The organism is Tardibacter chloracetimidivorans (assembly GCF_001890385.1).
Classification (GTDB): Bacteria; Pseudomonadota; Alphaproteobacteria; order Sphingomonadales; family Sphingomonadaceae; genus Tardibacter; species Tardibacter chloracetimidivorans.
Genome location: NZ_CP018221.1, coordinates 1937849 through 1995095, shown reverse-complemented (window position 1 = coordinate 1995095; position 57247 = coordinate 1937849). Strand labels below are relative to the sequence as shown.

53 protein-coding genes and 3 pseudogenes (2 of these 56 cut by a window edge) are annotated in these 57247 nt (G+C 63.2%); 35 read left to right on the top strand and 21 right to left on the bottom strand.

Annotated elements, in window-relative coordinates; all coding sequences use genetic code 11:
* The 12 genes from ribB to BSL82_RS10420 form a co-directional block, all read left to right on the top strand.
* On the top strand, positions 1–641 hold the 3' portion of the coding sequence (gene ribB / locus BSL82_RS10475; protein WP_072597454.1) for a 3,4-dihydroxy-2-butanone-4-phosphate synthase. 454 nt of this gene lie to the left of the window's left edge; only the last 641 of its 1095 coding nucleotides appear in the window; its start codon lies beyond the left edge, outside the window; its stop codon occupies positions 639–641.
* Positions 642–793: 152 nt separating this feature from the next.
* Positions 794–2602, top strand: a complete 1809-nt coding sequence (locus tag BSL82_RS10470) for an AMP-binding protein (RefSeq protein WP_072597452.1) — start codon at positions 794–796, stop codon at positions 2600–2602.
* A gap of 11 nt (positions 2603–2613) precedes the next feature.
* The gene (locus tag BSL82_RS10465) at positions 2614–4113 is read left to right on the top strand and encodes a 2-hydroxymuconic semialdehyde dehydrogenase (RefSeq protein ID WP_072598724.1); all 1500 of its coding nucleotides are present in this window, start codon (positions 2614–2616) and stop codon (positions 4111–4113) included.
* Entirely contained in the window at positions 4113–4901 is a 789-nt protein-coding gene (locus tag BSL82_RS10460; RefSeq protein WP_072597450.1) for a fumarylacetoacetate hydrolase family protein, read from the top strand. The genes BSL82_RS10465 and BSL82_RS10460 overlap by 1 nt, the downstream gene beginning before the upstream one ends.
* A complete protein-coding gene (locus BSL82_RS10455) occupies positions 4898–5701 on the top strand; it encodes a fumarylacetoacetate hydrolase family protein (RefSeq protein ID WP_072597449.1) in 804 nt (267 codons plus the stop codon). Before BSL82_RS10460 ends, BSL82_RS10455 begins: the two co-directional genes overlap by 4 nt.
* Before the next feature lie 3 nt (positions 5702–5704).
* Positions 5705–5938, top strand: coding sequence for a 2-hydroxymuconate tautomerase (thmT, locus tag BSL82_RS10450; RefSeq protein ID WP_072597447.1), 234 nt, complete (start codon positions 5705–5707; stop codon positions 5936–5938).
* The gene (locus tag BSL82_RS10445) at positions 5935–6852 is read left to right on the top strand and encodes an acetaldehyde dehydrogenase (acetylating) (RefSeq protein ID WP_072597445.1); all 918 of its coding nucleotides are present in this window, start codon (positions 5935–5937) and stop codon (positions 6850–6852) included. Before thmT ends, BSL82_RS10445 begins: the two co-directional genes overlap by 4 nt.
* Entirely contained in the window at positions 6849–7895 is a 1047-nt protein-coding gene (gene dmpG, locus BSL82_RS10440) for a 4-hydroxy-2-oxovalerate aldolase (RefSeq protein ID WP_072597443.1), read from the top strand. The genes BSL82_RS10445 and dmpG (BSL82_RS10440) overlap by 4 nt, the downstream gene beginning before the upstream one ends.
* Positions 7896–7923: 28 nt before the next feature.
* Positions 7924–8856 carry a catechol 2,3-dioxygenase gene (locus BSL82_RS10435; RefSeq protein ID WP_072597442.1) on the top strand — a complete coding sequence of 311 codons (933 nt, stop codon included), beginning with the start codon at positions 7924–7926 and terminating at the stop codon, positions 8854–8856.
* 118 nt (positions 8857–8974) lie between these two features.
* Positions 8975–9433 carry a nuclear transport factor 2 family protein gene (locus BSL82_RS10430; RefSeq protein WP_158010823.1) on the top strand — a complete coding sequence of 153 codons (459 nt, stop codon included), beginning with the start codon at positions 8975–8977 and terminating at the stop codon, positions 9431–9433.
* Positions 9434–9501: 68 nt separating this feature from the next.
* On the top strand, positions 9502–10416 hold the full coding sequence (locus BSL82_RS10425; protein ID WP_072597438.1) for an SDR family NAD(P)-dependent oxidoreductase: 915 nt from the start codon (positions 9502–9504) through the stop codon (positions 10414–10416).
* Between the two features lie 19 nt (positions 10417–10435).
* Entirely contained in the window at positions 10436–11377 is a 942-nt protein-coding gene (locus BSL82_RS10420; protein WP_083579138.1) for an NmrA family NAD(P)-binding protein, read from the top strand.
* 124 nt (positions 11378–11501) lie between these two features.
* Here BSL82_RS10420 and tnpC (BSL82_RS10415) read toward each other — a convergent pair.
* The 5 genes and pseudogenes from tnpC (BSL82_RS10415) to tnpA all read right to left on the bottom strand — a co-directional run.
* Positions 11502–12271 (bottom strand): annotated as a pseudogene (gene tnpC, locus BSL82_RS10415) (IS66 family transposase); the annotation flags it as partial.
* Positions 12272–12300: 29 nt separating this feature from the next.
* Positions 12301–12528: a hypothetical protein gene (locus tag BSL82_RS10410; RefSeq protein ID WP_072597434.1), complete on the bottom strand. Its 228-nt coding sequence runs from the start codon at positions 12526–12528 to the stop codon at positions 12301–12303.
* Positions 12529–12530: 2 nt separating this feature from the next.
* Positions 12531–14138: an IS66 family transposase gene (gene tnpC / locus BSL82_RS10405; protein ID WP_072597432.1), complete on the bottom strand. Its 1608-nt coding sequence runs from the start codon at positions 14136–14138 to the stop codon at positions 12531–12533.
* Positions 14139–14215: 77 nt separating this feature from the next.
* The gene (gene tnpB / locus BSL82_RS10400) at positions 14216–14563 is read right to left on the bottom strand and encodes an IS66 family insertion sequence element accessory protein TnpB (protein WP_072597430.1); all 348 of its coding nucleotides are present in this window, start codon (positions 14561–14563) and stop codon (positions 14216–14218) included.
* Complete coding sequence (tnpA, locus tag BSL82_RS10395; protein WP_072597428.1) at positions 14560–14946, bottom strand: IS66-like element accessory protein TnpA; 387 nt, start codon at positions 14944–14946, stop codon at positions 14560–14562. The genes tnpB and tnpA overlap by 4 nt, the downstream gene beginning before the upstream one ends.
* 124 nt (positions 14947–15070) lie before the next feature.
* On the opposite strand from tnpA, the gene BSL82_RS10390 reads away from it, so the two are divergent.
* Positions 15071–16213, top strand: a complete 1143-nt coding sequence (locus BSL82_RS10390; RefSeq protein ID WP_072597415.1) for a tyrosine-type recombinase/integrase — start codon at positions 15071–15073, stop codon at positions 16211–16213.
* A gap of 99 nt (positions 16214–16312) precedes the next feature.
* Here BSL82_RS10390 and BSL82_RS21915 read toward each other — a convergent pair whose 3' ends face one another.
* The 4 genes from BSL82_RS21915 to BSL82_RS21025 all read right to left on the bottom strand — a co-directional run bounded on the left by BSL82_RS21915 (position 16313) and on the right by BSL82_RS21025 (position 18710).
* The gene (locus BSL82_RS21915; protein WP_503660804.1) at positions 16313–16504 is read right to left on the bottom strand and encodes a DUF3800 domain-containing protein; all 192 of its coding nucleotides are present in this window, start codon (positions 16502–16504) and stop codon (positions 16313–16315) included.
* Positions 16505–16579: 75 nt separating this feature from the next.
* A protein-coding gene (locus tag BSL82_RS19970) for an IS630 family transposase (protein WP_158010753.1) occupies positions 16580–17537 on the bottom strand; the annotation gives its coding sequence in 2 pieces (ribosomal slippage) (positions 16580–17185 and positions 17187–17537; 957 coding nt in all).
* 66 nt (positions 17538–17603) lie between these two features.
* The gene (locus BSL82_RS10370) at positions 17604–18107 is read right to left on the bottom strand and encodes a DUF3800 domain-containing protein (protein ID WP_072597411.1); all 504 of its coding nucleotides are present in this window, start codon (positions 18105–18107) and stop codon (positions 17604–17606) included.
* 396 nt (positions 18108–18503) lie between these two features.
* Positions 18504–18710: a hypothetical protein gene (locus tag BSL82_RS21025; protein ID WP_226998425.1), complete on the bottom strand. Its 207-nt coding sequence runs from the start codon at positions 18708–18710 to the stop codon at positions 18504–18506.
* Between the two features lie 125 nt (positions 18711–18835).
* Here BSL82_RS21025 and BSL82_RS10360 point away from each other — a divergent pair.
* Positions 18836–19359 (top strand): annotated as a pseudogene (locus BSL82_RS10360) (transposase); the annotation flags it as partial.
* A gap of 630 nt (positions 19360–19989) precedes the next feature.
* Here the strand turns inward: BSL82_RS10360 and BSL82_RS19965 are convergent.
* From BSL82_RS19965 to BSL82_RS10325, 5 genes are all read right to left on the bottom strand, one after another.
* Positions 19990–20936, bottom strand: a protein-coding gene (locus BSL82_RS19965) for an IS630 family transposase (protein WP_158010658.1) whose coding sequence is annotated in 2 segments (ribosomal slippage) — positions 19990–20588 and positions 20588–20936 — 948 coding nt in all. Because the reading frame shifts where the segments join, the coding sequence is not laid out codon by codon here.
* A gap of 73 nt (positions 20937–21009) precedes the next feature.
* Entirely contained in the window at positions 21010–21900 is an 891-nt protein-coding gene (locus tag BSL82_RS10340; protein ID WP_072597407.1) for a ketopantoate reductase family protein, read from the bottom strand.
* Positions 21901–21906: 6 nt separating this feature from the next.
* On the bottom strand, positions 21907–22935 hold the full coding sequence (gene dmpG / locus BSL82_RS10335; protein ID WP_072597405.1) for a 4-hydroxy-2-oxovalerate aldolase: 1029 nt from the start codon (positions 22933–22935) through the stop codon (positions 21907–21909).
* A complete protein-coding gene (locus tag BSL82_RS10330) occupies positions 22932–23876 on the bottom strand; it encodes an acetaldehyde dehydrogenase (acetylating) (RefSeq protein WP_072597403.1) in 945 nt (314 codons plus the stop codon). Before BSL82_RS10330 ends, dmpG (BSL82_RS10335) begins: the two co-directional genes overlap by 4 nt.
* Positions 23877–23879: 3 nt before the next feature.
* Entirely contained in the window at positions 23880–24656 is a 777-nt protein-coding gene (locus BSL82_RS10325) for a 2-keto-4-pentenoate hydratase (protein ID WP_072598723.1), read from the bottom strand.
* 114 nt (positions 24657–24770) lie between these two features.
* Between BSL82_RS10325 and BSL82_RS21770 the strand changes: the two are divergent.
* From BSL82_RS21770 to BSL82_RS10290, 8 genes and pseudogenes are all read left to right on the top strand, one after another.
* Positions 24771–24932, top strand: a pseudogene (locus BSL82_RS21770) (helix-turn-helix domain-containing protein); the annotation flags it as partial.
* A gap of 51 nt (positions 24933–24983) precedes the next feature.
* Positions 24984–25529, top strand: a complete 546-nt coding sequence (locus BSL82_RS10320) for an IclR family transcriptional regulator (RefSeq protein WP_226998696.1) — start codon at positions 24984–24986, stop codon at positions 25527–25529.
* A gap of 309 nt (positions 25530–25838) precedes the next feature.
* Positions 25839–27338 (top strand): IS21 family transposase, encoded by a 1500-nt coding sequence (gene istA, locus BSL82_RS10315; RefSeq protein WP_072597400.1) that lies wholly within the window; start codon positions 25839–25841, stop codon positions 27336–27338.
* 20 nt (positions 27339–27358) lie between these two features.
* The gene (gene istB, locus BSL82_RS10310; protein ID WP_418361277.1) at positions 27359–28141 is read left to right on the top strand and encodes an IS21-like element helper ATPase IstB; all 783 of its coding nucleotides are present in this window, start codon (positions 27359–27361) and stop codon (positions 28139–28141) included.
* A 650-nt stretch (positions 28142–28791) separates the two neighbouring features.
* Complete coding sequence (rlxS, locus tag BSL82_RS10305) at positions 28792–30777, top strand: relaxase/mobilization nuclease RlxS (protein WP_072598722.1); 1986 nt, start codon at positions 28792–28794, stop codon at positions 30775–30777.
* A 45-nt stretch (positions 30778–30822) separates the two neighbouring features.
* A complete protein-coding gene (locus BSL82_RS10300) occupies positions 30823–32127 on the top strand; it encodes a PDDEXK nuclease domain-containing protein (protein ID WP_072597394.1) in 1305 nt (434 codons plus the stop codon).
* A gap of 165 nt (positions 32128–32292) precedes the next feature.
* A complete protein-coding gene (locus BSL82_RS10295) occupies positions 32293–33429 on the top strand; it encodes a nucleotidyltransferase-like protein (RefSeq protein ID WP_083579137.1) in 1137 nt (378 codons plus the stop codon).
* Positions 33429–34043, top strand: a complete 615-nt coding sequence (locus BSL82_RS10290) for a Cap15 family cyclic dinucleotide receptor domain-containing protein (RefSeq protein WP_072597393.1) — start codon at positions 33429–33431, stop codon at positions 34041–34043. The genes BSL82_RS10295 and BSL82_RS10290 overlap by 1 nt, the downstream gene beginning before the upstream one ends.
* On the opposite strand, the gene BSL82_RS20505 is transcribed toward BSL82_RS10290, so the two are convergent.
* Positions 34040–34213: a hypothetical protein gene (locus BSL82_RS20505; protein WP_158010819.1), complete on the bottom strand. Its 174-nt coding sequence runs from the start codon at positions 34211–34213 to the stop codon at positions 34040–34042. The two genes, BSL82_RS10290 and BSL82_RS20505, sit on opposite strands and share 4 nt — an antisense overlap.
* A gap of 254 nt (positions 34214–34467) precedes the next feature.
* Here BSL82_RS20505 and BSL82_RS10285 point away from each other — a divergent pair, with 254 nt between their 5' ends.
* The 13 genes from BSL82_RS10285 to BSL82_RS10225 all read left to right on the top strand — a co-directional run bounded on the left by BSL82_RS10285 (position 34468) and on the right by BSL82_RS10225 (position 46583).
* A complete protein-coding gene (locus BSL82_RS10285) occupies positions 34468–36489 on the top strand; it encodes a conjugal transfer protein TraG (RefSeq protein ID WP_072597391.1) in 2022 nt (673 codons plus the stop codon).
* Between the two features lie 3 nt (positions 36490–36492).
* Positions 36493–36891, top strand: a complete 399-nt coding sequence (locus BSL82_RS10280) for a CopG family transcriptional regulator (protein WP_072597389.1) — start codon at positions 36493–36495, stop codon at positions 36889–36891.
* A complete protein-coding gene (trbB, locus tag BSL82_RS10275) occupies positions 36888–37895 on the top strand; it encodes a P-type conjugative transfer ATPase TrbB (RefSeq protein WP_072597387.1) in 1008 nt (335 codons plus the stop codon). The genes BSL82_RS10280 and trbB overlap by 4 nt, the downstream gene beginning before the upstream one ends.
* Positions 37896–37898: 3 nt before the next feature.
* Entirely contained in the window at positions 37899–38276 is a 378-nt protein-coding gene (locus tag BSL82_RS10270; RefSeq protein ID WP_226998424.1) for a TrbC/VirB2 family type IV secretion system protein, read from the top strand.
* Positions 38273–38557, top strand: a complete 285-nt coding sequence (locus BSL82_RS10265; protein ID WP_072597385.1) for a VirB3 family type IV secretion system protein — start codon at positions 38273–38275, stop codon at positions 38555–38557. Before BSL82_RS10270 ends, BSL82_RS10265 begins: the two co-directional genes overlap by 4 nt.
* Positions 38551–41034, top strand: coding sequence for a conjugal transfer protein TrbE (gene trbE / locus BSL82_RS10260; RefSeq protein ID WP_072597384.1), 2484 nt, complete (start codon positions 38551–38553; stop codon positions 41032–41034). The genes BSL82_RS10265 and trbE overlap by 7 nt, the downstream gene beginning before the upstream one ends.
* The gene (gene trbJ, locus BSL82_RS10255) at positions 41031–41765 is read left to right on the top strand and encodes a P-type conjugative transfer protein TrbJ (RefSeq protein WP_072597382.1); all 735 of its coding nucleotides are present in this window, start codon (positions 41031–41033) and stop codon (positions 41763–41765) included. Before trbE ends, trbJ begins: the two co-directional genes overlap by 4 nt.
* Before the next feature lie 125 nt (positions 41766–41890).
* A complete protein-coding gene (gene trbL, locus BSL82_RS10250; protein WP_072597381.1) occupies positions 41891–43183 on the top strand; it encodes a P-type conjugative transfer protein TrbL in 1293 nt (430 codons plus the stop codon).
* Positions 43184–43186: 3 nt separating this feature from the next.
* Entirely contained in the window at positions 43187–44029 is an 843-nt protein-coding gene (trbF, locus tag BSL82_RS10245) for a conjugal transfer protein TrbF (protein ID WP_072597379.1), read from the top strand.
* Complete coding sequence (gene trbG, locus BSL82_RS10240; protein ID WP_072597377.1) at positions 44026–44877, top strand: P-type conjugative transfer protein TrbG; 852 nt, start codon at positions 44026–44028, stop codon at positions 44875–44877. Before trbF ends, trbG begins: the two co-directional genes overlap by 4 nt.
* Positions 44874–46112 (top strand): TraB/TrbI/VirB10 family type IV secretion system protein, encoded by a 1239-nt coding sequence (locus BSL82_RS10235; protein WP_072597375.1) that lies wholly within the window; start codon positions 44874–44876, stop codon positions 46110–46112. The genes trbG and BSL82_RS10235 overlap by 4 nt, the downstream gene beginning before the upstream one ends.
* A 2-nt stretch (positions 46113–46114) precedes the next feature.
* Positions 46115–46339 (top strand): DUF2274 domain-containing protein, encoded by a 225-nt coding sequence (locus BSL82_RS10230; protein ID WP_072597373.1) that lies wholly within the window; start codon positions 46115–46117, stop codon positions 46337–46339.
* A 43-nt stretch (positions 46340–46382) separates the two neighbouring features.
* The gene (locus BSL82_RS10225; protein ID WP_072597372.1) at positions 46383–46583 is read left to right on the top strand and encodes a helix-turn-helix transcriptional regulator; all 201 of its coding nucleotides are present in this window, start codon (positions 46383–46385) and stop codon (positions 46581–46583) included.
* Between the two features lie 12 nt (positions 46584–46595).
* Here BSL82_RS10225 and BSL82_RS10220 read toward each other — a convergent pair whose 3' ends face one another.
* From BSL82_RS10220 to BSL82_RS10195, 6 genes are all read right to left on the bottom strand, one after another.
* Complete coding sequence (locus tag BSL82_RS10220) at positions 46596–47828, bottom strand: tyrosine-type recombinase/integrase (RefSeq protein ID WP_072597370.1); 1233 nt, start codon at positions 47826–47828, stop codon at positions 46596–46598.
* A 267-nt stretch (positions 47829–48095) separates the two neighbouring features.
* A complete protein-coding gene (locus BSL82_RS10215) occupies positions 48096–48584 on the bottom strand; it encodes a hypothetical protein (RefSeq protein WP_072597368.1) in 489 nt (162 codons plus the stop codon).
* Positions 48581–49102, bottom strand: coding sequence for a glycoside hydrolase family 108 protein (locus BSL82_RS10210; protein ID WP_072597366.1), 522 nt, complete (start codon positions 49100–49102; stop codon positions 48581–48583). Before BSL82_RS10210 ends, BSL82_RS10215 begins: the two co-directional genes overlap by 4 nt.
* Positions 49092–49376: a hypothetical protein gene (locus BSL82_RS10205; RefSeq protein ID WP_072597364.1), complete on the bottom strand. Its 285-nt coding sequence runs from the start codon at positions 49374–49376 to the stop codon at positions 49092–49094. Before BSL82_RS10205 ends, BSL82_RS10210 begins: the two co-directional genes overlap by 11 nt.
* A gap of 10 nt (positions 49377–49386) precedes the next feature.
* Positions 49387–51393 carry a hypothetical protein gene (locus tag BSL82_RS10200; RefSeq protein WP_072597362.1) on the bottom strand — a complete coding sequence of 669 codons (2007 nt, stop codon included), beginning with the start codon at positions 51391–51393 and terminating at the stop codon, positions 49387–49389.
* A gap of 51 nt (positions 51394–51444) precedes the next feature.
* Positions 51445–57247, bottom strand: the 3' portion of a protein-coding gene (locus tag BSL82_RS10195; protein ID WP_072597361.1) for an LPD22 domain-containing protein. 551 nt of this gene lie beyond the right edge of the window; the window shows 5803 of its 6354 coding nt (coding positions 552–6354); the start codon falls outside the window, past its right edge; its stop codon occupies positions 51445–51447.

Genomic DNA, 57247 nt, shown 5'->3' with positions numbered 1-57247 from the left:
ACGTGGCACGGCTGGCCGGACTCAACCCCTCGGGTGTCATTTGCGAGATCATGAAGGAAGACGGCAGCATGGCGAGGCTGAGCGACCTTGCCGTCTTCGCCGAGCAGCATCGTCTCAAGATCGGCACGATCCGGGATCTGATCGCCTATCGGCGGCGCTTCGATCACCTAGTCAGCCGCGTGGCCGACATGCCGATGACGTCCGTCTATGGCGGAGAATGGCGCGCTCTGGTCTTTCGTAACAAGATCGATTCGACCGAATCGCTCGCCTTGCTCAAGGGCAGCATATCCGAGGATAGTCCGACGCTGGTACGGATGCACAGCCTTTCGATCTTTTCCGATCTCCTGGGCGAGCCGGGTGATCGCGCACTTTTGCTGCAGCGCTCGATGACAGAAATCGGAATGGCGGGCACCGGCGTGATCGTGCTTCTGTCGGCAGCCGAGAGCGGGCGGTCGCTTTCAGCATATATGTCGTCGAGGACGGAACTGATGGACCAGCGCAGCTACGGCGTGGGCGCACAGATCCTGGCGGATTTGGGCGTGCATGAAATGGTGCTCATGTCCAACACGCCGCACACGCTGGTGGCGCTCGAGGGCTATGGGCTTTCGGTGATCGAGGAACGTCCGATCTCCGGAGAGTGAAGATGTGCGCTTCCCGTAACGCGCTGCGGCTACGTCATGCACGCAAGGTATGATCGCGAACCCAATATAGTGTTAGAAAATCTCGTCCCCATCTCTAGGCTGAAAAGCCGAAGGCCAGCAATTGCGTGCGGCCAATAGGCAAGGGTTCAGCAATGGGTGCATCGGGGAGCGATGGGAAGGCAATTAGTTACAGTTGCGGCATCACCCACGCACCGCTTCGTTACGAGACAATCGGCCGGGCGTTGGAACGCGCAGCCGAGGCATGGCCCGATGGTCCTGCGCTCGTCGTTCCTCACCAGCGCGTTCGCTGGACGTGGAGCGAGCTGGCCGAGAAGGCGGACGCGCTCGCCGCCGGCTTTCTCTCGCTCGATTTTCGAGCCGGCGATCGACTGGCGATCTGGGCACCCAACTGCGCGGAGTGGGTAATCGTCCAGCTGGCGGCTGCAAAGACCGGCATCATTCTCGTCACGATCAATCCGGCCTATCGCGCAGCCGAGTTCGAACATGCGCTGAACCTGTCCGGATGCCGGGGGCTCGTCCTCGCCGAACGATTCAAGGCATCCGACTACGGCGCGATGCTGGCGGAGATCGCGCCCGAGTTTGCCGCAGGGTTTTCCAGGAGCGAGCGCCTGCCCGCGCTGGAAGTGGTGATAAGCCTTGGTCACGCCAAGGGTGCGATATTGTCCTTCGACGCGTTGATCGCGCGTGGCGGAAACGCGGATCGGAATGCGGTCGCCGAACTTGCGCAAACGCTTCAGCCTGACGATGCCATATGCATTCAGTTCACCAGCGGAACGACCGGGCAGCCCAAGGGAGCGACTCTCAGCCATTTCGGGCTGCTCAACAACGGGCATCTGAGCGGCAGCCTCATGGACTTGACGCATGCCGACCGCATCTGCGTTCCGGTGCCGTTGTTCCACTGTTTCGGCATGGTGCTGGGCGTTCTTACGGCCGTCTCGCACGGCGCCGCGATCGTCCTGCCCGGCGAAGGCTTCGATCCCGCCGAAGTTATGCGGGTGGTGGAGCAGGAACGGTGCACGGCTCTGTATGGCGTGCCGACGATGTTCATCGCCCAGCTGTCGCACAGGGATTTCGCGAACTACGACCTCAGTTCGCTCAGGACAGGCGCGATGGGCGGGGCGCCGTGCCCGGAGGATATCATGCGGCGCGTGATGACCGACATGCACATGAAGGATATAACGATTGCGTTCGGGATGACGGAGACAAGTCCTGTCAGCTTCCAGACCCGCGCTGACGCGGACATCGAAACCCGAACCGCGACCGTGGGCACCGTGCATCCATGGGTGGAGGCGAAGGTGGCGGACGCGAAAGGCAGGGCCGTGCCTTTGGGCGATGTGGGCGAACTGCATATTCGCGGTTACAATGTCATGTCGGGCTATTGGAACGACGCTGATAGAACCGCCGAGACGATCGATGCGGCGGGCTGGATGCGCACTGGCGATCTCGCCATCATGGACGAACATGGCCGCTGCCGGATTGTAGGGCGTTCGAAGGACATGATTATCCGCGGTGGAGAAAATATCTATCCAATCGAAGTGGAAAACTTTCTTCGTACTCACCCTTCAATTGTAGACATCGCCATATTCGGTGTTCCCGATTCCTTGATGGGTGAAGAGATTTGCGCCTGGATCAAAGTATCCGAACATCTGGCCGATGATATGATCCGTGAATATTGTTCCGGTAAGATCGCGCACTATAAGGTGCCGCGCTATATTCGGTATGTTGAGGACTTTCCGATGACGGCTTCCGGAAAAATGCACAAGCCGACCATGCGCGAATTCGAAGCCTCGGAACGAGAAAAGGCGAACATCGCACAGGCGCCGAATGAGACTGCGTCAGACGATGGTCAATGTTGCGGACAGACCTTTGTCCGCTCACCTTCAGCCCCCGACTTGCCGCCCCATCGAGCGCAAGCGTCTACGGAGCCTACGGAAATATGAATGGCACTGATATGACCGTAGAGGCGTCTTACCGGCCTGATCATCGCACGGCGGAGCCGAAGCAATTTTTGCATTTCATCGGTGGGCGATTTGTTTCGGGCGGCGATTGCTTTGCGAACATCAATCCCGCGACTGGCGGGATCATCGGCCAGGTTCATGCGGGCGGGCGAACGGAAGTGGATGCGGCGGTCGCGGCGGCGAAAGCGGCTCTCGCCGGTCCATGGGGCAAGATGACGGTCGCGGAACGTTCGATGCTGCTCCATAAAGTCGCGGCAGAGATAACGAGGCGGTTCGAGGATTTCGTCGAGGCCGAGATGGCCGATACCGGCCAGCCCCGATCGGTCATGGAACATGCCTTCATCCCGCGGGGCGCCGAGAATTTCGGCATCTTCGCCGATCTGGTAAAGAATGTTCCGACCGAATCGTTCATGACGCCGACGCCCGATGGCGCAGGCGCGCTCAATTACGCCATACGCGTGCCGAAGGGCGTCATTGGAGTGATCTGCCCGTGGAACGCGCCGCTGCTGCTAATGACCTGGAAAGTGGCGCCGGCGCTGGCCTGCGGCAACACGGTTGTGGTCAAGCCGTCCGAAGAAACACCGGCCACAGCCACGTTGCTTGCCGAGGTCTGCGCCGCTGTGGGCATTCCTGACGGCGTCTATAATGTGGTTCATGGGCGGGGTGCGGGATCGGCCGGCGAATATCTGACCACCCATTCCGACGTCGCTGCGATCACCTTCACCGGCGAGACGACGACCGGGGCGACGATCATGCGAGCGGCCGCGTATCGTATCCGCGACGTGTCGTTCGAACTGGGCGGCAAGAATGCAGGCGTGGTGTTCGCGGATTGCGATTTCGATGCGGCGGTGGACGGCATCGCGCGGGCGACCTTCATTAATTGCGGTCAGGTGTGCCTCGGCACCGAGCGGGTCTATGTCCAACGGCCGATCTTCGAGCGCTTCGTTGCTGCGCTGAAGGCTAGGGCGGAGGCCCTGACGGTGGGGATGCCCGGCGATCGCACGACGACGCTGGGCCCCCTCATCAACCACGAGCATCGTGAGAAGGTACTGCGCTACTACAAGCTGGCGCTCGCCGACGGGGCGACGGTCGTGACCGGCGGCGGCATACCGCAGCTGCCGGAGGAACTCTCCGGCGGTTCCTGGATTCAGCCGACCATCTGGACGGACCTGCCCGGTGATTCCGCGGTCTTGCGCGAGGAGATTTTCGGCCCCTGCTGTCACATCGCGCCTTTTGACAGTGAAGATGAGGCCGTCACGCGCGCGAACGATACTGAATATGGGCTGGGCACGACGATCTGGACCCGCGATCTCGCCCGCGCGCACCGGGTGGCTAGTCGGATCGAGGTCGGTATCGCCTGGGTGAACAGCTGGTTCCTGCGCGACCTGCGGACCGCTTTTGGCGGATCCAAACAGAGCGGGATCGGCCGCGAGGGCGGCGTCCACTCGCTCGAGTTCTATACCGAACTCCGCAACATTTGCGTGAAGCTCTGATGCCGCTCGATGCCGCCACCATCGACCGCCACGGCGACGAGCTGTTTGAGGCGCTGAACAGCCGGGTCGCGATCGCGCCGTTGCGCGACCGGCTGCCTGGCATCACCGTCGCGGACGGGTACCGCATCCAGGAGCGGATGGTTGCGCGCATGGTCGCGACCGGCGACAGCATCGTCGGCAAGAAGATCGGCGTAACGTCGAAAGCCGTGCAGAACATGATGCAGGTGTTCGAACCCGATTTTGGGCAGCTGACCGCCAGCATGGAGCATCGCAGCGGCGCCGGGCTGGCGATGGACAGCATGATCCAGCCGCGGATCGAGGGTGAGATTGCCTTTGTCCTCAAGCGCGATCTTGCAGGGCCGGGCCTGACCGCCGTCGACGTGCTGGCGGCGACGGCACATGTCGTGCCCTGCTTCGAGGTCGTCGACAGCCGGATCACCGATTGGGACATCCGCATCCAGGATACGATTTCGGACAATGCATCCTGCGGCGCTTATATCCTGGGCGACACAACAGTTGATCCGCGTGATATCGACCTGAGCCTGGTCGGCATGCTGATCGAAAAGAATGGCGAACCGGCGGCGACCGGAGTCGGCGCGGCGGTGCAGGGCTCGCCGGTCAATGCCGTCGTCTGGCTGGTCAATCGGCTGGGCGCGCTGGGCGTGACGTTCCGCGCCGGCGAAGTCATTCTCTCCGGATCGCTCGCCGCGCTGGTGCCGGTGGCGGTGGGAGACAGGATCGTCGCCCATTTCGACGGGCTGGGAAGCTGCGAGGTATCCTTTCAATGACCCTCGCCCTGAGCAGGAAGGCGCTAAGCGCGATCGCTGAACGGGTCGACGAAGCCCAGACGAACGGTCGGTCGCTGACGCTGCCGACCGAAGCTCATGAAGGCTTCGACATGGCGTGCGGCTATGCCGTACAGGATCTGCTGCGTGACCGCTGGAAGGTGCGCGGTCGCCGGCTGGTGGGCTATAAGGCGGGGCTCACGTCACGCGCTAAGATGGCGCAGATGAAGGTGGATACACCGACCTTCGGCTTCATCACTGCCGACATGGCAGTGCCCGACGGCGGCATCTGTCCCACCAGGCTGCTCTCTCGTCCGCGGGTCGAGCCGGAGATCGCATTCGTGCTGAAGCCCGATATTGCAGCCGCCTTGCGGACCGAAGCGGACGTACTTGCGGCGACGGACTTCATCGCACCCGCAATCGAAATCATCGACTCGCGCTATGCCGACTACAAGTTTGATCTGCCGAGCGTGGTCGCCGACAACAGCTCTTCGGCCCGCTATGTCATCGGCGGTAGGCCTCGGCGCCCTGCCGAGCTTGACCTTCGCACCATCGGCATCGTGGTCGTGCAGAATGGGGAGGTTGTCGGCGAGGCCGCCTCGGGCGCGGTGCTGGGCAATCCCGCGCGCACGATCATCATGCTCTCGCAATGGCTCGAAGACCGCGGCGAAGCCCTTGAGGGAGGCTCGCTCATCCTGACCGGCGGTGCCTGTGAGGCCCAGCTGGTCTCGGCCGGAGATTCGGTCTGCGCGCGGTTCCAGGACATGGGTGACGTCACCGTGCGCTTCGTAGAGGACGTGTAGGCCATGCCGATTGTGGAGGTCCATATCATGGAGGGGCGCAGCGTGGCGCAGAAGCGCGCGATGGTCGCCGCCGTCACGCAGGCGGTCTCCGAGACGATGGCTGCGCCGTTGAGCGCCGTGCGCGTCATCATCCACGAGCTCGTGCCAGAGCATTACGGCATTGGCGGCACGACCGTCGGCGAGCGCCCGCCGGGACATCTCGGCGATATGATGGGTCAAAGGAGTAAAGACACATGAGCCGCATTCGTTGTGCCATTATCGGATCCGGCAATATCGGCACCGACCTCATCTACAAGCTGCAGCGCAGCGCTGTGCTGGAGCCGGTCTGGATGGTTGGCATCGATCCAGCCTCGGATGGATTGGCGCACGCTAGGAATATGGGTCTCAAGACCACTGCCGAGGGCGTCGACGGACTGCTGCCGCATGTGAAAGCCGACGATGTTCGGATCGCCTTCGATGCCACCTCGGCCTATGTCCATGCCGAAAACTCGGAAAAACTCACCGCATTGGGCGTGCTGATGATTGATCTCACGCCTGCGGCGATCGGGCCTTATTGCTGCCCCCCGGTCAACCTCGCGGACATCGCGGAGAGTGGCGTCACCAATGTGAACATGATCTCCTGCGCCGGCCAGGCGACCATTCCGATGGTGCACGCGGTGTCGCGGGTGCAGCCGGTGGACTACGCGGAGATCGTCGCGACGGCCGCATCGAAATCGATCGGACCAGGTACGCGCGCAAATCTGGACGAGTTTACCTATACGACCTCAGGCGCAGTGGCTGCCGTGGGCGGCGCCACGCGCGGCAAGGCGCTGGTGATCGTCAACCCCGCCGAACCGCCGCTGATGATGCGTGACACGATCTATTGCCTGACGGAGAGCGCCCCCGATGAAGCGGCGATCCGCGATTCCGTTCATGCCATGGTGGACGAGGTGAAACGCTACGTGCCCGGCTACAGGCTCGTGAATGGCCCAGTGTTTGATGGGAAAAAGGTCACGATCTTCGTCGAGATCGAGGGGCTTGGCGACTATCTTCCCAAATACGCCGGCAATCTCGACATCATGACGGCCTCCGCCGTGCGAACGGCGGAGTTGTTCGCGGAACCGATGATCGCCGCCGCCCACCCAGTTCAGGCACAGGAGATGGCCCGATGAAATCGCATCTGGACGGACGCAAGGTTCTCCTCCACGACATGTCGCTGCGCGACGGCATGCACGCCAAGCGTGAGCAGATCTCGGTCGAGCAGATGATATCCGTTGCCCGGGCACTTGATGCCGCGGGCGTTCCGCTGCTTCAGGTGACGCATGGCGCCGGAGTGGGCGGCAATTCGCTTCAGCACGGCTTCTCGCTTCATACCAACGAGGAATATCTCAGCGCCGTGGTGCCTGAACTGAAGCGCGCCAAGGTGTCGGTGCTGCTCATCCCTGGGCTCGGCACCATGCAGGATCTCAAGTCCGCCTATGATTGCGGCGCGCGAAGCGTCCATGTCGCGACTCATTGCACGGAAGCGGACACGACCCCGCAGCACATTGCGTTCGCGCGCAAGCTCGGCATGGATACGACAGGCTTCCTGATGATGGCGCACCTCAATTCGGTGGAAGGCATCGTTAGTCAGGGCAAGCTCATGGAGTCCTACGGCGCGCAGACGATCTACATCACCGATTCCGCGGGCACGATGCTGCCCGAGGATGTGCGTACGCAGGTGGACGCTCTGCGGCAGGCGCTCAAGCCCGAGACTGAGGTCGGCTTCCACGGGCACCACAATCTGGGCATGGGCGTCGCCAACTCGATCATCGCGATCGAGGCCGGCGCCAGCCGGATCGATGCCTCGCTCGCCGGCATGGGCGCCGGAGCGGGCAACACGCCGCTGGAGGTGCTGGCCGCCGTGTGCGAGCGCATGGGCATCGATACCGGATGCGACCTGTTCAAGCTCATGGACGCCGCCGAAGATGTCGTCGTGCCGATGTTGGACCGGCCCATTCGTATCGACCGGGATTCGCTTACGATCGGTTTCGTCGGGGTCTATTCGACGTTCCTGTTGCACGCCAAGCGCGCAGCAAAGCGCTACGGCGTGCCGGCGCGCGACATCTTGGTCGAACTGGGCCGGCTCAAGATGATCGGCGGCCAGGAAGACATGATCGAGGACACCGCGCTCACCATGGCGCGCGAGCGCGAAAGCAGCGTCAAGGCCGCTTGAGCAAGACCGTAGGACAAGGAGAAGATCGATGTCCATGAGGGGCGTTCTGAGAATAGGTGAAGTGAGGATCCGGGTCATGGATATGGCCGCCGCGCGCGAACATTACGGCGCACGGATGGGCCTGCACGAGGTCATGGAAGACGACAAGGGACTTGTCTATTACAAGCCTTGGGACGATCATGAGCACCACAGCTTCATTCTTCGCGAGGCGGATGCGCCCGGCGTCGATTATGTGGCGTTTCGTGTCTATGATGACGCGACACTGTCGCAGCTTGCGCCCAGAATCGAAGCGTTCGGTCTGCCGGTCACGCATATTGAAGCGGGCGTGTACCCTAGAAGTGGCCGCCGCATTCAGTTTGTGGCGCCGAGCGGGCACGTCATGCAACTCTATGCCGAAAAGGAACTGACCGGCAACACGCTGGGATATCGCAACCCCGGCGCCATCCCCTATGAAGGCGTCGTCCGCGGCTATCGTGTCAATCGGCTCGACCATGTCTTGCTTGGCGGGCCCAATATTGACGAATGCGCGCGCCTGTTCTGCGAAGTGTTCGACTTCGATCTCAGCGAAAAGATCGTGGAGGCCGAGAGCGAAATGTCATTGGGAGTGTTCCTCACTTGCTCGACAAAGCCGCACGATATCGCATTTCAGCTTCAGGCCGAACCCAACAGGTTCCATCATGTGTCATTCCTGCTGGAATCGGTCGGCGATCTCTACAAGGCGGCCGATCTGATCGGGAAGTACCGCATTCCGGTCGAAGTGCCGCCCAACCGCCATGGCGTGACGCGCGGGGCCACGATCTACTTCTTTGACCCTTCCGGGAACCGCAACGAAGTGTTCGCCGAAGGCTATGTCCATTACCCCGATACGCCGACCCTCATTTGGGATACCAACGATCTTGGCCATCTCGGCTTCACCCATGACAATCATATGCGGCAGAGCTTCTTCGATGTCCTCACCTGATACGCATGAGCGTGGAGATGTCGAAGATGACCATCGCAAACTACAGCCGGATATCCGGCGCTTCTGAAACGCGGCGGGTTCCGGGTAGTCATGATATAATAGAGAGGAGCTTGGCATAGTGGACGAGACTATACGCACATTGCAGGACCGCCAGGAAATCGCCGATATCCTGCACCAATATTGCCGCGGCATGGATTTGCTGGATTTGGATTTGCTCGCAGGCGCGTTCACGGAAGACGGTTTTCTCGACATCGGCCCGGACCCGCGATTACAGACGCGGGGCGCGGGCAACATTTACGAGGCCATGAAGCGCATGAAGCGGTTCAGCCGGAGCTCGCATCATCTTTCCAACATCCAGATCGCGTTCGAATCCGCCGACCGCGCACGGTGCACCAGCTACATCATGGCCTGGCATGAAACGCCGGACGGCCACACCGGCACGATGATGGGGCAATATCATGACAAGTTGGTCCGCACGCCTGCCGGCTGGCGGATCGCGGAACGCCAGCTCCGAATGAGCGGCAACGATGCCGGTTTTCAGACGAACGTCCACAAAGCCGAGCGCAACCAGTTGTAAATCGCAGGCCTGATATCCTCTTCGACGATGACGTTCAGAGCCTGAGCCATAAAACGAGGATCGGTCGGATGGGCGACAATTTGCGCTTTGGCGGGCGCGTGGCCGTTATCACGGGTGCCGGCAACGGGCTGGGCCGTTGCCATTCGTCATTGCTGGCTTTACGCGGCGCAAAGGTCGTCGTGAACGATTGCGGTTCAAGCCTGGCGGGCGAGGGGCAGTCGTCGCAGCCTGCCGATAATGTCGTTGCCGAGATTGAAAGGGCAGGGGGAACGGCGATCGCTAATTACGATACGGTTCACACCAGGGAGGGCGCGCGGTCCATCGTCCAGACAGCCGTCGAGCATTTCGGGCGAATCGACATACTGGTCTGGAATGCCGGAATATTGATACCGAGCCCGCTGGAGGACATAAGCGATCCAGATTGGCGGTGGATGCTGGGCGTGCATTTGGACGGATCGATGTTCATGGCGCGCGCGGCATGGCCCTATTTCAAGGGGCGGGGCTATGGCCGTCTTATATTCACCTCAAGTTCGGGTGCAATGTACGGGCAAGGCGATTTGGCGGCCTACGGGGCCGCCAAGGGCGGCATATTCGGCTTCATGCGCAGTCTGGCGCGCGAGGTGGGCGAGGACGATCTTCGCGTGAACGCGATACTCCCGGGTGCGGCTACGCGCATGGTTCTGGAGGAGAGCAGCATATTCTGGGACGAAAATCCCGGTCTGGGCAATCCCGCCCATGTCTCCGCGCTGGTAGCCTATCTTGCCCACGAACAATGCCAGGATAACGGCCGTATCTACACTGCGGGAGCGGGCTTCTTCGCGCGCACCGAGATAATGGAAGCGCGGGGGATCCGGTTCGACCATCGTCGGCCGGTCACGCCCGAGCAGGTGGCCGACGCTTGGCCGCAGATCAACGACCTGTCGAACGTTGAGACCTTCAGCGACGCGATTGCTCATGGCACCCGCATATTCAACCCGGCCTAGCGATCTCCTGCGAATCTGAATGGTTTCATGGATCGCGTTCGCTGGCGCGGCGTCGATCGTCTCAAGAACTAGGAGTTGGCCGATGGACACCATTCTCATCATAGGCGGAAGTGGAACCGTCGGCGGTCACTTGCTCACGGAAATCGCTCGGCAAGGTCTGGACAGGCGCTTAAACATCCTGTGCGCAGCCCGGTCCGAGGCAACGGCAAGAAACATTGAGGCACAGGGATTTGCCGCCGTTCATGTGGATCTCGACGAACCGCAAAGCATAACGGCGGCGATGGACGGGGTTACGACACTTTTCCTTCTGAAGCCCTACGGCCTCAAAATGCTCAATTATGCCAAAAGCGTGGTCGACGCAGCCGCAGCCGCGTCGGTTCGCGCCATCGTCAATCTCAGCGCATTCGGGCCGGACGCAAGCGCTATCGATCTGCTGACGTGGCACAGGCTGGTGGATCGCTATATCGAGAGTTCGGACATCGCGTTCACGCATCTGCGGCCAGGCTTCTTCCTGGAGGGCCTCGCTGCGCGGATCAATCTACAGCTGGGAACGGTGGGCGATCTTTCGGGCGCGCGGGACGTGCCCTGGGTTGCCGCGACGGATATCGCCCGTGTCGCGGCCACGGTCCTCGGCGTTCCGGGTCCGCATGCCGGAAAGGCCTATTCGCTGGTCTCGGAAGCCCTCTCCGCTCCCTATATAGCGCGTCTGCTCGGCGAAGTTGCGGGACGGGCATTCACGGAGGTAGCCATCGAAGACGGCACGGCCGTCGAAGCGCTGATTTCGCGCGGCCGGGAACCCGGCTTTGCCCGCGCGATCGTCGAATATGCAAAAGCGGCGCCGGACTTTCCATGCGACGATGCGACAGGCACGATCGAAACGATCACGGGTCATTCCGCAATTTCGGTTCGCGAATTTCTCGAACGCAATCTGGCGGCGAAGGAAAGTTCCGCGCCCACCTGAAGACGAATGCCGGCTTTCGCCAACCAAGCACTTATCGGGGAATTCAGATGAACGCATTGCCGGAGGTCCGGACGGTGTCGCTGGACGAGATCGACCATTTCCAGTTGAACAGTAAGCGGTGTGCTCAGGCCACGGAAGTCCAGGGCATGAGATCCCCGACGCCATTAGCTGGGTGACCTTGGCGAGCTTGGTGAGCGTCTCGGCCAGCCAAGCATGGGGATTGATGCCGCTGAGCTTGCAGTTCTCGATGAGCGTTGCGATCACGGCCCAGTTGTCACCGCCTTCGTCAGACCCTGCGAAGAGAGCGCTCTTCCGATTGAGCGCCAAGGGTCGGATTGATCGTTCGACGGCATTGTTGTCGAGGTCGATACGGCCGTCGTCCAGGACACGAACGAGGCCGTCCCATCGGGTGAGCGTGTAGCGGATCGCCTCGCCGAGTTTACTCTTGGCGCTGGCGTGGCGGTTTCGGGCCTCGAGATACTGGCGAAGGTCGTCGACGATGGTGCGGCTGCGATCGTGACGAACGGTGCGTCGCTCCTCGGCCTGTGATCCTCGAATCTCATCTTCGATAGCGTAGAGCGAGGCAATGCGACGCAGGACCTCGGTCGCGACCGGGGAACTGTCAGCCAGCTCGTAGAACTTACGGCGAGCGTGTGCCCAGCAGAAGACGAGGCTCACTTGGCTCCGACGCCGAGCGAGTGCGGCGTAGCCGCCATAGCCATCGACCTGCAGGATGCCGGCAAAATCGCCCAGATGGGCTTCGGGCCGCTCCGCCTTGCGATCCGCGGCATAGACATAGGCGACCATCGGCGGATCCTCGCCGCCACACGGTCGGTCGTCGCGGGCATAAGCCCATATCTGGCCGGTTTTGGTTCGCCCACGCCCCGGATCGAGGTATCCATCCGCCGAGGGCCGCGGGCAGGTCAGCCTTTGTCGTTCAGCCAGGTGGCGCGATTGGCGATGAGCTCGGCCAGATGGTCGATGCCATCATCGGTGAAGGCTTCTGTCTCGATGCCGCCGGTGTCGTAGATCCAGAGGTGGCCGTGTTCGGGATCCATGTCGGTCATGGCGATGTCGGAGATCTCGTCCTCGCTCAAGCCCAGCCGTTCGGCGACATAGCGGATCGTGTAGACGCAGGTGACAGCCGCCATGGTCAGGCCGCCTCGGCGACGGGCTGACGCTGGGCCTTCCAGTTCCAGGGGAGCAGGTCAGCCAGCTGGTGCTGGGACAGGCCAGCGAGGCGATCGAGCACGTCGGCGAGCCAGGCCTGGGGATCGACATCGTTGAGTTTACAGGTGGCGATCAGCGAGAACAGCACCGCCGCCCGCTCGCCGCCGCGGTCTGAACCGGCAAATAGCCACGCCTTTCTGCCGAGAGCTATCCCTCTCAGCGCGCGCTCCGCGCAATTATTGCTGAGGCAGATCCGGCCGTCGTCGAGGAACGCGGTAAAATCCGGCCAGGCCTTGAGCATATAATCCATCGCCTTGGCGACCGGGTCGTGTCGCGACAGCGAGGCGCGCTGTTCGCGCATCCATGCCCCGAGCTCCTCGACCAGTGGACGGACGAGATCCTGGCGCAGGGCATGGCGCTCGGCCGCGGGCTTGCCCCACAAGGTGCGTTCGGCCTCGAAGATCGCATCGACCCGCTTCACCGCCGCCTGCGCTGTCGGCGAGATGACGATCGCCTGCTTGTTGCGCCGCTTCCTTGCCATGGTCGCGACATCGACCAGCTGGAACAGCGGCCGCCGCGCATGGGCCCAGCATAAGGCACGCCTGACCGGCGCCGGCCTGCGCTCGGCGCGCAGCAACTCATTGTAGCCGGCATAGGCGTCGGCTTGCATGATCCCCGCCCAACCTTCCAGGTGTTGGGCGGGATGCTCGCCGCAGCGGTCGCGCGAATAATGGAAGATCGCCGCCGGCGGCGCCGGCCCGCCGAAAGGCCGGTCGTCGCGAACATAACCCCATAATCGCCCGGTGACGGTCTTCGTCCTGGCCTGCACTGGCACGGTGGTGTCGTCGGCATGAAGCCGATCGGCCGTCAGCACATGCGCCTCGATCAGGCGATAGAGCGGCCTGAGCACCGCGACGCAGGCGCCGACCTGGTCGGCCAGCGTCGACAGGCTCAAGTCGACACCTTCGCGCGCATAGCGGTCGCGCTGGCGGTTCAGGGGCTGGTGCTGACCATACTTCTCGAACAACACCATGGCGAGAAAGCTCGGCCCGAACATGCCGCGCGGGGTGACGTGAAACGGCGCTGGCGGCTGGGCGATCTTCTCGCAGGCCCGGCAGGAGAACTTCTCCCGCACGGTCTGGATCACCTTCCACCGGCGCGGGATCACCTCGAGCGTCTCGGTGACGTCTTCGCCGAGCTTCGACAGCTTGTCCGATCCGCAGCAGGGGCAGCTCTCGGGGGCTGCGATGACGACGCGCTCGCGCGGCAGATGGTCGGGGAAGGATCGCGGTGCCGGTCGCTTGCGCTCGAAGGCCTTGACCGTCGTCTTCGCTGCGGCGATCTCGCCCAGCCGCTCGTCTTCGGCGGCGGAGATCCCGGCTTCCTCGAAGCTGATCTCCAGCTGGTCGACGAGGCGCTGGCCGCGCTCGGAACGCTGCCCGTAAAGCTCGCGGCGCATCTTCTCGTTCTGGAGCTCAAGGAGCGCGTTGCGCGCTTCCAGATCGCTGTTGATCGCCCTGACACGGGCTGCTTCAGCCTCGGCGACCGCCAGGCGCGCAAGGGCTTGGTCCAGCGTCAGGATCTCAGTCATGCAGGCGCCGCCTCATGACTTATGTTAGTAGCACAATTACTTGAAAATACAAAGAAACATGCGTGTTGGCAGCGCGCTTATCCGACCGCTGTTGGGCGCCACCGCGCCTGTGGCTTGCGCCACTCGATCCCGTCCAGCAAGCATGCCAGGGCCGACGCCGAAATGGAGATCACGCCCTCCTTGGCCGACGGCCAAACGAAATGTCCTTCCTCGAGCCGTTTGGCATAAAGGTTTACGCCCAGCGCATCCGTCCACAAAATCTTGCAAAGCGAACCTTGGCGGCCCCTGAAGACGAACATGTCGCCGGCCATCACCTCGTGGCCCAGACCGTGCTGCACGAGACGCATCAATCCCGGCATGCCGAAACGCATGTCGGTGACCCCGAGCGCCAGCCAGATGCGCGCGCCTGAGGGAAAGGAGATCATCGCTTGCAGGCCTTGATCGCGGCCGCCAGCAGCGCGGGAGGCGCATCGGCCGCCACGCGCACGACCGCGCCGTCGAGCTTGATGATGATCGCCGCGCATGAGGGTTCCGTCCCAACCGGCGCAACGGGCGCCGAGGACGATGGCAAGGCAGGCGGCACCTCCTTCTCGACAATCACCGGTGCAAAGCCGGTCGGTGCACTGGGCGTGGGGTCCAGCAGTTCCCGGCGCCAGCGATAGATCTGAGATGGTCTGCAATCCGCGCGCCGGGCGAGATCCGCCACGTTCGCGCCCGGCTCCATCGAGGCCTCGACCAACGCCAGCTTCTCGTCGTCACTCCAGGTGCGCCGCCGTTCAAGGCCTGAAATTATCGTGACCTGGCTCATCCCAACTCCCCGGTACCGGTGCAAACACCGTCGCTTGCACCGTCGCCAAGTCACGACATAACCGCCGCAATCATAAGGCGGCCTTCCTCGGACGGATACCCTTAATCTGTGCTAGGTAACAAGCATGCCAAGACTAACCGACGCCCGCGTTTCCGCCATTTCTCCACCCGCAAGCGGTCAGGAGGAGCACCCTGACGATTTGGTGAAGGGACTACGCCTCAGGGTCGGGGCTGGGGGTCGCAAAGCGTGGATTGTTCGCACCCGCGCCGGTCAGAAGCAGATCAACAAGACGCTTGGTCCCTATCCGCTCATTTCACTCGCAACCGCGCGGGATCAGGCGCGGGAGTTTCTCATCGCACTCGCCAGGGAAGGCGAAGTTCGCGGAAAGCGGACGTTTGGCGAACTGGCGGATCACTGGATTAATAACGTCGCCAAGGCGCGCAACAAAAGCTGGCGCAATCAGGAACGACGGCTTGAAATCTACGTATTGCCGAAGTGGCGTAATACTGACCTTGCCAGCATCCGGCGCGCGGATGTCCGCGATCTGATTGACAGCGTTGATGGTATTGTGGCGCCGGGGCGGGCGCTCGCCATCATCCGCACCCTGTTTCGCTATGCTATGGCGCGCGATTGGGTGGACGCTTCACCCGCCGAAGCCATTTCGAACCCCAGTCAGGACGTTCCGCGCGACCGCTTCCTCAACATGGATGAGGTGGCGAGGGTGTATCGGGCCGCCGATATGATGGGTTATCCCTTCGCGGGCTTCCTCAAGCTGCTCATCCTAACTGGACAACGCCGAACGGAAGTGGCGTCGATGCGCTGGGCGGACATTGATTTGACTGCCGGAACATGGGTGCTGGCAAGCCAAGATACCAAATCAGCCCGCGCCCATCTGGTACCGTTATCACCGCAGGCGGTTGCACTGCTCAAAGCCACGCCTGAGTTCGGGCCATATGTCTGGTCAAGTGACGGCCAAACCCACACCAAATGTTATAGTCAAGGTAAAGCGAAACTCGACAAGCTCCTCACTGCGAGCGGTGGCGAGATGAAGCCGTGGCGACTCCATGACCTGCGCCGGACAGCGGCAACGCACATGGTGCGTCTTAGTGTTTCGGAATTGGTGGTTGGGCGGGTGCTAAATCATGCCCCGCAAGGGGTGACGGCGCGGACCTATGCGCTCCATAGCTACGAGGCGGAGAAGCGCGCCGCCCTTGCTGAATGGGCGGATGAGATTGAACGAAGCGTGGCATTGCCCCCCGCCGGTTGATTGACATTTTGCAGTTTAGGGATATATTGAAGGCAAGTGGACAGGGGGATGTTCCCAGTCGGCGTTGCGGCCTCGGTGTATACTGGGGCCTTTCGCTTTTTAAGGGAAGCACTTGAGTCCAATCCCCTCAATCCGGCCCGCACCGTTACGGTGAAACTTCTCAGCTATGATGTCATATGCCCGGTTCGGCTGGTCGGGACGAAGCTGTCGCAAACCGATAGGGCGGGCCACCAAGTCAGCAAGCTGCAATCCGCCCGAGTTGGCCTTCTTATCGGCAAACACGATTTCCATGGTGGTAAGCTGAACACGACCATAATTGCCACCGTCCTTGATGCGTCGAAATTCCAGTTCTAGAGCATCGAGCGTTTAATCGTGTGCATATCCGGCGGCGATGAAGTAGTTGCGGCATTCGTCGGGCGGATAGAGGTCGCAGATGCTGCCGACGGCTCGCCAGAGGTCATCGATCGTCCTGGCCCCGATGCGCCTGAGGTGCGCTTTCAGTTTTGAGAAGGCCATCTCGATCGGGTTGAGATCAGGGCTGTATGGCGGGAGGAAGAGGAACCAGGCGCCGCGCTGCTTGAGGATCGCCTTGGCCTTTTCGCTCTTGTGGCTCGGCAGGTTGTCGAGGATCACGACGTCGCCCGGATCGAGTGTCGGCGCGAGCTGGGTTTCCACGTAGATTTCGAAGATCTCTTTGGTCATCGGCCGATCGATGATCCAGGGAGCGGTCAGGCCGTCGCACCGTAATCCTGCTATGAAGGTCTGCGTCTTCCAATGGCCAAATGGCGCGCGTCCCTTCAGGCGCTGGCCACGGCGAGCCCGCCCCCGCAGACGCGTCATTTTCGTCGTGGTCGCTGTCTCATCGATGAATACCAAGCGGTGCGCCTGCTCGCGCATGCGCGGCTGGCGATGCAGCCGCCATCGCCGACGAGCCTCGCAAACATCATCGCGTCCGCACTCCGAGGCCAGAAGCTGTTTTTTTATATCTGAAGCCCGCTCCCAGAAGGGCGCGCGACAATGAGGCTGGATGAACACGCATCTTCGTCGTCGCCTCAAGCTTTGCCGCAAGCTCGGGCATGCTGATATCCGACTGCGCCTCCACCCAGCGGATCAGCATTGTCATGTACGGCGCAAGCTTGCCTGCTCCCGGCGGCCGCCCCTGCCGCGCCGGAGCCGCCGACCCCGTCTTCGCCACACGCTGCACAAGCTTGATCGCGCAGCTCACGCTCACTCCAAATCGCCGCGCCGCATCACGTCGCGAATGACCCGCCGCCACATGATCAGATATCCGATTCCGAAGATCGCTCGAAAAGGCTTTCCCCATGATCCACCTCCAGCAACGGTGAATCATATTTTCCGGTCGCTGGGAATCCTTGGCCTGATTCCTATTTCACGCCCGTTGCTCTAGGTCGCGATCTTCCGTTCTTCCCCGGCGCTCGACTACCAAATGGGTGAGGCGTTCGCTTTGCCCGTGGTCACAGAGGAAGCGGTGGGTTCGTTCCATGCAGAATTGGAGCGCCAGCGTGTATGGGTTTATAGGGGTGACGTAGCGCTCTCGATGCCGGGTTTTGTTGATAGCTGCGGCAATCACTGTCATCGGCGCATCTATTACGAGCTGATTGAGGTCAGCCATGAACTGCTCCCGCTTGTCTCGACTCTTGAGGAACACGAACGGTGGCTGTTGCTTGCGAATTTCGTGTTCGTGCAGGACTACAGAATCATGCCCAAAGTGCGCGAACTTGAAATTCTGGATCGAAGGTGAGATGTGATCGGTGTAGTCCGCCTTGCGGAAAATGCAGAACGCCAACACGAACATCGGATAGTTCGGGTCGTCATTGACCAGACTGTGATCGCCGCTCTCATCGACATAGATGATATATTCTGAGTAATCCATCACACCATCATATCCTGATGATGAAAGGTTTCGCTAGTGACATATCCAAAGTGGCGGAGCGGTAGCTGCCGGTAAATAGGCCGCATATATAGCGATCCTGCTTTTCAATCGGAATTTGATGCATATTCAGTCGCGTGGATGATGAGACCCTATCGTGTGTAAGTGTATAGGCATCCTGAGGCGGCTGGTCGTGTGTTGGTCTATTTTTGCCAGTGCGTTCAACGCTGTCGTCCCCGATTCGGCAGTCGTGATGAGGGGTTTAGCGGTTTTGACCCCCTGACGCATCTTTTGGCGCATTGCGCGCTTCATTTTCTTAGCGGCTAAAAGAGGAGCGGCACCGCCTATGCTGCGGGCGCGACTATGCGTTGCTATGGATGCTGCGGCGATGACGGGGTGTCAGGCGCTCGCGTCCTCTTCCTCGGCCTCGCGGTCGAGGATAGCGAACAGCGCGGCGACCTCGGCCCTGGCTTCCGGATCGGCGGGACCGGGCTCGGCGCGGGCGATCGGTCGCGCGGGGTGCGTGGCGGTGTGGATGGCTTTCAAGGCCTTGATGCTGACCTGCGTGTAGATCTCGGTGCTCTTGAGATCGGCATGGCCGAGCATCGCCTGGATGTAGCGGATGTCCGCTTGTCATTAGAGCGGTTTTCGACCGTTCTGAATCAAGGGCGGATTCCAATCCGGGGTGATTTCTGATTCAGGATCTGTGCTGGTGGAGGAGGCCGGCATGGATGGGACAACCTCTATCGATAGATTTGCGCTCGCGGGTTCTGACGGCGGTTAATGATGGTATGAGCTGCCGGGCGGCCGCCGCGCGGTTTGGCGTGGCGGCATCGACGGCGATCCGCTGGCAGGCGCAGCGCCGGGAGACCGGCGACTTTGCCCCCAAGCCTCAAGGTGGTGACATGCGGTCGCGGCGGGTCGAAGAACGAGCGGAGGATATCCTCGCCGTCTGGGAAGCAAGCAAGGACATCTCGCTCGAGGAGCTGCGCGTGGCGCTGATCGAGATGGGGCTGACTGTCTCCGTGGCCGGGCTTCACCGCTTCTTCGTGCGCCGCGGCATGACACGCAAAAAAAGACTGGCCATGCAATCGAGCAGGACCGCCCCGACGTCCTGAGGCAGCGCCGACACTGGTTCGACGGCCAGCTCGACCTTGCCCCCGAGCGCCTGGTGTTCATCGACGAGACCTGGACTGCCACCAACATGACCCGCAGCCATGGCCGGTGCCCCAAGGGCGAGCGCCTGCGGATGGGCGAATGCGCCAAATACTTCAGCTCATGCGGATACGATCCAGACTGATCGAAAAAGGCTCTAATATCAACCCCGACCACTCCGCGCCCGGCCCCGGCAATGCCGTGAGCCTTATGACACCGACTGTCAGATTAAGTCCAAACTTCTACAGCTAGCCGAGCGTCAGCGTCGCTCGATCAACGAGCACTGGGCAGCCTGTAGGGGGCCACCAACTCTTCGGCCGCATCCATCAGTTCATAGAGGTCGGTACCATGGTTCCAGCTCATCCGGGCGGTAGCCGTACCCTCTTTCCGGCCACCGCACGGGCTCAGTCCACCAACGCCTTCATCCTCCGCGCCTTGCACGCTTCATTCCGACAAATCCTGTAGGATACGAAGACGATGATGATTTCATTTTGTTGAGGCCACGGGATGTGTGTTGAAGCCATTGTGATGAGTCCTAGCCGACATACTGTGCCGGATCAGAGCGTCATGGATGTTTGCGACATTGATATGCTCGTGATCAAAGAATCTTTTCGCCACCGACAGTAGATCACCCGATCTTCGGCGCTACAGGTTGCGGTTGCGTCCCGCAGGCAATTGCTTCGCGCGCTGCCAGGGTGTTGTAGAGGGCCCGCACTAGAGCGGTTTCCGATCATGCTGCATCGTATCCGCAGGCGGTGAAATAGTTGGCGCATTCTTGCGGGGTGTAGAGGTCGAGGATGCGGCCGATAGCGGTCCAGAGGCCGTGGATAGTGCGTTCGGCGGCTTTGCGCAGGTGCGCTTTGAGCTTCGAGAATGCTTTTTCGATCGGATTGAAGTCGGGGCTGTAGGGCGGGAGGAACAGGAGCGTTGCGCCCGCCGCCTCGATGGCCTCGCGCACCTCGGCGCCCTTATGGCTCGACAGATTGTCCATGACGACGATGTCGCCGGGGACGATCTCGGGGACGAGCACCTGGGTGATATAAGCGGTGAAGGCGTCGCGGTTAATTGGCCCGTCGAGCACCATCGGCGCGACCATGCCCGTGTTCCTGAGGCCTGCCACGAACGTCGTCGTCTTCCAGTGTCCGTGCGGAACGCCCGCGCGCAGCCGCTCGCCCTTGCGGCAGCGACCGTGGCGGCGCGCCATGTTCGTGCTGGCCCAGGTCTCGTCGATGAAGATCAGTCGGTCGGGGTCGAGATCGACCTGGCTCTCGAACCAGTCCCAGCGGCGGGCGAGGATGTCGGGCCGGTCCTGTTCGGTGGCGTGCGCGGTCTTTTTTTACGCGTGATCCCGTGCCGGTCGAAGAACCGCCACAAGGTACCGATCCCCACCGACACACCGTGCCCGCGCAGCATCGCCATCAACTCTTCGAGCGTCATGTCGGGCGTCTCGGCAATGGCGGCCCGGATGAGATCGCCGTGCGCCTCGATCCGCGCCGAACGGCGGTCGCCGCCCTGCGGGCGCGGTGCTACCGAGCCCTTGGCAAGCAGCCTTTGCCGCCACCGGATTGCGCTCGACACGCTGATCCCGAACCGCGCCGCCGCAGCACGGCACGACAAGCCGTCTTCGACCGCCGCCAAAACACGCTCGCGCAAATCCACAGACAAGGCTCGACCCATCCCATGCCGACCTCCTCACCGGCAAATCGGATGAATCAGAAAATATGCCGCTTGGGAATCCCTCGCGATTCAATCAGCTCGGAAACCGCTCTAGCGGTATGGAAACGCCATATTCCCATCCGAGGCGATAGATCACTCCCAGTTGCGCATCCAGTTCGGAAGGGCGGCCTTCCATCAGATCACGCTGCATCGATGTCGTTGCTTCGGGCGGGAATGTCCGGGCGAAATCGAACATGCGCGTACTGGCCGCCTGATCGAGCGCAATGCCCGCCGCCTGCGCCACGGAAGTAATTTCATCCATCATCTGCACCACTTGCCCGCGCAAGTCAGGCTCACCGAGAATGGCCCCCATGGGCTTGCCCGTACAGGCGCCAACCGCACCGACCGAACTGGCCAGCAGCAGTTTTTCCCATAGGCGGGCTTCGATATCGGCGACATTTTCATAAAGGATCGCCGCATCGCCCAATAGAGCCGCCAGCCATACCGCATGCGCCTTGCCATCAGGAGCCAATGCGCCGAAAATGATTTTCGGTGGCACTCCGGCGTGACGTACGCGGCAATCCTGCTCTATTTCAAAAAAACCCTGGGCGATTCCGGACAAGATCCGCCCGGCAGGAAATATTGTGGCCATCTGGAGATGCGCTTCCACGCCGTTTTGCAGTGTAAGCAAGCGTTGCGGACTGATGCTGCCAGCCTGCATCTGCGCGATCACGCCCGGAACATGCCAAGTCTTGACGCAAAGCAGCGCGAGGTCGACGCTCGCCATCGCCTCGAAGCTGTCAGTCAACTGCAAGCGAAAATGTTCGGTGCCGTGTTCTGTCGCGATTGTCAGCCCGCTATCCGACAGCACTTGTAACCGGTGCCCTCTCGCGACGAAAACAACGTCATGGCCCGCCTGCATCAGCCGAGCCCCGAAATAGCCGCCCAATGCTCCTGCACCGATCACCGCGATGCGGACCGCCATCGCCGGTCAGCTTTCCCGTCGGGCCATATCGAGCGCGACATCGACGATCATGTCCTCCTGTCCGCCAACCATCTTGCGCTTGCCGAGTTCGACCAGGATTGCGCGGGTATCGACGCCATATTCCGCGCTGGCTTTCTCGGCATGGCGCAGAAAGCTGGAATAGACGCCGGCATAGCCCAGCGTCAGCGTCTCGCGGTCCACCCGCACCGGGCGGTCCTGCAACGGACGCACCAGCTCTTCGGCCGCATCCATCAGCGCATAGAGATCGGTGCCGTGATTCCAGCCCATCCGGTCCGCCGCCGCGATGAACACCTCCAGCGGCGCATTGCCCGCGCCCGCGCCCATGCCTGCCAGCGACGCATCGACGCGCACCGCGCCGCCCTGCACCGCGACGATGGAATTGGCGACGCCCAGCGACAGGTTGTGGTGCGCGTGCACGCCGCGCTGCGTTTCGGGCTTCAGCACCCGGTCATAGGCCGCAAGCCGGGCGGCGCAATCGTCCATCGACATGGCGCCGCCGCTGTCGGTGACATAAACGCAATGCGCGCCGTAGCTTTCCATCAGCCTGGCCTGCTGCGCCAGCGCATCGGGCGCGGACATGTGGCTCATCATCAGGAAGCCTGACACGTCCATGCCAAGCCCGCGCGCGTATTCGATATGTTGCCTGGCGACATCGGCCTCGGTGCAGTGGGTCGCGACCCGGACAGAGCGCACACCCAGCTCATAGGCGTGCTTGAGATCGTGGATCGTGCCGATGCCGGGCAGCAGCAGTGTGGTGAGGACAGAATGTTCGAGTACTTCGGCCACCGCGCCGATCCAGTCCCAGTCGGTATGGGCACCGAAGCCGTAATTGAACGAAGATCCTGATAGCCCGTCTCCATGCGCGACTTCGATTGCATCGACTTTCGCGCGGTCTAGTGCCTTGGCGATCGCCTGCACATGATCCAGACCATATTGGTGGCGGATGGCGTGCATCCCGTCGCGTAAGGTGACATCCTGGATATAGAGCTTGGTGGTGGTCGGATCGAAGCTCATGCTGCGGCTCCTTCATGCATTCGCGTCGCCATGCGTTCGGCAGTCCTGAGTGCCGCCGAGGTCATGATGTCGAGATTGCCGGCATAGGCCGGGAGATAGTGGGCTGCGCCCTCCACTTCGAGGAAGACGGAAACTTTAAGGCCGGTGAACTCGTCATCCATCTCGGGAATGCGCAAGGGGCGGTTGGATCCGATGTGCTCGAATTGCACCTCCTGTTTCAGCCGATAGCCGGGCACATAGGTCTGCACTTCGGCGACCATGTCTTTGACCGATTGCGCGATTGCCGCCTGATCGCCGTCCTTGCACAGGCAATAGACGGTATCGCGCATAATCAGTGGCGGTTCGGCCGGGTTGAGCACGATGATCGCCTTGCCCCGCGTTGCACCGCCAACAGCCATAATTGCCTGACTGGTGGTTTCGGTAAATTCGTCGATATTTGCGCGGGTACCAGGTCCGGCGCTCTTCGAAGCAATAGACGCGACGATTTCTCCGTAGTGCACTTTGGCGACGCGGTTGATCGCATGGACGATGGGAATGGTTGCCTGACCGCCGCAGGTGACCATGTTGACATTGGGCGCATCGAGATTCGTCCCGCCGTTGACCGGCGGAATCGTATAGGGACCGATAGCCGCCGGGGTCAGGTCGATGATCCGTTTGCCCGCCGCGCGCAGCAGCGAATCGTGATGTTTGTGCGCGCCGGCCGAGGTGGCATCGAACACGATCTCGATCTCGGCAAATTCCGGCATGCCGACCAGGCCTTCCACGCCTTCGGCAGTGATCGGCACGCCCATGCGGTGAGCCCGCTTGAGCCCGTCGGATTCCGGGTCGATGCCGACGAACGCGCCCATTTCCAGCGTGTCGGACAGTCTCATGATCTTGATCATCAGGTCGGTGCCGATGTTTCCCGAACCGATAATGGCGACTTTCGTTTTCCCGCTCATACTTTATCCTTCACACGTAAAACCGACTGAACCCAGCCCGCCGATGGTAGCCTTGACACTGTCACCCGGCCGCAACGCCACCATGGGGCCGAGTGCGCCGGTCAGCACGACGTCGCCCTTGCGCAGCGGCTCTCCGCGTTCGGCCAGTGTGTTGGCAAGCCAGGTCGCCGCATTCATCGGGTGGCCCAGGCAAGCAACGCCGGCACCGAGCGAGACGACGGCACCGTTGACTTCCAGCGCCATGCCGCAGGTCCACAGGTCCAGCCCGGCCAGCGGCTTGCGGTCCTTGCCGAGCACAAACATCGCGGAGGATCCATTATCGGCGACCGTGTCGGCAAAAGTGATTTTCCAGTCGGCGATGCGGCTATCGACGATCTCGATGGCTGCAACCACGCTTTCGACCGCCGCCGCAAGCTCCTCGCGGCTCACAGCTCGGTCCGGCAGATTGGCCCCGATGATGAGCGCGATTTCGGCCTCCGCCTTTGGCTGGAGAAGCTTGCCGGCGGGTAGCGCACCGCCATCCGGCAATTCCATATCGTCAAAAAGAACGCCAAAGTCGGGTTGGTCGACGCCAAGTTGCTCCTGCACCGCTTTTGCTGTCAGCCCGACCTTGCGCCCGACGATTCTGCGCCCGGACGTTTCCCAGAAGCGTGTGTTAACTTCCTGTATGGCATAAGCCGCTTCGACATCATGCGGCTCCAGTCCATCGCGCAACGGTGGAACCGGCGTGCCATCATAGGCATCGCGGAGCCGCGCCGCCAGGTCTTTCCATGTGGACATGTCAGCCATCCTTTACTCCTGCCATTGCGACTGGGCTTGTTTGTTGTTGCGCCTCTATCGGTACCGCAGAGTGAGTGCTGGCTCAATTGATCCTCGTTCTATATAACTCATTATATGAGACAAGGCACCCCAACCCTCGGTTCACTCGTACGCGCTCTAGACCTGTACGACTGCATCCTTCGCGACCAGGGCCGCACACCGGCCCATCGACTCGGACGGGAACTCGGCCTCAAGCGGGCAACCGTGTACCGTATGGTCAGAACTCTGGAGGACCAGGGTCATTTACGTACCTGCAAGAGAGGTCACTATGTTGCCGGGTGCCGGGCGATGGAGATGCTAACCTCGATCAAGCCCAACCGCGTTCACGCCGAACTTGCGCGCCCGCTAATTCGCCGGTTGGCAAGTGCCATCGGTCATGTCGTGCACATGGGCGTGCTGGAGGGCGATATGACGACCTACCTGGTCAAGGAAGGGCATGTCGAAGACGCCCCACTCACGCACGAAGACATGCAACTCGAATCTTATTGTTCCGGCATAGGCAAGGTGCTGCTTGCCTATCTGTCGGACGCGGACCGGGAACGCTATTTGTCCGGAGGGCCGTTCGTGCGCTTGACGCAAAATACGATCGTTGATCCAGGCGAGCTTCGCGAACATCTGCAAACCGTCAGAGCCGTCGGCTATGCAATCGACGATCGTGAAATCGCTCCCGATCTTTGCTGCCTGGCTGTCCCCATTCTGCAACCTGATCGATCTGCCACGCTGGCTCTATCCGTATCAAGTATCGATCAGGGGAAGCTTGAGAAATCCCGCGAGGGTCTGCTTCGCAAACTCACGCATACCTCAAAGCAAATTGCGCACCGTCTTTCGGATTAAGGCTTCCCCGATCCGGCAACCGCGATGGCGAAATGCCGAAGCACTATGCTGGGTTATCATGGACGCGAAGTTGCCTCGCGACCCGCAGGGCCATCCGGCTGCGCCGGACGCCGCGCACGAGTATTGACAGTTTATCGATTAGAGACGATATTATCGATAACTTGTTATGGCAGCGTTGGATTAATGAGATCGCGACGTAAGTGTGGAGGGCGGTGACAAACCAGGCCAGTGGAGCGTCGGCGATTTGCTGAGCGCGGCGGTGTAAAAACCAGCCATTGGTAGGGTTGCTCTTTTTGGGAGCGGCCGGGGATGTTTGCCGTGGAGAGTTACGCAGCAGTTCGGCGCTTTGTGTTTGTGGAAGGGAACAGTCAGCGCGAGGCGGCGAAGGTGTTCGGCCTGAGCCGCGAGACGATATCGAAGATGTGCCGGTTCTCGCTGCCGCCGGGGTACACGCGCACGAAGCCTGTGGCGAAGCCAAAGCTTGGTCCATTACTTCCGGTGATTGACGCGATACTGGGAGAAGACCGAGTTGCTCCGCTGAAGCAGCGGCACACAGCCAAGCGGATCTTCGAGCGGCTGCGCGATGAGCATGGCTATGGCGGCGGCTACACGGTGGTGAAGGATTATGTCCGGCAATGCCGGGCGCGGGGCCGCGAGACGTTCGTGCCGCTGGCGCACCCACCGGGACACGCGCAGGTGGATTTTGGCGAAGCGGTGGGGGTGATCGACGGCGTTCGTCAGAAGGTTCACTTTTTCTGTATGGACCTGCCGCAATCGGATGCCTGCTTCGTAAAGGCCTATCCTGCGGAGACGACCGAGGCCTTCCTCGATGGGCACGTGTCAGCGTTCGCCTTCTTTGGCGGGGTGCCGTGCTCGATCCTGTACGATAACACGAAGATCGCGGTTGCGAAGATCTGCGGCGACGGCAAGCGCGAGCGCACGCAGGCCTTTACCGGGCTGGTCAGCCACTATCTGTTCACGGATCGGTTCGGGCGTCCCGGCAAAGGCAACGACAAGGGGAAGGTCGAAGGCCTGGTGAAGCATGCCCGGTCACACTTCATGGTGCCTATCCCGCACGCGGCGAGCTACGATGCCTTCAACGCCGAACTGGAGCGTCGCTGCCGTGCCCGGCAGGAAGAGCGGGCGGGCCGCCACAGCGAGACGATCGGCGCACGGCTGCTGGCCGATCTGGCGGCGATGCGCCCCTTGCCGGCGGGGGCGTTCGAGCCTTGCGAGACGCGCAGTGCGCGCGTGTCCTCGACCGCGCTGGTGCGCTACCGGACCAACGACTACTCGGTGCCCACCCGTTACGGCTTCCAGGACGTCGTAGTGAAGGGCTTCGTCGACGCGGTCGTAATCCTGTGCGGCGGCGAGGAGATCGCCCGGCATCCCCGCTGTTATGGCGAGGCCATGTTCGTGGCGAACCCGCTCCATTATCTGGCGCTGATCGAGACCAAGCCCAATGCGCTCGATCAGGCCGCCGCGCTACAGGACTGGGCCTTGCCCGAGGTGTTCCAGCATCTGCGTCACCTTCTTGAGGGGCGGATGGGCAACAAGGGCAAACGCGAGTTCATCCAGGTTCTGCGCCTGCTCGAGGCGATTCCGATGGAAGTGGTCACCTTTGCGGTGAACGAGGCGATCCATATCGGCGCCATCGGCTTCGACGCGGTCAAGCAGATCGCGCTGGCGCGCATTGAGCGCCGACCCGCCCGGCTCGATCTGGCGGCCTATCCCCACCTCCCCAGGATGGAGGTGAAGACGACGTGCGCCGCCGACTATACCGCGCTCGTGCCGGGGCTGGCGGCATGAGCCGGGCGAACGAGGACAAGATGCCCGCCGGCACTACGGCGGGCACGCCGCAGGTTCTGCTCGCGCATCATCTCAAGCAGCTCAAGCTGCCCACGGTGCTGCGCGAATATGAGAAGCTGGCCCGGGAATGTGCGCGCGACGGCGTCGACCATAGCCGCTACCTGCTGCGCCTCATCGAGCTGGAACTGATCGACCGGGAACGCCGCACAGTCGAGCGCCGAATCCGGGCCGCCCGGTTCCCGGCGGTGAAAAGCCTCGACAGCTTCGACTTCACCGCCATCCCCAGCCTCAACAAGATGCTCGTGCTGGAACTGGCGCGGGGTGAATATATCCTGCGGCGGGAGAACATCATCGCGCTGGGCAACAGCGGGACGGGCAAGACCCACGTGGCGCTCGCCCTGGGGCTGGCGGCCTGCCAGAAAGGCTTCACGGTCGCGTTCACGACCGCTGCGGCGCTGGTGAACCAGTTGATGGAGGCCAGGGACGAAAAGCGGCTGCTAAGGATGCAGCGCGAGCTGGCGGCGGTGAAGCTGCTCATCGTCGATGAGCTGGGCTACGTCCCCCTCTCGCCAACCGGCGCAGAACTGTTGTTCGAGACCTTCTCGCAGCGCTACGAGCGGGGATCGACGATCGTCACGTCCAACCTCCCGTTCGAGGACTGGACACAGGTTCTGGGCTCGGAGCGCCTCACCGGCGCGCTGCTCGATCGGCTCACCCATCACGTCAGCATCCTCACCATGAACGGTGACAGCTATCGCCTCCAGCAGTCTGCGCGCCGCCGCCGCGCTGCCGGGGCGGAGTAAAACCAGGCCGCCCACGCCGCCTCCAGCCCCCCGCCGAAAACGCCAAATATGCAAAGGGCCCCGATCGGGGCCCTTTGCATATCATCCGCGCCACAATCAGTGGCCTACTTTTACTCCGCCACGCTGGCCTAAAATCCGACCGCCGTTGACACTTGCCTGTGGCCGACCCCTCGACAGACGGGGCCGAACCACGTGCGAATGCCTGTGATGTTGCCCCGATATCTAGATGTCGACATGCATCGCGCTGGGCTTCGCGCCGCTGCCATGCGGCTATTTACGCCCTCGCTGAATGCGGACGAGTGCACTGCGCACCAGACCTCGAATGCTGCCCCGATCTTCCGGCCTGGCGCTGCCGCGTCAGGCCATGATCCCCCGGTTGAAAAGGAGAAGCCGACATGATGAGCGTCCTGGATGGTTGCCCAATTACGAGGGCAAGATAGAGAAGCTACAGCACTGCCCGCATCCGCGAGCAGGCTTTAAGCTATTGTCTGCACATCGTTTTTCAGGAAGGCAGAACAGTGCCGCTCCGCGCCGGACAGTGCCGTCACGCGCAAAAGTGGCGGATTTCCGGGCGTTTCACCGGCACCGATTTTCATGTTTTCGATGCTCGCGCATGGTCGGGCCTTTGGCTCGCTGGATGGCGCTCGATCATGGCTTCAGACGACGATTTCGAACCGCGGCTCGGCCGCATGCGCGCCGGTGGCAAGGGTGGGAAGGCGCGCAAGTTTTTGTCGCGCGTGATTGCCGCTGCGAACCTGGCACGCGGCGGCGCCGTGGGGCGGTCGCGCAAGTCCGGCTATACCGGCAGCCGGATCGGCCGCGGCGCCGGCGTCGGCCGGGTGCTGTCGGCACGCGATCGCTATGCCGCGTTTCGTCAGCGTCGCGTCATCGTGAAGATACGGCCGGTCACATTGGGCGGCAAAGGCTTCAATGGCGCAAAAGCGCATCTGCGTTACGTCGAGCGCGACGGCACGACCCGCGACGGCGGACGCGGCCAACTCTACGGCGCCGATACCGACAAGGTGGATCGTGACGCCTGGCTGGAGCAGGCGAAGGACGATCGTCACCAGTTCCGCATCATCGTCAGCCCCGAGGACGGTATGGAATATGACGACCTAAAGCCGCTCACCCGGCGGCTCATGGCCCGGGCCGAAGAAGATCTCGGAACGAAGCTCGATTGGGTGGCGGTCGACCACCACAATACCGGCCATCCGCACACCCACGTCATCGTGCGCGGCAAGGACGATCTCGGCAAGGACTTGCTGATCGCCAAGGACTACATCAGCCACGGTATGCGCGAGCGCGCCTGCGAACTAGTTGATCTCGACCTTGGCCCGCGCACCGACGACGCCATCGAGCAGCGGCTTCGCGCCGAGGTCGGACAGGACCGGCTGACCAGCATCGACCGGGCGCTCCTGCGCGAGGTCGAAAGGAACATCCTCGTCAGCTCGGAATCGCGTGGCGCGTTCGACCAGGCGATCCGCATGGGCCGGCTCAAGAAGCTGGAGCGGCTTGGCCTGGCGACGCAGCACGGCGCGGCGCACTGGCATCTTGCGCCCAACCTTGGCGACACGCTCCGGCGCATGGGCGAGCGCGGCGACATCATCCGCACGATGCAGTGTGCCTATTCCTCGCGCGGCAACGCGCCGGCGATGGCGGACCAGGCCATATACGACCCCGCCGCGCATGGCGTGAGACCGCTGGTCGGCCGCGTTGTCGAGCGGGGCATCTCCGACGAGTATAACGACGGTCATTACATGATCGTCGAGGCGACCGATGGCCGGTCGCATTATGTCGAGATCGGCCAAGGCGAAAACATCGAGCCGCAGGCGACCGGCTCTATCGTCAGGATCGGGCCGCGCGAGGGCGTCGTGCGGCCGGTCGATCGAACGATCGTGGAGGTCGCGGCCGCCAATAACGGACGATACTCGGTCGACGCCCATCTTCGTCACGACCCGAGCGCCAGCGAGCGGTTCGCACAAACCCATGACCGGCGGCTCGAAGCGATGCGCAAGCGCATGAACAGCGTCGAGCGCGAACCGGACGGCACCTGGATCATCACGCCGGACCATCTCGACAAGGTGGAGAAGTTCGAGGCGCGGCAGCTTCGCGACCGGCCCGTGTCGGTCGAGACCCTGTCGGTCCAGCCGCTCGACAAGCTGGTCGACGCGGACGCGGCCACTTGGCTGGACAAGGAACTGGTCGCGTCCGCGCCCGAGCCGCTGCGCGATGCCGGGTTTGGCCGCGATGCACAGGATGCGCAGGCGCGGCGGCGGCAATGGCTGATCGCGCAGCAGCTTGCGGAAGAGCAGGACGGCCGGACCGTTTATCGTCGGGGCATGCTCGCCGCGCTCCAGCGGCGCGAGGTGCTGCGCGTCGCGGGCCAGCTATCCGACGATCTTGGCAAACCGTTCGCCGAAGCCAAGGTCGGCGAGCGGATCGAAGGCCGGCTTGCCCGCTCGGTCGAGATGGCGAGCGGCCGGCATGCGCTGATCGAACGGTCGCGGGATTTTACGCTGGTGCCGTGGCGGCCGGTGCTGGAGCGGCATGTCGGCAAGGACGTGTCCGGCATCATGCGAGACAGCGGCATCAACTGGACGTTCGGGCGGCAGCGCAGCGGGCCGACAATTTCCTGACAAGATCGGACCGTCCGGCTACGCTCCCATGCAGAAGCGAGATCCATGACCGACAACCTGCCCACGAACACAGAGAATTACGACACGCTGCTCACCACCTTGAAGCAGCGTATCCGCGACGCACGGCTCCGCACCGCGATCGGCGTCAACCGCGAACTGCTCCTGCTTTACTGGCGAATCGGAAGCGATATCCTCCGCCAGCAGCAGGCCGAAGGCTGGGGCACGAAGGTCATCGACCGGCTGGCGGCCGACCTTCGACGGTCCTTCCCCGAAATGACCGGCATGTCGCCGCGCAACCTCAAATATATGCGTGCCTTCGCCCAGGCATGGCCCGACGAGCAATTTGTGCAGCAGGTTGCTGCACAATTGCCCTGGGGTCATACGATGGTCCTGCTCGACCAGCTCAAGACCGCCGACGATCGGGAATGGTACGTCCGGCAAGCGGTCGAACATGGCTGGAGTCGCGCCGTCCTCAGCAACCAGATCGCGGGCAATCTGCGGGGCCGGACCGGCGCCGCGCTGACCAACTTCGACCGCACGCTCCCGGCGCCGCAATCCGAGCTGGCGCAGCAGCTCATCAAAGATCCCTATGCGTTCGATTTCCTTGGGCTGGGGCCGGAGGTCAGCGAACGCGAACTGGAACGCGCGCTACTCGAACAACTTCGCGCTTTCATTCTTGAGCTGGGCAAGGGCTTCGCCTTCGTCGGCAGCCAATATCCGCTGGAGGTCGGCGGACAGGATTATTTCCTCGACCTGCTGTTCTTCCACTATCGGCTTAACTGCTTCGTCGTGATCGAACTGAAGGTCGAACCCTTCCGTCCGGAATTTGCGGGCAAGATGAACTTCTACCTCTCGGCGGTCGACGATCAGATTCGTCAGCCGCATCATCAACCGTCGATCGGGATTATCCTGTGTCAGGACCGCAATGAGGTGATCGTGGAATATGCGCTGCGCGACAGTGCGAAGCCGATGGGTGTTGCCAAATATCAGCTCCTGACCGCGCCGCCCGAAGCATTGCAGGCCGCCTTGCCCACACCCGACGAGTTGGCCCGCGAGTTTCCGCACATGACACTGGTCGGCCTGCGCATCGAGATCGAGCGCGCTTTGCTTTCGGCGCTGGAAGCCCACGGCATTTCCGCGCCGACGCAGGCCGGCATCGCCAATCTCGTTCGGGCGCTTGGACAGGAAGGCATCTCACCGCCCGCTGCCGAGCCTTTCATGACCGCGCTGCGCACCCTCAATGCCGCCGCGCACGGGCGCGAGATCGACACCGAGGCGGCGGATGAAGCGGAGGCGGCGGCACGGCGCTTCCTGGCGGAGCTCCACGACCTTGGCGGGGATGGCGGCTGAGCTGACGCGGTTCATGGGCTGCATCGAGGATGCCGAGCCTCCATAATGATATGCTGGTGTTCGGGAACGTCACTTGGGGCCGGAAGGGGGCATAAGTTGTGCTCGAAGCCCTTATTGGGCGATTTCCACACCACATCTTGTTGAAATCTGCTATACGCGTCTGAAATGGCCGCGCATGACAAGATCAACTGGCTCAATGAGCCAATCGAACCAGCCCTTGGCTGCGGCCTAGGCTCGATTTTCGGCCTTGCTCCCACGGCGCCGACCTCCGCATTGGCGGGCCTGTTTGGTGGAACTCCGGCCCCCGCGCCAGCAACGCCGAACATCCTTGCGCTGCTCCTCAATGCCGGCTCGGGAGCCGCGGAGGGGCCATGCCGCAGTCGGTCGAGTTGGAATGACCGCTTCACGCATTGGGAACGCCCGGAAAGCGTGAGCGAGGGCGGCACCATCGAGCGCGCCAAGACCAATGTTTCGGCGGCGATCGCGGACAATAGCTGGCTGAACGGCCAGCGCGTGCGGGTTGAGGGACAGGGCTCCTACTTCAACCGCACCAACGTCCGGCGCGAGGCGGACATTGATCTGCGCGTCGTCCATCCTCTCTTGAAGGTGGACTACGCTGACAATGTCTATCTTCCGGCAGCTCAAGGCATGCTCGGCTACAGCGATGCCGGCCCGACCTTTCAGCAGATATTCAATGGTCTGAGGGTTAATCTGGCCAAGGACCTGTCGACCCGTTTCGGCCGATCGAATGTGGAGGTTGGCAAGAAAGCGATCCGCATCAAGGGTATCACCGGGAGCCGGGCCGAAGTCGATGTCGTGCCCGCGATCCGCTATCATCATGTTACCTGGCTGACGGATGCCCAGCGTTATCTGACGCTGGAAGGCGTTGCGATCCTGTCGACCGACGGTCGCTGGACAGTCAATTTTCCCGATCAGCACGCTGCCAATGGTCGCGCGAAACGCGGTCGAACGGGACACCAGTTCAAGCGGACAGTTCGCATCTTCAAGCGGATGCAGGCGGACATGCTGAGGACCGGTGCAATGAAGGCGAGAGTGCCGTCATTCCTTGTCGAATGTCTCGTATACGCAGTGGAAGACCCGTATTTTACCGTTCCCACCGATGATCGATATGGCCGAGTGCGGCGCGTTGCATGGCGCATCAAGCAATTGCTTTCGGCCGCGCAGGCTGGCCTGACGGAAATCAACGATATCAAATGGCTCTTCCATGCAGACCAAGCTTGGAACCATGCCGACGCTTTGGCATTCGCGGACGCTGCCATCGCTTACCTCGGCGACGCCTGATGTGGTCACTGCTGGGCAAGAAGGCCCAGGTTTCCATTATCCTTGTCGCTGGACTGCTCAGCGCCTGGTCGATCGATGCCGTCTATGCGCTGGCGCTTCACAAAGAAGCAGGTCTCCTGAAGACGCTTTCGCTGGCGGTGACGATCGTCGGGACGATTCTCGTTGCGGTCGCAGAGGCCGGTTGGCGATGGCTGTGGCGGCAAGTTCCTCTTCTTGGCCGGAAGGCATTCCCAGACCTTAACGGCAAGTGGGATGGCACGCTTCGATCAACGTGGATCAATCCCGAGACAGGCCAACCCATCGATCCAATTCCAACGCGGATCACGGTCCGCCAACGCCTGTTTTCTACGAGCGTGACGTTAAAGACGGGCGAGTCCGAATCCCACTCGACCCGGTGCATTCTTGAGCGCCTTCCCGAGATTGGCCGCTTTCGCATCTGGTATAGTTACAACAACGACCCGATAGCGCAGGTTCGTCATCGCAGTTCTCCGCATGAAGGCGTGGCCTATCTTGAATTTGACCCCGACGCATCTCCAGATGCTTTGGTCGGCCGCTACTATACGGCGCGAAAGACGACGGGCGACATAGAAGTTACGCGCGGAACGCGTGATTAGCGTTGCGCCATGCCGATTGGACCCATGTCATCCGGGAACAGGGTTTGCTGCGGACTGCGGGTGAACATCGTGTCCTCGCTTTGAATATCGAAGCTGCGCAGCCTTTTGACCATTTGCCGGGCGATTTCACCGACCGCTGCATGACGCCGACGTTGATCCGGATCGCTCAAGCCGTCGAGCAGGATGGGGCTGTGCCAGCCAGTGCCACTTCGAGATGTAGCGCGAGAACGTCGTCATCGACTCGGGTCATGGTCATAGTCTGACGATGAGAACAAAAATAGAACGATGAGTCAATGGGCGCCCACGATGGGCCGCGATGTCGGTAGAAAGGTGGTCGCTGTCGGCAGAGAGGCACTAACGCTCCCGCCGCGGCCGATGCGATTCTTTCCGGGCCAGGACGAACCGTCCTTCCCGGAGCCAGAATGTGACCCCCACCAAACTGCTTGTCGGCCAGATCTTCGTTGTTTTCGCGATCGTCATCGCGGGCGTTTGGGCCGCAACCCAATGGACGGCGGCGCAGCTCGGCTATCAGCCGCAGCTTGGCGAAGCCTGGTTCACTTTCGCCGGCACGCCCGTCTACCGCCCGTGGGAAATCTTCTGGTGGTGGTATGCGTTCGAAGCCTACGCGCCGAAGGTTTTCGACAAGGCTGGGATGCTGGCGGGCGCCAGCGGCTTCCTCGGATGCGGGGCGGCGATCGCGGGATCGCTCTGGCGGGCACGGCAACAGCGTCATGTCACTACTTACGGCTCCGCCCGTTGGGCAACGGCACGCGAGATCGAGCGCGCCGGTCTTCACCGTGACGCCGGCATATTCCTTGGCCGCCTGCGTGGCCGGTATCTCCGTCATGAAGGCCCGGAGCATGTCATGGCCTTCGCCCCGACCCGTTCGGGCAAGGGCGTCGGCCTAGTCGTTCCGACTCTGCTGAGCTGGACCGGCTCGGCGGTCATCCACGACATCAAGGGCGAGAACTGGCAGCTTACCGCGGGCTGGCGCGGCCTGTTCAGCCATGCCCTGCTGTTCAACCCGACCGATCCGCTCTCCGCTAAATACAATCCTCTGCTGGAGGTCCGGCGCGGCGAGCATGAAGTCCGCGACGTACAGAACATTGCCGACATATTGGTCGACCCAGAAGGGGCGCTGGAGCGTCGATCGCACTGGGAAAAGACCAGCCACAGCCTGCTCGTCGGCGCGATCCTCCACATCCTCTATGCCGAGGAAGAGAAGACCCTGGCGCGGGTCGCCACCTTCCTCTCCGATCCGCAGCGGCCGTTCACCGCCACGCTACGGCGGATGATGACCAACAACCATCTCGGCACCAAGGAGGCGCCGAAGGTCCATCCGGTCGTCGCATCGGCGGCGCGCGAGGTGCTCAACAAGAGCGAGAACGAACGCTCGGGCGTGCTGTCCACCGCGATGTCGTTCCTCGGGCTCTACCGCGATCCGACCGTCGCGGAGGTGACTTCGGCCTGCGACTGGCGGATCGCCGATCTCGTCGAAGCGCCGCAGCCGGTGTCGCTCTACCTCGTCATTCCGCCGTCGGACATCAGCCGCACCAAGCCGCTGGTGCGCCTGGTCCTCAACCAGATCGGCCGCCGCCTGACCGAGAAGCTGGATGCCGAGCGGACCAAAGGCCGCAAGCACGAACTGCTGATGATGCTGGACGAGTTCCCGGCGCTGGGGCGGCTCGACTTCTTCGAGACGAGCCTTGCATTCATGGCCGGCTACGGCGTGCGCGCCTTCCTGATCGCTCAGAGCCTCAACCAGATCGAGAAGGCTTATGGCGAGCATAACTCCATCCTCGACAACTGCCATGTCCGCGTTGCCTTCGCGACCAATGACGAGCGGACCGCGCGCAGGATTTCGGATGCGCTGGGCGTCGCGACCGAACAGCGCGCCATGCGCAACTATGCCGGACATCGGCTCGCGCCGTGGCTCGCGCATGTCATGGTCAGCCGGCAGGAGACCGCGCGGCCGCTTCTGACCCAGGGCGAGGTGATGCAGCTCCCGCCGGCCGACGAGCTGGTGCTGGTCTCGGGCATGGCGCCGATCCGGGCGAAGAAGCTGCGCTATTACGACGATCGCAACTTCCAGAGCCGCCTGGCGCCACCGCCGGCTCTTGCGCAGGGCGCCTATGCCGACCGGCCGCAGCCGCGCGCCGACGATTGGGGTGGTCTCGTCCGCAATCCCGATACCCGCCTCGGCAAGACCGAGGATGAGGCGAGCGCGGCCGATGAGGCAGGCGGTCTCCAGCAGCAGCGCCATCCCGGTCTCGAGGAAAAGATCGCCAAAGCGGAGCCGGCCAAGCAGCTCGAGCTGCCCGACATCGATCGCGACGACAGCGACGCCGCCGCCGACAAGCGGGCGATGGACCGCGTGCGCGGCGCGCTGGTCCGCGGTCACGCCATGAATCAGGGTCGCGACCGCGACCTCCTGCCGGGGCTCTGAGCCATGAAGGTCCGGCAAAATCTCTATATCGACCGCGAGCTGAGCGAGGCGCTTGAAGGGCTCGCCATCCTTCGGCGTGGCGGCAACAAGTCGCGCGTCGTCAATGAAGCACTTCGCGACTGGCTCGCGCGTCGCGCGACCAAGGAGGTGGACGACCTCCTCAAGGTTCGGCTCGACCGTATCTCGCGCGAGATCGGCGCATGCCGTCGCGACATCGAGGTGGTGCTCGAAGCCCTGTCGCTGTTCGTCCGCTACCAGCTCACTGTCACCGCGCCGCTCCCCGAGGCGGATGCTGCGGCGGTCGCGGCTGGCAACGAGCGGTTCGACCGCTTTATCGCCCAGCTCGGCCGGCAGATCGCCGCAGGCAAGCGAACGCTCGACACCGCCGAGGCGGGGTCATGAGCGAGGCGCTTTCATCCGACCGCCGGCGGGCGATGCTGCGGACTGCGATGGGGCCGTCCATCGTCGCCGCGCTCGCCGATCCCGCGACGCAGGAGATCATGGTCAACCCGGACGGCGTGCTGCGCATCGACCGGCTCGGCGAAGGTCGGATCGACACCGGCACCCGCTACGATCCGGCGCAGGTCGAACGGATCATCCGTCTCGTTGCCAGCCATGCGCGGACCGAGGTTCATGCCGCCGCGCCGATCGTGTCGGCCGAGCTTCCGTCGCATGGCGAAGGCGCCGGCGAGCGGTTCGAAGGCATATTGCCGCCGGTCAGCCTCGCGCCGTGCTTCTCGATCCGCAAGCCCGCCGCGAAGATCTACACGCTGCTCGACTATGTGAAGGACGGCATCATGCCGGCCGATACGGCGCGGCTGCTGAGCCTGGCGGTAGTCGACCGCAAGAACATCCTGGTCGCGGGCGGCACGTCATCGGGCAAGACGACGCTCGCCAACGCGCTGCTCGCCGAAATGGCGCACCTCGACGAACGCGTCCTCATCATCGAGGACACCCGCGAGCTGCAATGCGCGGCGAGCGACGTGGTGGCGCTGCGGACGCGGCCCGGAACGGCGGCGATGGTGGCCAGCGTCAGCATGGCCGATCTTGTCCGCTCGACGCTGCGCCTGCGCCCCGACCGCATAATCGTCGGCGAGGTTCGCGGACGCGAAGCCCTCGACATGCTCAAAGCCTGGAACACCGGGCATCCGGGCGGCATCGCCACCGTTCACGCGAACAGCGCGACGTCCGCGCTCTACCGGCTCGAACAGCTCGTGCAGGAAAGCGTCGTCACCGTCCCGCGCCGGCTGATCGCCGAGGCCATCGACATGATCGTGTTCATCTCCGGGCGCGGCCTCGCGCGCCGTGTCGAGACGATCGCGCGCGTCGCCGGCCTCGACCCTGACGGAAATTACGCCGTCCTCGACCTCACCCCCGATCCCGCAACCCTGTCCGAAGGAGACTGATCCATGTCCGTGCCCACGCAACCCGCGGCAGCCAAACCCGACAATCGCAAGTCCCGGTTACTGGCTTCGACCGCGCTGTCGTCCACCTTGAAGGTTGCCGCGACCGGGCTGGTCCTGGCCCCGGCGCTCGCCCTGGCCGCCGGCTCGGGCATGCCGTGGGAGGAACCGCTTCAGCAGGTGCTGGAGTCGGTCCAGGGGCCGGTCGCCAAGATCGTCGCGGTGATCATCATCATCGTCACCGGCTTGACGCTCGCGTTCGGCGAGACCGCGGGCGGCTTCCGCCGCTTGATCCAGATCGTGTTCGGCCTGTCGATCGCCTTCGCGGCGTCGAGCTTCTTCCTCAGCTTCTTCAGCTTCGGCGGCGGGGCGTTGATCGCATGATCGCCCCAAATACGTACGGCGCCCAGCATATCGAAGGCTTCGAGGCGCCGATGCACCGCGCGCTGGCGGAACCGATCCTGCTCGGCGGCGCGCCCCGCGCGATCGCGATCGTCAACGGCACGCTGGCGGCGGCGATCGGCCTCGGCCTCCAGCAATGGATCGCGGGCCTGCTGCTCTGGGCCTTCGGTCACACGCTGGCGATGTTTGCCGCGAAGCGCGACCCCGATTTCGCGCCGGTCCTTGCCCGCCATCTCCGCCAGAAGGGGCACCTCGCATGCTGAGCCTGCGTGAATATCGCCGACAAGCTGATCGGCTCGCCGACCATCTGCCGTGGGCGGCGTTGATCGCGCCCGGCGTGATCCTCAACAAGGATGGCAGCTTCCAGCGCACCGCGCGCTTCCGCGGGCCGGACATGGAATCCGCCACCGAAGCGGAGTTGGTCGCGACCTGCGCGCGGGCGAACAATGTCCTCAAGCGCTTCGGTTCCGGCTGGGCGCTCCACTTCGAGGCCGAGCGGCGCGAGGCGCTGGGCTACCCGGCGAGCGATTTCCCTGACGCCGCGTCCTGGCTGGTCGACGAGGAGCGCCGCGCGGGCTTCGAGAATGCCGGCCAGCATTTCGAGAGCCGCTACTATCTGACGCTCACCTTCCTGCCGCCGCCCGACCAGACCGACACGGCCGGACGGGCGCTGGTCGAGCGCGGTGACGAGGTGAAGGGCCGCGACTGGCGCCAGGCATTGGCGGCTTTCGTCGCCGAGACCGACCGGGCACTGGACCTGTTCGCCGGATTCATGCCGGAGGTGCGCGCGCTCGACGATGCCGAGACGCTGACGTTTCTGCACGGCACCATCTCGACGCGCCGCCATGTCGTCGCCGTTCCAGCGACACCGATGTATCTCGACGGGCTGCTTGCCGACACGCCGTTGTCCGGCGGGCTGGAGCCGATGCTGGGTGATCATCATGTCCGAACGCTCACCATTCTTGGTTTCCCGAATGCGAGCCGGCCCGGCATCCTCGACGCGCTCAACCACGAGGATTTCGGCTACCGCTGGGTGACGCGCTTCATCGCGCTCGACAAGACCGACGCGACCAAGGCGCTGACGAAGCTCCGCCGCCAGTGGTTCAACAAGAGGAAGTCGATCACCGCGCTCTTGCGCGAGGTCATCTACAATCAGCCGGTCCAGCTTCTCGATTCCGATGCCGACAATAAGGTGATCGATGCCGATCTCGCCTTGCAGGCGCTTGGCGGCGATCATGTCGCCTTCGGCTATCTCACGACGACCATCACCGTCACCGATGCCGATCGCGCGCGGGTCGAGGAGAAGGTCCGCAGCGTCGAGCGGATCGTCAACGGGCTCGGCTTCACCTGCATCCGTGAGGGAATCAATGCGGTCGAGGCGTGGCTGTCGAGCCTGCCGGGCCATGTCTATGCCAACGTCCGCCAGCCCATCGTCCACACGCTGAACCTCGCGCATCTGATGCCGCTGTCCTCGGTATGGGCGGGGCCGGCAGGCAATACTCATCTGGACGGCCCGCCGCTGCTCTACGCGGAGACCAGCGGATCGACGCCGTTCCGGCTCTCTACCCATGTCGGCGACGTCGGCCATATGCTGATCGTCGGGCCAACTGGGGCCGGCAAGTCGGTCATGCTCGCGCTGCTGGCGCTCCAGTTCCGGCGCTACCCTGACTCCCAGGTCTATGTCTTCGACAAGGGCTTTTCGGCGCGCGCCGCCGTGCTGGCGATGGGCGGCGCGCATCATGCGCTCGGCCTTGGCGGCGACGGTGACGAGGGCGGCCGCGCCATCGCCTTCCAGCCATTGCGGCACATCGACCGCGCCGACGAACGCGCATGGGCCGCCGAATGGATCGGCGCCTTGCTCGCTCACGAAAAGGTGCTGGTAACGCCCGAGATCAAGGAAGCGGTCTGGTCGGCGCTGACCAATCTTGCGACCGCGCCGGTCGAGGAACGGACGCTGACCGGTCTGTCGCTGCTGCTGCAATCGACACCGCTCCGTTCCGCGCTCGCGCCCTATACGCTGGAAGGGCCGTTCGGCCGGCTGCTCGACGCCGCCGAAGACGACTTGGCCATCGCCGACGTCCAGTGCTTCGAGACCGAAGCCCTGATGGGGCAGGCCGGCGTCGTCGCACCGGTGCTCACCTATCTGTTCCACCGCCTCGAGGAGCGGTTCACCGGGCGGCCGACGCTGCTGATCCTCGACGAAGCCTGGGTGTTCCTCGATCACCCGCTCTTCGCCGCGCGAATCCGCGAATGGCTGAAGGTGCTGAGGAAGCGCAACGTCGCGGTGGTGTTCGCGACCCAGTCGCTCGCGGACATCGCCGACAGCACGATCGCGCCGGCGATCATCGAGAGCTGCCCCCAGCGCATCCTGCTGCCTAACGACCGCGCGATCGAGCCGCAGAGCCAGGCCGCCTATGTCCGGTTCGGCCTGAACGGGCGGCAGATCGAGCTGGTCAGCCGCGCGACCCCCAAGCGGCAATATTACCTCCAGTCCGCGCGCGGCAACCGCCTGTTCGAGCTGGGACTAGGCCCGATCGCGCTGGCGCTGTGCGGCGCCTCCGATCCCGAGACGCAGAAGCGCATCGACGCCATCCTGTCGGAAATCGATCCGCTCGACTTCGGGTGGCGCGAGCCGACCGAGTTCGCCCGCCGCTTCCTTGCCGGCGCCGGCCTCGAATGGGCGGCCGACCTGCTCGCCGATTTTCCCCCGCCACCAACCCCAGAAGGAGATGACCAATGACGAAGAAATACATGATCGCCGCCATCCTCGGCACCGCCGCGATCGGCTCGCTCGGCACCGGCGTGCTGACCAGCGCCCCAGCGTCGGCGCAGCTCAGTGTGTTCGACACGACCAACTATTCGCAGAACATGCTCACTGCCGCGCGGACGCTCCAGCAGATCAACAACCAGATCCGGAGCCTCCAGAACGAAGCGCAGATGCTCATCAATCAGGGCAAGAACCTGAGCCGCATCGACTTCCCGCAGCTTCAGGAACTGCGCCAGCGGCTCCAGCAGATCGACCAGCTCATGGGCCAAGCGCAAGGCATCGACTTCCGCATCGACCAGCTCGACGACCGGTTTCGCCAGCTTTACCCTGAAAGCTTCGACCAGATCTTTCGCCGCGACCAGCGGGTCGGCCGCGCCCGCACCCAGCTCGACACGGCGATGACCGCGTTCCGGCAGACAATGGGGGTCCAGAATCGCATCGTCGACAATGTGCGTAGCGACACCCAGGTGCTCGCCGAGATCGTCGCGCGCAGCCAGGGCGCGGAAGGATCGTTGCAGGCGCAGCAGGCAACCAATCAGCTTCTCGCGCTCACAGCCAAGCAGCAGCTCCAGATTCAGAACATGATGGCGGCGCAGTTCCGCGCGGAGTCCATCGAGCAGGCGCGGCGCGGGCAGATCGAGCGCGAGGCGCGGGAATCGACGCGCCGCTTCCTCGGTGATGGCAAGGCTTACACGCCGCGCTGACGAGCTGGGGCGGCACTGATCCTCAGCTCCCCATCAGCGTCGCTCCGTCGCGGAGGCCGAAGGGCTTTCCCCCTCATGGCCGCCGGCTTCCGCGACACCCTCCCTGACTGACAAGGATTTTCGTTTTGGACGACCTCTCCGTCATCGATCACTTCATGGAAGCGTTCATCGCTTACATCGACAGCGGGTTCGGTCTGCTGGGCGGTGACGTCGCGTTCCTGACCACCATATTGATCGGCATCGACATCACGCTCGCCGGCCTGTTCTGGGCGCTCGGCGGCGAAGATGACGTTATCGGCAAGTTCCTCAAGAAAATTCTCTACGTCGGCGTCTTCGCGCTGATCCTCAACAGCTTCTCGACCCTCTCCGAGATCATCTTCCGCAGCTTCGCCGGCCTTGGGTTGACCGCGGGCGGCAGCGCGATCACCGCCGACGACCTGCTTCGGCCCGGCCGCCTCGCCGGAACCGGCTTCGAGGCGGCCTGGCCGCTGCTCGAACAGGCCAAGGAGCTGGTCGGCCCGATCGCCTTCTTCGACAATTTCATCGAGATCGCGGTGCTGGTGATCGCCTGGATCATCGTCATCCTCGCCTTCTTCATCCTGGCCATCCAGCTCTTCATCACGATCCTCGAGTTCAAGCTGACAAGCCTGGCCGGATTCGTGCTGGTGCCGTTCGCGCTGTGGAATCGCACGTCGTTCGTCGCCGAACGCGTGCTCGGCAGCGTGGTCAGCTCGGGCATCAAGGTGATGGTGCTCGCCGTAATCGTCGGCATCGGCTCCAACTATTTCGCCGACTTCACCAGCGCGATGACTGTCGGCGAGGTGTCGATCGAGCAGGCCGTGTCGCTGATGCTGGCCAGTCTTGCGATTTTCGGACTCGCGATCTTCGGTCCCGCCATTGCGTCCGGTCTGGTCGCTGGCGCACCTCAGCTTGGCGCCGGGTCGGTCATCGCCACCACAGCGCTCGCCGGCGGCGGCCTCGCAATGGCGGGGGCTGGCGCGGTCGGCGCGGCGCGTGCCGTCGGCGGCGCCGGTCTCGGCGCGATCCGCGCCGGCACGTCGATGGGCTCGGCGGCCTCCACAGCCTACAAGCTGGGCCAGGAGACGTCGGGCTCCAACACTGTCCGCGCCGGCATTGGCGGCATGGCGAGCGCCGCGAAGGGCGCCGCCGGCGACAAGATGCGAAACGCGTTCGGTATTCGCGCTGCTGCCGAACGCGGACAGCAAGCCGCCTGGAACGCTGGCAGCGGTGGCAGCGCCGCCGCTGCAACAAGTGGCAGCGAAGGCACGCCGGCATGGGCGCAGAAACTCCATGCCAGCCAGAACGCCCGCCATCGCAGGCAGATGGCGCTTCACACCATTCAGGGTGGCGATCGCGGCGGTGCCTCGGCGGCCCCGGACATCAAGGAAAAGGAGTAGGTCATGCGATTCAGACGCGCGTTGCAGCGCTATGGGCAAACGCCCGAACCGGAGACGCCATACCAGCGCGCCGGCCAGCTATGGGACGAGCGGATCGGTTCGGCCCGCGTCCAGGCCCGCAACTGGCGGCTGATGGCTTTTGGCGGGCTATTCCTCACCACCAGCCTCTCCGGCGCCTTGGTGTGGCAGTCGATGCAGAGCCGCGTCGTCCCTTATGTCGTTGAGGTCGATCAGCTCGGGCAGGCGCAGGCGGTCACACCGGCCAGCGCGGAGTATCGGCCGACCGACCCGCAGATCGCATGGCACTTGGGCCGCTTCATCACCAATATCCGCGCGCGCTCGCTCGACGCCGTGCTGATGCGCGAGAACTGGCTGTCGGCCTACGACTTCGCGACCGAGCGGGGCTCGCTGTTCCTCGGCGAATATGCCCGCGCCGCCAATCCGTTCGCGGAGGTGGGACGGCGCACGGTGTCGGTGCAGGTCACGAGCGTGGTCCGCGCATCGGACAACAGCTTTCAGGTGAAGTGGACCGAGAGCGCCTATGAGCGTGGCAGCCTCGCCAGCACGTCGCGCTGGACGGCGATGGTGACGGTCAAGATCCAGCCGCCCCGGTCCGCCGACATTCTGCGCAAGAATCCGCTCGGCCTCTATGTCGACGCGATCGACTGGAGCCGCGAGCTGGAAACGCCCGCCCTCGCGCCGCCAACACCGACCGCAACCGACGACGCGCCAGCATTCGCGCCGCCCGTGGCTCAGCCGCCCGTGACGGTGCCGCAGGGCTCGCCGCTCGATCCGAATCTTGCGCTGCCCGATGCCGCGCCGACCCCCGAAAGGAACGCCCAATGATCCGTGCCACGATCCTGTCGGCGAGCGTGCTGGCGCTTGCCATTCCCGCTGCCGCGCAGACCCGCGAAGCGGTATCGCCGACCGCTCGCGTTGCCGCCGCCAATCGGGCAGCTCTCCGCGAGCCGTCGAGCGCCGGATACGTGAACGCTGTTCAGGTCTATCCCTATAGCGAGGGTGTCCTGTATCGGCTCTTTACGGCGCCAGAGCGCGTCACTGACATCGCCTTGCAGCCGGGCGAAACGGTCACATCGGTCGCCGCCGGCGACACGGTGCGCTGGACCGTCGGCGACACGACCAGCGGCAGCGGCACCAGCCGGCGCACGCATATCTTGGTGAAGCCGTTCTCGGCCGGGCTGCGCACCAACCTTTTCATCACCACCGACCGGCGCGCCTATCACATCCAGCTCGAAAGCACGCCGACGACGGCGATGGCGGCGATCTCCTGGACTTATCCGCAGGACGAGTTGATCGCGCTTCGGCGCAGCCAGGAGGGGGCGATCGCCGCGCAGCCCGTCGCCAGCGGCCTTGCGGTCGAAAGCCTCAACTTCAACTATGCCATTTCCGGCGACCGGCCGTCTTGGCGGCCGGTCCGCGCATTCGACGACGGGCGGCAGACCTATATCGAGTTCGCCCCATCCATCGCGGTCGGCGAGGCGCCTCCGCTGTTCGTCATCGGCGAAGACCGCGAAGTGAGCCTCGTCAACTACCGCGTCGCCGGCCGCTACTATGTGGTGGACCGCCTGTTCGCTTCTGCCGAGCTGCGTCTTGGCGGCAAGCGTCAGCAGATAGTTCGCATCGAGCGCGCGTCCGACCAGCGGTCGCGCCGCAGGGCCGGGAGGGCGTCGTGACCGATACGAGTGTCCCGCCCGCCGCCCCATCGCCCACGAAGTCGGACCCGGAAACGCTCGTCCTTCGAGCGACGCCGGGCCGCGTGACCCGATTCCGGCGCGGCGGGATCGTTGCGCTTGCGGCCGCCGGCTCAACCGCGATCGCCGGCGTCGCATGGCTCGCCTTGAAACCCACCACCCTCAGCGTGGGCGCCTCCGGCGATGACCGGCAGGTCGCGGCGAAGGCACCGCCCGATGCCTTGGCGGGCGCTCCGGCGAGCTATGGCGACGTGCCGCGCTTAGGGGCGCCGTTACCCGGCGATCTCGGGCGACCGATCCTCAATCATCAGCGCGAGACCGGAGCAGCCATGCCGCCGGTCGATCCCGCGGCCGACGCCGCCCAGCGCGCCGCACAGGAAGCGGAGGCCGAGCGCCAGCGCATCGTGGCCGAGCAGCGCGCCGCGCGGGAGTCGGGCGTGATGTTGCAGATCGCCGGTGCGACAGCGCGCGCGGCCTCTGCCGCGCGGGGTGCCGATGCCGCCAGCGCCGGAGTGCCCGAGGCGACTCCAGCGCGTGCCGCGCCTGATCCCGATCCCAATGGGCAGCAACGCAAGAACGAGCTGGTCGGCCGCGCCAAACGCGACGACGACGTCAATCCGCACGCGCTCGCGCAGCCGGTTTCGCCGTGGACGCTCCATGCCGGCAGCGTCATCGCGGCCAGCCTGATAACCGGGCTCAACTCCGATCTCCCCGGCCTTGTAACGGCGCAAGTCACGGAGAACGTCTATGACAGCGTGGCCGGACGGACCTTGCTCATTCCGCAAGGATCGCGGCTGATCGGCAGCTATGACAGCGTGGTGGCGTTCGGGCAGAGCAGGGCGCTGGTCGTGTGGCAGCGGATTATTTTGCCCGACGGATCTTCTATCCGCATAGACAACGTGCCGGCCACCGATACGCAGGGCTATGCCGGCCTGTCGGACCGGATCGATCGCCATACCTGGCAGCTCTTGAAGGGCGTTGCGCTATCGACGCTGCTCGGCGTTGGCACCGAACTCAGGTTCGGCAGGACCGAAAGCGACCTCGTCCGCGCGATACGCGAGTCCGCCCAGCAGAGCGGCGCGCGCGCCGGCGATCAGCTCGTCACGCGCAACCTCAATATTCAGCCGACCTTGCGGGTGCGTCCCGGCTGGCCGCTCAGAATTGTCGTTCACAAGGACATCATAGTTGGGCGGCCCTGGGAGACGGCCGGGCGGTAGCGATGGCGGACATAAAACTTCCGCGGCTGCCGGATCGAACGCCGGTGAAGCTCACCATCCTCCTGAGCCCCCAACTCCACGCCGATCTTGGGCGCTACAGCGAAGCTTACGAGGCCGCCTACGGCAAGCAGGAAGGCATCGCGGAACTGATCCCGTTCATGCTCGCCAGCTTCCTCGAAAGCGATCCGGCCTTCCGGCGCGCGCGCAAGGGCAGAGGCGGCGACTAGGCACCCGAAATCCAAGACCGCCGATGGAATAGGAGACTGACCTATGGTCGCCACCGACCGAATTATCCGACTTAAGGCGGTGCTCGACCGCACCGGCCTGACCCGTTCGACACTCTACCGAAAGATCGAGGAAGGGACCTTCCCGCGTCAGGTGCCGATCAGCACCCGCGGAACGGGCTGGTTCGAATCGGCGGTCAACCGATGGATCGCCGATCCCAAAGCCTATCGCTCAGACGATGACTGACCCCCGGCCGGATTACTTTCCGGCCTTCCTCTTGCGGAACTCCCCTTTGATCACCTTAGCGCCGTCGCGCAGGAAATCGAGGTGGTCGGACCAGTGCTGCATCATGCGCACGCGCTCCTCCCAATATTCCCCGCGGGTATAGGCACGGCGAACGGAGTTGTTGTCGCAGTGCGCAAGCTGCCGCTCGATCGCATCGGGATGCCAAATGCCCATCTCGTTCAGGAGCGTGGCAGCCATCGCACGGAAGCCGTGGCCCGTCATTTCATCCTGCGCGAACCCCATGCGCCGAAGCGCGGCATTGATCGTATTCTCCGACATCGGCCGATCGACGGAACGCAGGGAAGGGAACAAGTAACGGCTGTAGTTCGCGTCGTGCTCGATCGTTTCGAGAATGGCGATCGCTTGCCGGGACAATGGAATGGTGTGATCTCGCCGCATCTTGGTCTTGTGCTTCGGGATCGTCCAAAGCGCCTTGTCGAAGTCGAAGTCCGCCCATTCGGCATGGCGCAGCTCGCCCGGTCGGACGAACACATGCGGCAAAAGGCGAAGCGCCGCCTTGGTATTAACATGCCCCTCGAACGTTTCGATGGCGCGCAGTAAGCCGCCCGCCCCCTCGGCACCGGTGATCGCTGCCCGGTGGACAGGCTGGGGAGCGATGAGTGCCCCGCGCAGGTCGGCGGCCACGTCGCGCTCGGCGCGCGCCGTGGCGATGGCGTAGCGAAATATCTGGCTGCATGTGCTGCGCAGCCGCTTTGCCGTCTCGTAGCGTCCCTTGCCTTCCATTTTTCGGAGCATCACCAGCAGCTCCTGTGCGGAGATCGAGGCGATAGGGCGCTTGCCGATCGAGGTGTTGATGAAGTCGAGCAGCCAGCGCAGCTTCTTCATGGTGACCGCCGAGCGGCCCTCGCGCTCAACCTTCTCCAGCCATTCGTCTGCGACGGCCTTGAAGCTGTTGGAGGCCGCGACGGTTGCGGCGATGCGGTCCAGCTTGATCCGCTCGCCGGGATCTTCCCCGCGCGCCAGAACTTTGCGGGCTGCGTCACGCTGTTCGCGGGCCTCGGCGAGGCCGGTGTCCGGATAGACGCCGAACGACAGCGTCTTTTGCTTGCCGAAGCGGCGATAGTTCATCCGCCAGTAGCGCGCCCCGTTCGGCGAAACGAGAAGATACAGGCCGTCGCTATCGCTCAGCTTGTAAGGTTTGGCACGCCCTTTGGCGTTCCTGATGGCTACGGCGGTCAAAGCCATGATGGTATCTCCCACATGGGGAGCGGCGACCTACCATCAGATATACCATCGATACGCTGGTATGTAGTGGTAGCCAGCCGCCCTGAATGGGATCACTATACCACATAAAACCCGCAGAAAACAGCCATTTATGGCATCTTCTGGCGCCTCTTGGGAAGCGCCGATGGTGACCCCTACGGGACTCGAACCCGTTTCGAGGGGTAGTAGGGGGAAACGAGGGGCGTGAAAAGCGCGGAAATGCGCGCTTCTATAACCCTGCGTTCCCCTTCATTCCCCTAATTTGTCCACGACTTTTCCCACGGCCTGTTGCTTGCGCACCCATTTCTGGAGCGCGTCGAGCTGGATCGCCTGTTCGGTGGCGGTCAGCGCGTCGGCGGGAGAAAGTCCAGCCTGACAGGCGGCACCATCAGGTCCGCCGGTGGCGTCGGGAACGCCGGGCAGATGGGCTGCTCCGGCGCTACGGGTATCGGCTGCGGCTTTGGCCCGCAGGCGCACAGCAGCAAGGCGCTGCTGATAATCAGTGCTCGCATCGGTGCTTATCCTTTGCTGTTCCTGCTCGGTTTGGCGCGCGGCTTCTTGATGGCGCAGCGTGACGCGCACAGCGGCCTCGCGATATGCCGCAATTTGAAGCTTCTTCGCGGCGACAGCGGCGTCGCGCTTGGCGGTCATGTCGTGCAGTCGATATGTCTGCACGCCGAGGGCGGCGACGAGCAGCCCGACGCCAATGAGTTTGGGGCTGATGGGTAGCGCGATCACGCGACCCTCGCGTCGATCCAGCCGTAGAAGAATGCGCGCTGACTTGGGTTCTTCTCGACGATCTCGGCGTACCGTTCGACCTGAAAGCCGTTCAGCACCTTGACCAGATTAAGGTGCCCCCGGTTGCCGCGCTTGAGCAGGAAGGCAGAGAGCGCATCAAGGGTCTTCTGCCCGATCTGCCCGTCGACCACCAGACCGCCGGAGAAGGTGTTGAGCGCCCGCTGGAGGAACCGCGCCGCGACGCCGGTGCCCATGTTCACCCCGGTGTCGAACAGCTCGGCCGCGACGGCGGGAGCCAGGCGGTCGATCCGGTCGAAGCCCGGTGCGGTCCAATACTGCTTGCGGTATATCGCCTTAGCGGTTTCGCGCGGCAGGTTTCGCATATCGCCCGCATAGCCAGTGGCGCGAGCTACGGCCTGCGTTATGCCGAAGTTGGTAGGTCCGCCACGATCCGCCGGGTGGTTGACGTAACCGCCCTCCCGCTTGAGCAGCTCTTCGAGCTCGGCCTCAATGTTCATGGGTGTCGGCCTTAAGCTTGTCGACCAGTGAGCGCACATGCGCCAACACCGCGCTCATCGGCGCGATGCGCTGGAGCTCGTCCAGCATCAGATCAATGGCCGTGGCCTGCACCGCCCGGCGTTCTGCGTTCGCCTTGTCCCGCTGCTCGCAGGCATCGAGCTTTGCTTCGATGGCTTCGAAGCGCGACGACACCTTGTTCCATACAAAGGCTATGCCGCCGCCGATGGGAAGAAGGGTGCCGCAAAGAGCAGTGATTATCGCAGCAACGTCCATCGAAGCGCCCTCATATGAAATAGAAACCCGAGAAAAGGATGTTGCCGCTCTGCGCCGCGAAACCGACGGGGTAGTAGCGGCCGTTCACGTGCACCAAGCCAGCACCGAAACCGGTGTTGCCCACCTCATCGACGCCCGGAGCGGCGGTCTGCGCGCGCGGCGTGAGCCCCGGCGGGAGGTTGAAATATGCTGTCCCCGCAGCGCCGTTCGCTATCGTGCCCCCACCGCTCGGCGTCGCTTTTATGGCGAAGAACACCGTGTTGCCGATCAGCGAAAACTCACCGGAGAGCGTGACGGTGCCTGTGATTGTGAAGCCGCTCTGCGTCGGGGTCCACGTGCGCGAGACGCCTTCCCGCACGTCGTCCAGATTGGCGACAAGCGGGTCTGACGGGTTGCCCTGATACCGGCAGTTCTTGGCCGTCGCGCGCCGCCCGTCGAGGCTGTGGCTCCCTGTCCCCGAGTTGGTCAGGACGAAGGCGGTCGCCGATAGTACAATGTCGACTGTATCGAGGAGCACCGACGCATCGTTGGTGTACCTCACAAACGCACCGGTGTGCCCGCCGTTGGTATGGCTCCCCCCTCGGATTTCAGCGCGGGTGCGGTTCGTGACCAGCTCGAACAGCGAGACCGAATGTGCGCACTGCTCGGAATAGCAGTTCTCTACGATCAGCCCCGAGACGTTCGTCGCCAGCAGGATGCGCCCGCAAAGCGTCCAATCACACTCTTCGAAGCGCCACATCGTTCCGGCATTGATCTCGATAGAGGCGACGGTGGCCGCGCCGTTGAAGAATTTGCAGTTCACCATCTTGTTGAGGTTGGTGAACAGTCCTCCGTTGAATATCGATTTTACGTGCCGGTGTGTCGCGTGCGCGGTCGTGCCGAAGTAACCGAACGTGCAGTTGTGCGCCTGGAGATAAATGAAGTTCGCGTCGAGGCAGACGGCCAAATCCTTAGTGAAATGGCAGTTCCGCAGCGTCAGCGTAGAGATATATTCGACGTAGCCGTTGTTGCCGACGATACCGGTTGCTCCGGTGCCGTCGAACGTCAGGTTCTCGATTGTGCTGTATTCGTTGGTCGCTGCGTGCTTGAGCACCGGGAGCCCGGCGGTGTTGTACAGCTTCGTGCGGGCCGCGCCGACTTCGCCCTCAAGGTGGCAATGGTAACCGCCGTTGAGCGTCTTGTTCATCCGGTAGTCGCCATGCGGCCACCAGACACGCCGGTTGGTGTTGAGCGCGGCCTGACCGGCCGCCCAATCGATGCTATCGGTGAGCGCGGTGGCGTGCGGATAGACCGCCTGCGCCGCTGCAAGGGAACCGAACCGCTCGGAAAGGGGATGCAGCGCGCCGTCGCCAATGGCACCGAACGACTTCACGCTGACGCGATCAGCCAGAACCGAGTTGAGCGTGCGCGTGACCGATCCGGTATCGTCACCGAGGAACTGGAGCTTATTGAGGATGTCTTGCAATACGCTGACATCGCTGCTGATCTGCGCTGCATCATCCACGGTGAACGGCGGTGTGGCCGACGTGTCGATTGCGAGCAACTCGCCGTTTGTGCCGAACCCTAGGTACTTACCGGCGCGCTTCGTAATGGTTGGAAGAACGAGATTGTTTTCACCAATCGGCAGCAATAGCGCGCGCGAAACGCCACCTTTGAGCTGCTGGATCAGAATGGTGAGACGATCGAATGCGTTCTCGACGACCTTGGGATAAAAGGCCGACTGGCTTGTGATGCTCGTACCCTGCGTGGCGGCGACGGTGGAAGTAATATAGACATCCGCACCGACTGGATAAGCCGAGGCAACTATGTTGACGATGCCACCGGGGGTCGCATCTTGGTCGGCGTTCAGGGTGACCGTATAGTCGACCCCTTGAACGAGTTCGACTTCTACACCGTCGATAGTCCTCCGCGCATCGATGTCGCTCGCCGCGAAGACCTTGAACGCGAACGGCAGAGCCGCAGCATTTCCAGTGCCCGCAAACGGGCCAGCCTGCCGGGATGTCGTGGTGATCGTCATGGCAAAAGACCATGACCGAATAGGAAAGAGGTAAGCGGGCGGCCTGTGCCGTTATTTCTTCGGCGGTGGGCCGAGCAAAAGCGCCAGCGGGTTGTGCGTCTTGCCTTCCGACAGGGCCTTGAACCCGAGGGTGGTGCGCTGGATTTGCGCCGCCGGATAGTGGAACAGGATGCCACCGAGACGGTTGGTTGCTTTCCAGAACGCCTCGTCGAGTTCGCCCTGCGATGCCTGCTTATAGAAGGCGGCGGCCTGCTGCATGATGATGCCCGCCGGAGCCGACGCCCTGCCGTCCGATTGGATAATCGAGCCGATCTCGCGCAGCCCCACCATCATTCCGAACATGTAGGAGAGGTTCGACTTGATAATCTCTTCGGCCAGTTCCTCGGGGTCATCGCCGTCGCCGCGCAGCGCGGACAGGATCAGCGTGGAGAGTGTCGCGGGCAGGATCGAAAGCAACAGCATATCAGCGGCGAGCAGAGGCAGGCGGCTCGGCCCGACGAGGCGGGTCTCGCCGATGCTTTCGGCAGCGAGGTTATAGGTGACGGAGAAGTAGCTGTAGAAGTTCGTCCACAATTTCTGGAGCGGCCCGCCGCGCTGGATACCGGCAAGGTCTTTGATCTGTCCGCCACCCTGGCTGTCGAGCACCGCTTGATCGGCGAGCGCAACCGCGCGCTCGTGATCTTCACCGGCTGCGATAGATTTCTCGTACTGGCCGACCCATGTGGGCACGTCAGCGATGAGCTGGAGTTTGGCGATGAAGATGAAGAAGCTCTCCTGCACCATCCGCCGATAGGGGTTGGCGTCGCTCACCGTGTTGCGGATTTCGCTGATCTCCCGCTGCTGCGTGGCCGCGCGCTGCGTCATGAACGGGCTCTGCTCGCGTATCCACGTGAGGGTGCTCTCCATGCGGGCTGCGTCGCCGAGCCAGCGGGAGAGCCCACGGCCGACCCATTTGGGGCCGATGCGCTTTATAGACTGCGACAGCCCAAGCGGCTGCATCAGCGCCGTGGTTACGCTCCAGCCCATGCCCGCTACCGTCACACCGGTGCGGAGGTAGTTCAAGCCGCGCTCAAAGCTGTTAGCGGCGGGCACATCACCGGCGGCCATGTCTTCGAGCACCTTACGGAACGCACGCAAAGTTTCCGGGCCGTAGTGATCGCGGATCGCGCCGTCGATGGGCTTGGCGCGCAGCAGCCGGTTGGCATCGATCAGATATTCATGCCACGCTAGATCGTGCACGACCTCGGTGACATGCTGCGTCAACACGCCAAGGTCTTTCCGCACGGGACGTTTGACAGTGTTTACACGCTCTTTGGTATGCCCGCGCCGGGTGGTAGCGCGCGTGTACGCGCCGCGAAGCCCGTTGGCGACGAACTCCGCAATGCCATGGGCTTCGGCCTGCGTCGACCGCTCGGCGTCGTACTTGATCGGGTAATAGCCGCCGCGCAGGTCAAGCGTCTGGCCGTCGGACGTGGTGACGCGCAGCGGCTCCGCGTCGACCTTCTCCGGGGCGACGCCCGTGACGCGGCGCTCCTTGGTTTCGACATCCGGCCAATAGGAGTTGACGAAATCCCATAGCTGCTGGACGACGCCCCACTGCTCCGCCGTCAGCGTCGAGGCGATGGCGTCAAGCTGGTCGGCGCTCCATTTGTCGCCCATGAGCACGCGCTCGCGGTTGATGCTGTTGCCCATGTTCAGAGCAATCGCCATGCGCCCTTCGAGTGAGAGCGATGCGCCGATGGCGGGAACGAACTCTTTCTGCGTCCAGCCGGAGAGCGGCTTGAGGATTTCGGCAATGCGGCGGGTGGCATCGGCGCGCATCGCCGCCTCGCGGTCCCCCGCCTCATTCATCGGGCGGATGAACAGCTCCCACAGCGGCCCGCCGTCCTTGAAACCGTCCATCTGTCGGATGACGCTCGCGAACTTGCGGTGCATGGCGAGGAAGTCGAGCGCACCGCGCTTCAATGATTTGATCCACCCGCCGTGTTCGAGCTCCTGCTCGCGCGTGGTGACAGCGTTTCCTCGGATCGCATTGACGGCGCGGTCAACCGCCTGGCCGAAATCGCGATCCTTCTTCGCGGTGAGCAGCCGGGTCTTGAGGCGGCCGAGGTGCTCAATGTTCTGGATTGCGTCGCGCAGGCCGCGAAGCTCCTCGACCGTCATCTCCTTATAGCTGCGCTTCTGGAGCTGGCCGACAAGCTCGTCGGGAATGATCGGTTCGAAGCCAAGTTCGCGCTGCTTTTCGATCCACTCGGCGAGGCTCGCCTTGCGGTCGATTGCGCGGAGGGTCGTCGACCGTTTGAGGTCCACGGCTTCGAGCAGTCCGTGGATTTGTTCAAGATATGACGGATCGATCGACTTTGCCGCGCCGGGGCGGTCGAACCTGCGGAAATAGTCGACCATCTTCTCGACATCTTCGCGGGCGCGGATCGCTTCGCGCGCCGCGTAGGTGTTGATGAGCTGGTTGCGCTTCTCCGATGCTGCGGCGGTGAGATTGCCGTCAGCCATAGCTTTCTGCGCGGCGCGTGCTGCTCGGGCAGCAGCGGCCTCGTACATAGCAGGCCGGATATCGCGGTAACGCAGCCGGTCGATTGTGGCGCGCGCAAACTGCCGCGCCGCTGTGGCGAGCGTCTTCGGCTTTCCAGAGGCGCGCGACAACGCGGAGAGCTCGGCGGCGACGAACCGCGCGCGGGCCTCGTTGTGGATCGCGCGGTCGGCGGCTTCGTCAATGCTCTGCGGGTCGGTCAAATCGCCGTGCTCTTCGAGCAGGCGCTTCTCGACCAGACCCTCAATTTTTTCGTTCATCGGCTCGGCCGCCATCAGCTCGCGGATCATGTGATCCGCAGAGGAGAAGCCGAAGAGCTCGGCGACCTGCTCCGGGTGGACGCCGTTTTCGCGCGACACCATGCCGTAGCCGCCGGAGCCGAGCGCGTCGCGGATCGAGCGGAAAGCGGGTGTATCGCCGTACATGGCCTCCAGCTCGGGCAGCTCGGGCAGCGCGAGACGGTGCGGCCCCTCGGCTTTATCACCGTTGATGAGGCCGCGCGTCAGGTAGAGCCGCGCCGCATAGACGGGTTCCGCCGCAACTTCGGCAGCGACCTGCTGGCGCACCGCTTTGCGCACTGCGTCGGCCTCGCGCTTCAACCGGTTGACCTCGCGGCCCCGCGCATTGTTGAGCCAGCGCATATCGCGCAACGAGCGGGCTTCGAGCTCTTCGGTCGCCTCGGCGGTCGCCTGCTCACCGGTGCGCTGATAGTCGCGCCACTGGTCCTCGGTCATGCCGGACTGTTCGCGGTTCTCGAACAACGGCATCATTGACCGGGCGTTCTCCGCCTCCGCGATCTCGTCAGCAGATGCGAGCATCCGGTCCATGACACCGCGCACCGATGGCGAGACTGTGACGTTGAGGTTTGCCGCCCGGCGATAGACCGCAACGAGCCACGCGCGGAAGGCGCGGAAGATGTTCTGCAAGCGGACGGCAGGGGCTTTGCCGGTATAGAGATACGCCTCGAAGCCGCGCGCGAACTTCTCATGATGCTCGCGCTTCTCCTCCAGCGACATGCCGTTCCATGTCTCGGCGTCAACGCCGAACCAGTCGAGCAGCCCGCCGAAATCGTCCTTCACACCCTGCGGCGCATCAGGGCTGGACGCCAGGCGGTGCATAACTTCGAGGAAGAAATGTCCGCTCTCGTGGAGGAAAGTGGACAGATCGGCGCTGGCGAGTAGCGTTATAGTGTCGGTGCTTGGGCTGTATGCGCCGCGCGCTTCCTGATCCAGCTTGTCTTTCGACCGCAACGAGAGTATAGGCTTTTTCTGCCTCGCCGGGCTAATGTCTGGAATTGGACCAGAATAACGTCCCGGTGAGGCTTCCCGCTTATAAACCTTGTTCCCCTTGCGCTCCTCGGCCGCGATCATACGCGCAACGATATCGTCGCCGGTCTTGCTGCCGTGTCGTTCCTTGCCATAGGCGCTCAGAACAACATTGTTGCCTTTGCCAGTGTCCGGCATGATCGCCGCGATTATCGGGTTGCCCTCGATGTCGCGCGCGTCGAGTTGCGCAATGAGCGTGCTCGCGTGGTTTGGATCAGCCGATGGGAACACGGCAAGCGGATCAGCAAGCAGCTCGGGAAGGTTGTGGAACACCTCGGCCGGAACGCGGTGCTTGTCCCTGATAGTGGCGATCTTCGCGCGTCCGATCACGAGAGGCGCGGCGGGCAGGCCCATATCGACGAGCACAGACGGCGTGCCGCCCATATCGAGGAAGCCGATAGTGCGCTTGCCCGAGAGGGCGGCGTCAATACCAGACACCCAGGCGGGAGACTGCGCGAACGATTGCGACCCGACGGCTGCTTGCCCGCTGTAAAGCTCATCGGTTACGAAAATGTCTGCCTTGTGCTGCCGCCCATTAACGAGCACCGTATCTGTATCTTTGAAGTGTTCCGCGAGCGCATCCCACCCCTTGAGCACCGCAGGGTTGTTGATATCTCCGGTGAAACGCACAACGAAATCATAGTCGCTGTTATCATGCGATTTGCCAGATGCTCGGCTTCCCACGACATACACGTCATCTATAAAATCCAAGGGGAGCCCGGCGGCAGACGCAACCCGGCGCGCATCCTCCAACATTCGTTGCTGTTGAACGCGTACCTCCACCGGGAGCGAAGCCGCCTGCTCCAACGCATCACCCGTCGGTGCTGTCGCCTGCACGCGCACCGGGAAACGCTCGTAGAGTTCCTCGGCGGTGGTGCCGAGGCGGGCGGCCATCGCCGAGTAGAACGCGCCGTGGAGTTCCGCGTACCGCTCATTGACCGCCGGGGTGAAGCGGTTCGCCTGGCCGAGCTGTTCGAGCACGCGGTCGCGCACGACATTCGCGGAGGCTTCGCGCTCGGTCTCCTGCGACTGCGCGGTGAGCGCGTCGTCGATTTCCTTCTGGAGTTGTTCGCCCTTGGACGACATGAACTCGTCGGCCTCGGCCTTGGTCATGCCGTTCGGGTCGGTCTTGATGTGGTCGAGCAGCGCCTCGCCTGCGGGGGTGCCCGCCAGCAGCGTTGTGAAATCCGCCACCGGAATGCGGACATCGGTTCCGGCCTGCATCGCTTCGGTTACACGCGGGCCGAGCATCTCAAGGGCTGCGGCCTGCTGCGTCTCATCGAGACCGGACTGGTTGAGCACCTCGCCCAAAGTCTGCGGATTGACATAGATGTCTTCGACCGGCGAGCCCTCGGCGGCCTGTTCGATGAAATCGCGAAAGGTGGCAGCATCGCGCTGGCGGACCTTGGATGCAGCAGCGAGCTGCCCGAGATCGGCAATCGTCTGCCTGTCAGCTTCGGCTTGCGCTGCGCGCGCTTCATTCTTGCGCAACCGCGTCCCGACGGTGTGTAGCCCGCCCATAACGCCTGACTGAACAAGCGTCGCAACAGCGGTGTTGTACGCGGCATCCGGTCGTTCGCGCCAGAAATCTGCCCACGTCTTATCGGGATTGGCAACTGCCGTGTCGATGGCATCCTGAACAAAAGTGGCGACCTGTTCGGAGGGGAGCTCGCGTCCAACAAGGCCGGTCAGGAACTCACCGGCTCCGGCTTTGCCGAAACGTGAAACCAGAAAGCTCATGGGGAGCATTTCGGTCGCAACCTCAACGCCGCCTTCGCCAACTGAACCCAACGTAGCCTCGCCAGGCGTTGCCCCGCGCGAACGGTATTTTGCATAGGCGGGAGCCTGCGTCTGCGCCCCCATAGCAGTGAGGCCAAGGACGGGGTTGGCGAACGTCAATGCAACGGACGGCGCTGTTTGAAGAAGGCTCTGCAACCCCCCGTAAACAGCCGAAGCCGTGCCACTCTCGAATGCGGGAGTAGAG

Bases quoted from the DNA above. Each gene is read 5' to 3' on its own strand.
- BSL82_RS10470 (WP_072597452.1), top strand. From the start codon at position 794: ATGGGTGCATCGGGGAGCGATGGGAAGGCAATTAGTTACAGTTGCGGC.
- BSL82_RS10465 (WP_072598724.1), top strand. From the start codon at position 2,614: ATGACCGTAGAGGCGTCTTACCGGCCTGATCATCGCACGGCGGAGCCG.
- BSL82_RS10460 (WP_072597450.1), top strand. From the start codon at position 4,113: ATGCCGCTCGATGCCGCCACCATCGACCGCCACGGCGACGAGCTGTTT.
- BSL82_RS10455 (WP_072597449.1), top strand. From the start codon at position 4,898: ATGACCCTCGCCCTGAGCAGGAAGGCGCTAAGCGCGATCGCTGAACGG.
- thmT (WP_072597447.1), top strand. From the start codon at position 5,705: ATGCCGATTGTGGAGGTCCATATCATGGAGGGGCGCAGCGTGGCGCAG.
- BSL82_RS10445 (WP_072597445.1), top strand. From the start codon at position 5,935: ATGAGCCGCATTCGTTGTGCCATTATCGGATCCGGCAATATCGGCACC.
- dmpG (WP_072597443.1), top strand. From the start codon at position 6,849: ATGAAATCGCATCTGGACGGACGCAAGGTTCTCCTCCACGACATGTCG.
- BSL82_RS10435 (WP_072597442.1), top strand. From the start codon at position 7,924: ATGTCCATGAGGGGCGTTCTGAGAATAGGTGAAGTGAGGATCCGGGTC.
- BSL82_RS10425 (WP_072597438.1), top strand. From the start codon at position 9,502: ATGGGCGACAATTTGCGCTTTGGCGGGCGCGTGGCCGTTATCACGGGT.
- BSL82_RS10420 (WP_083579138.1), top strand. From the start codon at position 10,436: ATGGTTTCATGGATCGCGTTCGCTGGCGCGGCGTCGATCGTCTCAAGA.
- BSL82_RS10410 (WP_072597434.1), bottom strand. From the start codon at position 12,528: ATGGCGGCTGTCACCTGCGTCTACACGATCCGCTATGTCGCCGAACGG.
- tnpC (WP_072597432.1), bottom strand. From the start codon at position 14,138: ATGACTGAGATCCTGACGCTGGACCAAGCCCTTGCGCGCCTGGCGGTC.
- tnpB (WP_072597430.1), bottom strand. From the start codon at position 14,563: ATGATCTCCTTTCCCTCAGGCGCGCGCATCTGGCTGGCGCTCGGGGTC.
- tnpA (WP_072597428.1), bottom strand. From the start codon at position 14,946: ATGAGCCAGGTCACGATAATTTCAGGCCTTGAACGGCGGCGCACCTGG.
- BSL82_RS10390 (WP_072597415.1), top strand. From the start codon at position 15,071: ATGCCAAGACTAACCGACGCCCGCGTTTCCGCCATTTCTCCACCCGCA.
- BSL82_RS21915 (WP_503660804.1), bottom strand. From the start codon at position 16,504: ATGGAAATCGTGTTTGCCGATAAGAAGGCCAACTCGGGCGGATTGCAG.
- BSL82_RS10370 (WP_072597411.1), bottom strand. From the start codon at position 18,107: ATGGATTACTCAGAATATATCATCTATGTCGATGAGAGCGGCGATCAC.
- BSL82_RS21025 (WP_226998425.1), bottom strand. From the start codon at position 18,710: ATGCTCGGCCATGCCGATCTCAAGAGCACCGAGATCTACACGCAGGTC.
- BSL82_RS10340 (WP_072597407.1), bottom strand. From the start codon at position 21,900: ATGGCGGTCCGCATCGCGGTGATCGGTGCAGGAGCATTGGGCGGCTAT.
- dmpG (WP_072597405.1), bottom strand. From the start codon at position 22,935: ATGAGCTTCGATCCGACCACCACCAAGCTCTATATCCAGGATGTCACC.
- BSL82_RS10330 (WP_072597403.1), bottom strand. From the start codon at position 23,876: ATGAGCGGGAAAACGAAAGTCGCCATTATCGGTTCGGGAAACATCGGC.
- BSL82_RS10325 (WP_072598723.1), bottom strand. From the start codon at position 24,656: ATGTCCACATGGAAAGACCTGGCGGCGCGGCTCCGCGATGCCTATGAT.
- BSL82_RS10320 (WP_226998696.1), top strand. From the start codon at position 24,984: ATGGAGATGCTAACCTCGATCAAGCCCAACCGCGTTCACGCCGAACTT.
- istA (WP_072597400.1), top strand. From the start codon at position 25,839: ATGTTTGCCGTGGAGAGTTACGCAGCAGTTCGGCGCTTTGTGTTTGTG.
- istB (WP_418361277.1), top strand. From the start codon at position 27,359: ATGCCCGCCGGCACTACGGCGGGCACGCCGCAGGTTCTGCTCGCGCAT.
- rlxS (WP_072598722.1), top strand. From the start codon at position 28,792: ATGGCTTCAGACGACGATTTCGAACCGCGGCTCGGCCGCATGCGCGCC.
- BSL82_RS10300 (WP_072597394.1), top strand. From the start codon at position 30,823: ATGACCGACAACCTGCCCACGAACACAGAGAATTACGACACGCTGCTC.
- BSL82_RS10295 (WP_083579137.1), top strand. From the start codon at position 32,293: ATGGCCGCGCATGACAAGATCAACTGGCTCAATGAGCCAATCGAACCA.
- BSL82_RS10290 (WP_072597393.1), top strand. From the start codon at position 33,429: ATGTGGTCACTGCTGGGCAAGAAGGCCCAGGTTTCCATTATCCTTGTC.
- BSL82_RS10280 (WP_072597389.1), top strand. From the start codon at position 36,493: ATGAAGGTCCGGCAAAATCTCTATATCGACCGCGAGCTGAGCGAGGCG.
- trbB (WP_072597387.1), top strand. From the start codon at position 36,888: ATGAGCGAGGCGCTTTCATCCGACCGCCGGCGGGCGATGCTGCGGACT.
- BSL82_RS10270 (WP_226998424.1), top strand. From the start codon at position 37,899: ATGTCCGTGCCCACGCAACCCGCGGCAGCCAAACCCGACAATCGCAAG.
- BSL82_RS10265 (WP_072597385.1), top strand. From the start codon at position 38,273: ATGATCGCCCCAAATACGTACGGCGCCCAGCATATCGAAGGCTTCGAG.
- trbE (WP_072597384.1), top strand. From the start codon at position 38,551: ATGCTGAGCCTGCGTGAATATCGCCGACAAGCTGATCGGCTCGCCGAC.
- trbJ (WP_072597382.1), top strand. From the start codon at position 41,031: ATGACGAAGAAATACATGATCGCCGCCATCCTCGGCACCGCCGCGATC.
- trbF (WP_072597379.1), top strand. From the start codon at position 43,187: ATGCGATTCAGACGCGCGTTGCAGCGCTATGGGCAAACGCCCGAACCG.
- trbG (WP_072597377.1), top strand. From the start codon at position 44,026: ATGATCCGTGCCACGATCCTGTCGGCGAGCGTGCTGGCGCTTGCCATT.
- BSL82_RS10230 (WP_072597373.1), top strand. From the start codon at position 46,115: ATGGCGGACATAAAACTTCCGCGGCTGCCGGATCGAACGCCGGTGAAG.
- BSL82_RS10225 (WP_072597372.1), top strand. From the start codon at position 46,383: ATGGTCGCCACCGACCGAATTATCCGACTTAAGGCGGTGCTCGACCGC.
- BSL82_RS10220 (WP_072597370.1), bottom strand. From the start codon at position 47,828: ATGGCTTTGACCGCCGTAGCCATCAGGAACGCCAAAGGGCGTGCCAAA.
- BSL82_RS10210 (WP_072597366.1), bottom strand. From the start codon at position 49,102: ATGAACATTGAGGCCGAGCTCGAAGAGCTGCTCAAGCGGGAGGGCGGT.
- BSL82_RS10205 (WP_072597364.1), bottom strand. From the start codon at position 49,376: ATGGACGTTGCTGCGATAATCACTGCTCTTTGCGGCACCCTTCTTCCC.
- BSL82_RS10200 (WP_072597362.1), bottom strand. From the start codon at position 51,393: ATGACGATCACCACGACATCCCGGCAGGCTGGCCCGTTTGCGGGCACT.